Annotated in this window: 40 protein-coding genes; 18 read left to right on the forward strand and 22 right to left on the reverse strand. The window is 71.5% G+C overall.

Annotated elements, in window-relative coordinates; genetic code table 11:
• Window positions 1-181 precede the first annotated feature (181 nt).
• From RIN75_RS06110 to RIN75_RS06120, 3 genes are all read left to right on the forward strand, one after another.
• Entirely contained in the window at window positions 182-2,917 is a 2,736-nt protein-coding gene (locus tag RIN75_RS06110) for a BTAD domain-containing putative transcriptional regulator (RefSeq protein WP_309110780.1), read from the forward strand.
• A 285-nt stretch (window positions 2,918-3,202) separates the two neighbouring features.
• Window positions 3,203-3,706 carry a SigE family RNA polymerase sigma factor gene (locus tag RIN75_RS06115; protein ID WP_309110781.1) on the forward strand — a complete coding sequence of 168 codons (504 nt, stop codon included), beginning with the start codon at window positions 3,203-3,205 and terminating at the stop codon, window positions 3,704-3,706.
• Window positions 3,703-4,734, forward strand: a complete 1,032-nt coding sequence (locus RIN75_RS06120; RefSeq protein ID WP_309110782.1) for an LCP family protein — start codon at window positions 3,703-3,705, stop codon at window positions 4,732-4,734. The genes RIN75_RS06115 and RIN75_RS06120 overlap by 4 nt, the downstream gene beginning before the upstream one ends.
• Window positions 4,735-4,741: 7 nt before the next feature.
• On the opposite strand, the gene RIN75_RS06125 is transcribed toward RIN75_RS06120, so the two are convergent.
• The 5 genes from RIN75_RS06125 to RIN75_RS06145 form a co-directional block, all read right to left on the reverse strand.
• Entirely contained in the window at window positions 4,742-5,635 is an 894-nt protein-coding gene (locus RIN75_RS06125; RefSeq protein ID WP_309110783.1) for a hypothetical protein, read from the reverse strand.
• A gap of 43 nt (window positions 5,636-5,678) precedes the next feature.
• The gene (locus RIN75_RS06130) at window positions 5,679-6,959 is read right to left on the reverse strand and encodes an NlpC/P60 family protein (protein ID WP_309110784.1); all 1,281 of its coding nucleotides are present in this window, start codon (window positions 6,957-6,959) and stop codon (window positions 5,679-5,681) included.
• A gap of 157 nt (window positions 6,960-7,116) precedes the next feature.
• Complete coding sequence (locus RIN75_RS06135; protein WP_309110785.1) at window positions 7,117-8,646, reverse strand: AMP-binding protein; 1,530 nt, start codon at window positions 8,644-8,646, stop codon at window positions 7,117-7,119.
• Between the two features lie 46 nt (window positions 8,647-8,692).
• Entirely contained in the window at window positions 8,693-9,139 is a 447-nt protein-coding gene (locus tag RIN75_RS06140; RefSeq protein WP_309110786.1) for a hypothetical protein, read from the reverse strand.
• Between the two features lie 61 nt (window positions 9,140-9,200).
• Window positions 9,201-9,974, reverse strand: a complete 774-nt coding sequence (locus RIN75_RS06145) for a Sir2 family NAD-dependent protein deacetylase (protein ID WP_309110787.1) — start codon at window positions 9,972-9,974, stop codon at window positions 9,201-9,203.
• A 41-nt stretch (window positions 9,975-10,015) separates the two neighbouring features.
• On the opposite strand from RIN75_RS06145, the gene RIN75_RS06150 reads away from it, so the two are divergent.
• Window positions 10,016-10,468 (forward strand): hypothetical protein, encoded by a 453-nt coding sequence (locus tag RIN75_RS06150; RefSeq protein ID WP_309110788.1) that lies wholly within the window; start codon window positions 10,016-10,018, stop codon window positions 10,466-10,468.
• Window positions 10,465-11,970, forward strand: coding sequence for a flagellar basal body protein FliL (locus RIN75_RS06155; RefSeq protein WP_309110789.1), 1,506 nt, complete (start codon window positions 10,465-10,467; stop codon window positions 11,968-11,970). Before RIN75_RS06150 ends, RIN75_RS06155 begins: the two co-directional genes overlap by 4 nt.
• Window positions 11,971-12,016: 46 nt before the next feature.
• Here the strand turns inward: RIN75_RS06155 and RIN75_RS06160 are convergent, their stop codons facing one another.
• Window positions 12,017-12,661, reverse strand: a complete 645-nt coding sequence (locus RIN75_RS06160) for a hypothetical protein (RefSeq protein ID WP_309110790.1) — start codon at window positions 12,659-12,661, stop codon at window positions 12,017-12,019.
• Window positions 12,658-13,401 carry an ABC transporter ATP-binding protein gene (locus RIN75_RS06165; RefSeq protein ID WP_309110791.1) on the reverse strand — a complete coding sequence of 248 codons (744 nt, stop codon included), beginning with the start codon at window positions 13,399-13,401 and terminating at the stop codon, window positions 12,658-12,660. The genes RIN75_RS06160 and RIN75_RS06165 overlap by 4 nt, the downstream gene beginning before the upstream one ends.
• A gap of 154 nt (window positions 13,402-13,555) precedes the next feature.
• Between RIN75_RS06165 and RIN75_RS06170 the strand changes: the two genes are divergently transcribed.
• From RIN75_RS06170 to RIN75_RS06180, 3 genes are all read left to right on the forward strand, one after another.
• Window positions 13,556-16,369 (forward strand): aconitate hydratase, encoded by a 2,814-nt coding sequence (locus tag RIN75_RS06170; protein ID WP_309110792.1) that lies wholly within the window; start codon window positions 13,556-13,558, stop codon window positions 16,367-16,369.
• 869 nt (window positions 16,370-17,238) lie between these two features.
• Entirely contained in the window at window positions 17,239-17,595 is a 357-nt protein-coding gene (locus RIN75_RS06175; RefSeq protein WP_309110793.1) for an MMPL family transporter, read from the forward strand.
• Window positions 17,596-17,617: 22 nt separating this feature from the next.
• Window positions 17,618-18,796, forward strand: coding sequence for a hypothetical protein (locus tag RIN75_RS06180; RefSeq protein WP_309110794.1), 1,179 nt, complete (start codon window positions 17,618-17,620; stop codon window positions 18,794-18,796).
• Here RIN75_RS06180 and RIN75_RS06185 read toward each other — a convergent pair.
• The 7 genes from RIN75_RS06185 to RIN75_RS06215 form a co-directional block, all read right to left on the reverse strand.
• Window positions 18,793-20,430, reverse strand: a complete 1,638-nt coding sequence (locus RIN75_RS06185; protein WP_375295917.1) for an alpha/beta hydrolase — start codon at window positions 20,428-20,430, stop codon at window positions 18,793-18,795. The genes RIN75_RS06180 and RIN75_RS06185 overlap by 4 nt on opposite strands.
• 129 nt (window positions 20,431-20,559) lie before the next feature.
• Window positions 20,560-21,534, reverse strand: a complete 975-nt coding sequence (gene egtD / locus RIN75_RS06190; RefSeq protein WP_309110796.1) for an L-histidine N(alpha)-methyltransferase — start codon at window positions 21,532-21,534, stop codon at window positions 20,560-20,562.
• Window positions 21,531-22,274 (reverse strand): ergothioneine biosynthesis protein EgtC, encoded by a 744-nt coding sequence (egtC, locus tag RIN75_RS06195; RefSeq protein WP_309110797.1) that lies wholly within the window; start codon window positions 22,272-22,274, stop codon window positions 21,531-21,533. Before egtC ends, egtD begins: the two co-directional genes overlap by 4 nt.
• Window position 22,275: 1 nt before the next feature.
• Entirely contained in the window at window positions 22,276-23,604 is a 1,329-nt protein-coding gene (gene egtB, locus RIN75_RS06200) for an ergothioneine biosynthesis protein EgtB (protein WP_309110798.1), read from the reverse strand.
• A complete protein-coding gene (locus RIN75_RS06205) occupies window positions 23,601-24,848 on the reverse strand; it encodes a glutamate-cysteine ligase family protein (RefSeq protein ID WP_309110799.1) in 1,248 nt (415 codons plus the stop codon). The genes egtB and RIN75_RS06205 overlap by 4 nt, the downstream gene beginning before the upstream one ends.
• An 872-nt stretch (window positions 24,849-25,720) precedes the next feature.
• Entirely contained in the window at window positions 25,721-27,712 is a 1,992-nt protein-coding gene (locus RIN75_RS06210) for a PQQ-dependent sugar dehydrogenase (protein WP_309110800.1), read from the reverse strand.
• Window positions 27,713-27,843: 131 nt separating this feature from the next.
• The gene (locus RIN75_RS06215; protein ID WP_309110830.1) at window positions 27,844-28,443 is read right to left on the reverse strand and encodes a DUF5753 domain-containing protein; all 600 of its coding nucleotides are present in this window, start codon (window positions 28,441-28,443) and stop codon (window positions 27,844-27,846) included.
• Window positions 28,444-28,574: 131 nt separating this feature from the next.
• On the opposite strand from RIN75_RS06215, the gene RIN75_RS06220 reads away from it, so the two are divergent.
• Window positions 28,575-29,165 (forward strand): helix-turn-helix domain-containing protein, encoded by a 591-nt coding sequence (locus RIN75_RS06220; protein WP_309110801.1) that lies wholly within the window; start codon window positions 28,575-28,577, stop codon window positions 29,163-29,165.
• 270 nt (window positions 29,166-29,435) lie between these two features.
• On the opposite strand, the gene RIN75_RS06225 is transcribed toward RIN75_RS06220, so the two are convergent.
• Window positions 29,436-29,642, reverse strand: a complete 207-nt coding sequence (locus tag RIN75_RS06225; protein ID WP_309110802.1) for a hypothetical protein — start codon at window positions 29,640-29,642, stop codon at window positions 29,436-29,438.
• A gap of 243 nt (window positions 29,643-29,885) precedes the next feature.
• On the opposite strand from RIN75_RS06225, the gene RIN75_RS06230 reads away from it, so the two are divergent.
• Together RIN75_RS06230 and RIN75_RS06235 are read left to right on the forward strand one after the other, a co-directional pair.
• On the forward strand, window positions 29,886-30,071 hold the full coding sequence (locus RIN75_RS06230; protein WP_309110803.1) for a hypothetical protein: 186 nt from the start codon (window positions 29,886-29,888) through the stop codon (window positions 30,069-30,071).
• Between the two features lie 10 nt (window positions 30,072-30,081).
• Window positions 30,082-30,570, forward strand: a complete 489-nt coding sequence (locus tag RIN75_RS06235; protein WP_309110804.1) for a thioesterase family protein — start codon at window positions 30,082-30,084, stop codon at window positions 30,568-30,570.
• On the opposite strand, the gene RIN75_RS06240 is transcribed toward RIN75_RS06235, so the two are convergent.
• Window positions 30,571-31,128, reverse strand: coding sequence for a hypothetical protein (locus RIN75_RS06240; RefSeq protein ID WP_309110805.1), 558 nt, complete (start codon window positions 31,126-31,128; stop codon window positions 30,571-30,573).
• A 269-nt stretch (window positions 31,129-31,397) separates the two neighbouring features.
• On the opposite strand from RIN75_RS06240, the gene RIN75_RS06245 reads away from it, so the two are divergent.
• The 3 genes from RIN75_RS06245 to RIN75_RS06255 are packed head-to-tail and all read left to right on the forward strand — an operon-like array spanning window position 31,398 to window position 33,834.
• Window positions 31,398-31,997, forward strand: a complete 600-nt coding sequence (locus tag RIN75_RS06245; RefSeq protein WP_309110806.1) for a hypothetical protein — start codon at window positions 31,398-31,400, stop codon at window positions 31,995-31,997.
• Entirely contained in the window at window positions 31,958-32,491 is a 534-nt protein-coding gene (locus tag RIN75_RS06250; RefSeq protein ID WP_309110807.1) for a cytochrome P450, read from the forward strand. Before RIN75_RS06245 ends, RIN75_RS06250 begins: the two co-directional genes overlap by 40 nt.
• A gap of 47 nt (window positions 32,492-32,538) precedes the next feature.
• Window positions 32,539-33,834, forward strand: coding sequence for a cytochrome P450 (locus tag RIN75_RS06255; RefSeq protein ID WP_309110808.1), 1,296 nt, complete (start codon window positions 32,539-32,541; stop codon window positions 33,832-33,834).
• Window positions 33,835-33,922: 88 nt separating this feature from the next.
• On the opposite strand, the gene RIN75_RS06260 is transcribed toward RIN75_RS06255, so the two are convergent.
• The gene (locus RIN75_RS06260) at window positions 33,923-35,398 is read right to left on the reverse strand and encodes a peptide MFS transporter (protein ID WP_309110809.1); all 1,476 of its coding nucleotides are present in this window, start codon (window positions 35,396-35,398) and stop codon (window positions 33,923-33,925) included.
• Window positions 35,399-35,579: 181 nt separating this feature from the next.
• Here RIN75_RS06260 and RIN75_RS06265 point away from each other — a divergent pair, with 181 nt between their 5' ends.
• A complete protein-coding gene (locus tag RIN75_RS06265; protein ID WP_309110810.1) occupies window positions 35,580-36,113 on the forward strand; it encodes a TIGR03086 family metal-binding protein in 534 nt (177 codons plus the stop codon).
• A gap of 442 nt (window positions 36,114-36,555) precedes the next feature.
• Here RIN75_RS06265 and RIN75_RS06270 read toward each other — a convergent pair whose 3' ends face one another.
• From RIN75_RS06270 to RIN75_RS06290, 5 genes are all read right to left on the reverse strand, one after another.
• Complete coding sequence (locus tag RIN75_RS06270) at window positions 36,556-37,065, reverse strand: DUF4262 domain-containing protein (protein WP_309110811.1); 510 nt, start codon at window positions 37,063-37,065, stop codon at window positions 36,556-36,558.
• Window positions 37,066-37,121: 56 nt separating this feature from the next.
• Complete coding sequence (locus RIN75_RS06275) at window positions 37,122-37,874, reverse strand: YebC/PmpR family DNA-binding transcriptional regulator (RefSeq protein ID WP_309110812.1); 753 nt, start codon at window positions 37,872-37,874, stop codon at window positions 37,122-37,124.
• A gap of 21 nt (window positions 37,875-37,895) precedes the next feature.
• On the reverse strand, window positions 37,896-38,501 hold the full coding sequence (gene pdxT / locus RIN75_RS06280; RefSeq protein ID WP_309110813.1) for a pyridoxal 5'-phosphate synthase glutaminase subunit PdxT: 606 nt from the start codon (window positions 38,499-38,501) through the stop codon (window positions 37,896-37,898).
• A gap of 541 nt (window positions 38,502-39,042) precedes the next feature.
• Window positions 39,043-40,461, reverse strand: coding sequence for an amino acid permease (locus tag RIN75_RS06285; protein WP_309110814.1), 1,419 nt, complete (start codon window positions 40,459-40,461; stop codon window positions 39,043-39,045).
• A 21-nt stretch (window positions 40,462-40,482) separates the two neighbouring features.
• Window positions 40,483-41,688, reverse strand: coding sequence for a PLP-dependent transferase (locus tag RIN75_RS06290; protein ID WP_309110815.1), 1,206 nt, complete (start codon window positions 41,686-41,688; stop codon window positions 40,483-40,485).
• A 77-nt stretch (window positions 41,689-41,765) separates the two neighbouring features.
• Between RIN75_RS06290 and RIN75_RS06295 the strand changes: the two genes are divergently transcribed.
• Genes RIN75_RS06295 through RIN75_RS06305 form a run of 3 tightly spaced genes read left to right on the forward strand, consistent with a single transcriptional unit; the run spans window position 41,766 to window position 44,514 of the window.
• Window positions 41,766-42,239, forward strand: a complete 474-nt coding sequence (locus RIN75_RS06295) for an Lrp/AsnC family transcriptional regulator (RefSeq protein WP_170199195.1) — start codon at window positions 41,766-41,768, stop codon at window positions 42,237-42,239.
• A 39-nt stretch (window positions 42,240-42,278) separates the two neighbouring features.
• Window positions 42,279-44,129, forward strand: a complete 1,851-nt coding sequence (locus RIN75_RS06300; RefSeq protein ID WP_309110816.1) for an acyl-CoA dehydrogenase — start codon at window positions 42,279-42,281, stop codon at window positions 44,127-44,129.
• A 19-nt stretch (window positions 44,130-44,148) separates the two neighbouring features.
• Window positions 44,149-44,514, forward strand: coding sequence for a DUF6292 family protein (locus RIN75_RS06305; RefSeq protein ID WP_309110817.1), 366 nt, complete (start codon window positions 44,149-44,151; stop codon window positions 44,512-44,514).
• Window positions 44,515-44,938 lie beyond the last annotated feature (424 nt).

The raw sequence follows: 44,938 nt of genomic DNA on the forward strand, positions 1-44,938 counted from the left end.
CGCGCGTTCCCGACGGCACCTCCACCCCCCGGTCCTGCCGTGCGACCGGCCGCCCCCCGGGTCGGCGGCCGGCCCGCCTTCCCCGCCGGTTCCGACCGCATCGACAGGATGGCGGCAGCGTATGGCGCGGTTGTGGAACGATCCTTGAATCAGCAGGTCACGGCCTACCGCAGGGGGTTGGGTGTTCACGCTGTTGGGCCCGGTGGGCGCACGTCCGGGTGGCCGGCCGGCCGATGTCGGGCACGCCCGTCAGCAGTGCGTGCTGGTAGCGCTGTTGGTCGAGGCCAACGGGCTGGTGCCGCCCGACGTGCTGGTCGAACGGGTGTGGGGAGCGGAGGCGTCCCCGCGCGCCCGCAACACCCTGCACACCTACCTGGCGCGGCTGCGGCGCGCCCTCGGACCCGAGGTCGTGGTGGAACGCCAGTCCGGCGGCTACCGGCTGGTGGTCGACGAGGACGCGGTGGACCTGCACCGGTTCCGCAAGCTCACCGCCTCCGCACGCGCGGCCCGGTCCGACGACGAGGCGTTCGCGCTGCTCACGGAGGCGCTGGAGCTGTGGCGGGGCGAGGCGTTCACCGGTCTGGACACACCGTGGCTGACCGCCGTCCGGGCAGCGCTGGACGCCGAGCGGACCGCCGCCGAACTCGACCACGCCGACGTGGCGCTGCGCTTGGGCCGGCACGACGAGGTCCTCCCCCGCCTCCTCGTCCGCGCCGACGAACGGCCGCTGGACGAGCGCCTGGCCGCACAACTGATCACCGCCTTGTACCGGGCCGGGCGGCAGGCCGACGCACTGGGCCACTATGAGCGCGTGCGCCGCGAACTGGCCGACGAACTCGGCGCGGATCCCAGCCCCGCGCTGCGCGAACTGCACCGCCAGGTGCTCACCGCCGACCCGGCGCTGAACTGCTCCCCCGCCGCGCCCGTGCCCCGACAACTGCCCGCCGCGCCCCGGCTGTTCACCGGCCGCGGCGCCGACCTCAAGCGGCTGACCGGGGCGTTGGACGCCGGTGACGGCGTGCCGGTGTCGGTGGTCGGCGGGGCGGGCGGCATCGGCAAGACGTGGCTCGCGCTGCACTGGGCGCACCAGCACCTGGACCGGTTCCCGGACGGTCAACTGCACGTCAACTTGCGCGGTTTCGCCCCGTCGGGTGATCCCGTGCCGCCCGCGGTGGCGGTGCGCGGGTTCCTCGACGCGCTGGGCGTGCCGGCCTCCGCCGTGCCCTCCGGTCTCGACGCGCAGGCCGCGCTCTACCGGAGCCTGGTCGCCGGGCGGCGGCTGCTGGTCGTGCTGGACAACGCGGCCGACTCGGCGCAGGTCGCGCCGCTGCTGCCGGGCAGCCCGACGTGCGCGGTGCTGGTGACCAGCAGGCGGCGGCTGCCCGGCCTGGTCGCCGAGCACGGGGCGCACACCGTGGAGCTGGACGTCCTCGACGACGCCGAGGCGCGCGACCTGCTGGCCCGACACCTGGGCGCGGGCCGGGTGGCCGCCGAGCCGGACGCGGTCGCCGAACTGCTGGCGTGCTGTGCGGGGCTGCCCCTGGCACTGGCGATCACCGCGGCCCGCGCGGCGGCGCACCCCGGGTTCCCGCTCGCGGTGTGGGCGCGGGAGCTGCGGTCGATCGGCCTGGCCGCGCTGGACACCGGTGAGGCCGGGACGGGCCTGGAGGCGGTGTTCTCGTGGTCCTACCGGGCGCTGCCGGCGGAGACGGCCCGGGTGTTCCGGCTGCTGGGCGTGGTGCCGGGTCCGGACATCAGCCTGTCGGCCGTGGCCTCGTTGACCGGTCTGCCACTCCCCCGTGCGCTCTCCGCGCTGCGCGAGCTGACCGCCGCGCACCTGGTGCAGCAGCACGCGCCGGACCGGTTCCGGTTGCACGACCTGCTCCGCCTGTTCGCGGCGGAACGCGCGGCCGACTGCCCCGAAGCGCAGGCTGAACGCCGCTTGGTCGACTACTACCTGCACACGGCGTTCGCGGCGAACCGGATCACCGAGCCGTACCGGGTGGCCATCGAGCTGGACGAGCTTCCCGAGGGCTGTGCGCCCGACCCGCCGGCCGAGGACGTGTGGGAGTGGTTCTCCTTGGAGCACCAGAACCTTCTGGCCGTGCAGCGGCTCGCGGTGGAGCGCGGGTGGCACAAGGCGGTGTGGCAACTGGCGTGGACTCTGGACGACTACCACTTCCGCCAGGGCCTGCTGGCCGACGAGTACGCGGTGTGGCAGGCCGGTGCCGCGGCGGCGGAAGCGTTGTCCGACCACGAGGTCCGCGCCCGCGCCCACCGCTTGCTCGGCTACGCGGCCAACGACCTGGGCCGGGTCGAGGAGGCGTTGACGCACATGCGGGATGCGCTGGCCCTGTCCGAGCAGGCGGGTGACGTGCTGTCCCAGGCGCACACGCACTACGCGTTGTCCCGCTCGTTGTGCGACTCCGGCGACCCGGCCGCGGCGCTGCACCACAGCGAGCAGTCCCTGGTCCTGTACCGGCGGTTGGAGGACGAGGTGGGTGTCGCCGACGCCCTCAACGCCGCAGGCTGGCACGCCACCCACCTGGGCCACCACGACCGCGCCCAGGTTCTCCTGACCGAGGCCCTGGACCTCTACACCGCCCAGGACAACCAGCCCGGCGTGGCCAACACCCAGGACAGCCTGGGCCTGCTGGCCCACCAGACGGCTCGCCTCACCGACTCCCGCGAACACTACGAGCAGGCCCTGGCCCTGTTCCGCGAACTGGGCCATTCCTACGAGGAAGCCAACACCTTGGAACGCCTGGGCCACGTCCTGTCCGACCTCGGGGAACACGACCTGGCCCGCGACAGGTGGCAGGAAGCCCTCCACCTGCACACCACCCAACACCGCACCGCCGAAGCGAACCGCGTCCGCACCGCTCTGGAAGCGCTGGACGCCGGAATTGTCCCGTGAGTGACGTCGCGTCACACCGCCCCGGCTGCGGGCGTTGAACTCATCGGCGCCGCCGAGCGTTCCTCGTTCGATCGGTGAAGATCGCCAGGAGGGCGAACCAGATCAGGAGTGGACATCGGGGGCCGGAGGCACGCCCCGCCGCGACCAGGCCGCGTTGATGGCGGCGAGCGCGGCACTGCCGTCGGTGACGAAACGGTACTCGTGAGCCGGGTCACACCGTTGGACGGGCGGGTGCGTTCGGACAGTTTCCCGGGCGCAAACGACAACTCGGCAGAAGGGGGCGACGTGCGGGACGGGTTCGACGAGTTCGTCGCCGATCGGCTCGATCGGCTCTTGCGCTACGCCACCGCGATGACGTGCGACAAGCACCTCGCCAACGACATCGTGCAGGACGTGCTGCTGCGCGCCCGGGAGCGGTGGGCGCGGATCGCCGCGATGGACGCGCCCTACCTCTACGTCAAGCGGATGGTGACCAACGAGTACCTCTCGTGGCGCAGGCGTCGGGCCGCGCGGGACGTGTCCGCTTCGCACGCCGCCCTGGACGAGGTCGCGCCGCCGGTCGCCGACCACGCCGTGCGGCACGCGGAACGCGACGCCATGCGGCGGCGCATCGCGATGCTGCCGCGCAGGCAGCGGGCGGCGCTGGTGCTGCGCTACTACGAGGACAGCACGGACGCGGAGATCGCCGCCGTGCTCGGCTGCACGGAGAGCACCGTGCGCAGCCACATTTCACGCGCGCTGAAGACGTTGCGCGTCAACGAGAACACGCCGGTGGAGGTGCTGCGGTGACCGATCGGGAGATGTTGATCCGCGAGGCCATCGCGGCGGAGGCCGACGAGGCGGTGGACGCGCGCGAGGTGATGGCCCAACTCCACCGGCGCCGGGCGCGCCGCCGGACCGGTTCGCTGCTCGCGGTGGCCGCGCTGACCGCGGCCGCGGCGGCCGTGGCGGTGGTCGTGCCGATGACGGTGTCCCGCGACGCCGCACCACCGGCCACCAGTTCCACCGCCGTCACGCCGCTCGCCCCGCAGAACGTGCTGCTGGTGGGCCTGGACGAGTACCAGCACGCCGACAGCGTCGCCCTGGCGCGGGTGACGCCCACCGGGGTGGCCGTCGTGTCACTGCCACGCGACACGTGGGTCGAGGTGCCCGGCCAGGGCTCGGACCGGCTCACGCTGGTCTACACGAACGCGCACGACTCCGGGGGCGTGGCGGCCGGCGCGCAGGCGCTGACCAGGACCGTGGAGGCGCTGACCGGGGTGACCGTCGACCACTACGCGGTGGTGGAGATGAGCGCGTTCGCCAAGCTCGCCGACGCGGTCGGCGGGGTCGAGGTGTGCCTGAACGCGGCGACGAAGGACCTCCGGACGGGCGCGGACTTCCCGGCCGGGCAGCAGGTCGTGTCCGGTGACCGCGCGCTGGACTTCGTGCGGCAGCGCTACGGCCTGGTCCAAGGCGACCTGGACCGCGTCCGGCGGCAGCAGGCCTTCCTGTCCGCGCTGGGCGCCAAGCTGCTCGACCGGTCGTTCCTCGACGACACCGCCAAGGTCACCGGCCTGCTGGGCGTGGTCAGGTCGAGCGTCCAGACCGACGACGGCTGGGACCTGCTCGCCTTCGCCCGCGGCCTGACCGCAGGCACGCCGATCCGGGCCACCACCATCCCGGTGGAACCCGGCGAGGAACCGGCGGGCCACGTCCTGCGCCCCGATCCCGCGGCGGTGCGGCAGTTCGTCGGCACGTTCTTCGCCGACCAGCCCGCCGGTCCGTCCTCGGGCACCGCCACGGCCCCGGGCGGCGGCCCGGTCTGCGTGGACTGACGCTCGTTCAGGCGAGGGAGGCCAGGTCGAGGCGGTACCAGGCGTCGGCGGTGACGACGTGCAGCTCACCGCCTCGACCGATCACCCCCGCGTCCGCGGGCAACTGCTCACCACCGGGCAGCGTCAGCCGGTGGTGAGCCGTCACGCGCAACCGGTCGCCGTCCAACCACCCGACGACCAGTCGATCGCGGTCCTCTTCGTACCCCCCGAACAACCCCACCCGCCGCCCCACGACCGCCAACGCACGTACGCCCGTGATGTCGTTGTCCCACCGCGTGACCTTGCCGTCGCGCACCCGCACCACCGGGAATTCGGTGTAGTAGCAGGTCCATGCCTCGCGCTCGGTGACGTTGAGCGCGTAGCAGTCGGCGATCACCCACCCCGGGAACCGCCACACCGGCCGCAGATCCGGCCCGAACCGCACCAGCCCGTGGGCCGCGACCTCCGAACGGCCGAAGATGCCCTGGTCGAAGTACGCCACCCACACATCACCCCCAGCGGTCGTGTAGACGTGTTCGATGCCGTCGCCCAGGTCGGCCCGCCGGACCACCCGACCCTCGGAGTCGTAGACCACGGCGTTCGGGGCGGAGCCGCGGACGCGCGCCCCGACGAGCAGCACCTCGCCGTCCGGCAGCGGGTGGGCGGTCGGGAAGTCCAGGTCGATGTCAGAGATCTCGGTCAACACCACCGGATCGGGGTGGTGGGCGGTGACCCGCACCTTGTGCGTGCGGCGCGCCTTGGTGGAACCGGGCTTGCGCTGACGCGACGACAGCACGGACAACAGGGCGGGGTCGCACCACAAGACCACCAGTTCGCCCTGCGGGCCGACAGTCGCGGACACCATGACGTCCCCGTCCACCACCGGCTCGACCGGCGCGTGGTGGGCCACCTCTGCGATCACCGGCGCATGACAGCACGCCGACCCCGCTCGCGGCCGGCGACTTCTACAGCAGGCGCACGGCGTACGGCATGATGCCGCCGTAGCGAACCGGGGCGACGCGGACGTACGAGCCGGAGTACGGGGCCTCGACCATCATGCCGCCGCCCAGGTACAGGGCCACGTGGGTGCCGCCGCCGGGACCCCAGAACAGCATGTCGCCGCGCTGCGCCTGGGCCAGCGGCACCTTGCGGCCCGAGTTGTACTGGTAGCCGCTGTAGTGCTGGAGGTACACGCCGACGCCCGCGAACGCGTACATCATCAGGCCCGAGCAGTCGAAGCCGACGGTGTAGTAGTCGCCGTACGAGTCGCCGACGCCCCAGTCCCGCACGCCCACGGTCGGGCCGTTGTAGTTGCCGCCGCCCCACGAGTAGCGCACGCCGAGTTGCGACATCGCGCGTGCCACCACGGTTTCCACGCCACCGGTGGGCGCGGCCACCGGGCGGTCGACGGGCGCGGTGGGTTTGGCGGCCAAGGCGGCCTGGTGGGCGGCTTCCTCGTCCTCGCGGCGCTTCTGCTCGACCCACTGGTCGTACTGGGCGCGCTGGCCCTCCAGGCTCTGCACCGCGCCGAGCGCCGCGGTCAGTTCGCTCTCGACGCGGCTCTTGTCCCCCTCGATCGCCGCCGCCTGCGCGGCCTGGCCCTCGCGGGCCTGGGCGGCGGCCTGGTGGGCGGTGTCGGCGTCGCGCTTGGCCTGGTCGGCCGCCGCCTCCTTCTGGTTGGCGACGTCCAGGGCGGCGCGGGCGGCGGCGTCCTTGTTGGCCTTCTCCGAGCGGGCCCACTCGACGTCGTCGAGGGCGTTGAGGTTGGCGTCGCCGACCGCCGCGAGCAGCTGGTTGCGGGCCAGCAGGTCCTCCGGGCTGGACGCGCCCAGGTACGCCGACAGCGACCCGACCGTGCTGCCCTGCTGGTAGCTGGCGGCGGCGAACTCGTCCAGCTCGCGGCGCGCGGCCTCGACGGCCTGGCCGGCGGCGTCCGCCTCGGTGCGCGCGGCGTCGGCGGCCTGGCGGGCCTTGGCGGCCTCGTCCCGGGCGGTTTCGAGGTCGACGCGGGCCTTGTTGGCCAGTTCCATCTTCTGGGCGACGTCGTCGGTGAGCCGTTGCAGCTCCGCCTCGGCGGCGGTGAGCCGGCTGGTCAGCTCACCGACCCGCGCGGCCTTGGCGTCGGCCTCGCGCCGACCGGCGCTGATCTGGTCGTCACTGGGGTTGGGCGGCGGCGGTGGCACCGCCGCCGCCACGCCGGGGAGCAGGAGGAGCACCGCGACCAGCATGATCACCCACCGGGTCAAGACACCCGCCTCCCCACCCCGCTCGGCCGAACCGCGTTACACCGAATGGCGTCCCACGGACACGTTCCGAGACTGTGCCACTTCAGCACCAAGGTTTCCAATTGACCCCGCAAGAACTTCAGCCACACGGGTCACAGATGTTTACCGGGGGTGGGTGCTAGTTGACCTTGCGGTCGAGGTCGGCCCAGTACGGCTCGCGGAGCTTGAACTTCTGCACCTTGCCGGTGGCCGTGCGCGGGATCGCCTCGCGGAACTCCACCGAGGTCGGCGCCTTGTACCCGGCCAGCCGCTGCTTGCAGTGCGCGATCAGCTCGACCTCGGTGGCCCGCGCGCCGTCCGCGAGCACGACCAGCGCCTTGATCGTTTCACCCCACTTGTCGTGCGGCACGCCGATGACCGCCGCCTCGGCCACCGCGGGGTGGCTGAACAGGGCGTCCTCGACCTCGATGGACGACACGTTCTCGCCGCCGGTGATGATCACGTCCTTCTTGCGGTCGGAGATGGTCAGGTGGCCCTCGTCGTCGAGCGTGCCGCCGTCGCCGGTGTGGAACCAGCCGTCCTCGATCGCCTCGGCCGTGGCCTGCGGGTTCTCCCAGTAGCCGGCCATGACGTTGTTGGTGCGGGCCATGACCTCGCCGCTGTCGGCGATGCGCAGCCGGACCCCGAGCCCCGGCGCGCCGGCCCGCGACAGCTTCCGCGCGCGTTCCTCGGCGGGCAGGTCGTCGTCACCGGGGCGGGTGCGGTTGAAGGTGAGCAAGGGGGACGTTTCGGTGAGGCCGTAGAGCTGGAGGAATTCCCAACCAAGTTCCTCACCCACACGGGCGATGGTCCGGCTGGGCGGCGGCGCGCCCGCGCACACGATGCGCACCTTGTCCCGGCCGGGGATCTCGCCGTCCCACGTCTGCGCGGCGTCGAGGACGGAGTTCCACACGGCCGGCGCGCCGCACATCAGGGTGACGCCGTGGTCGCGGACGCGGCGCAGGATCTCGGCGCCGTCGACCTTGCGCAGCACCACCTGCGGCACGCCCAGGCCGGCCAGGCCGAACGGCATGCCCCAGCCGTTGCAGTGGAACATCGGCAGGACGTGCATGTAGACGTCCCGCTCCCACGCGCGGGTGTGCATGGCGAAGGTGACGGCGTTGAGCCAGATGTTGCGGTGCGTCATCTGGACGCCCTTGGGGCGGGCCGTCGTGCCGGACGTGTAGTTGATCGTGGCGGTCGCGTCCTCGTCCGGCGCGGACCACGGGCGCGGCTCGGTGCCCGGGCGGAGGAGTTGCTCGGTCTCCTCGCCGAGGGTGAAGCGGTGGCGGGCGGTGACCTGGTCGAGTTCGAGTTCGGGGTCGACGAGCAGCACGGACGCGCCGCTGTGCTCGACGATGTAGGACACCTCGTCGGGCCGCAGCCGGAAGTTCACCGGCACGCAGATCCGGCCGCTCGCGGGGACGGCGTGCAGGAGTTCGAGGAGGCGGGCGGAGTTGTGGCTGACGACGGCGACGCGCTCGCCTTCACCGATGTCCAGGGCGTCGAACCCGGCCTGCCAGGCCCGGACCCGGTTCGCGAACTCGCGGTAGGTGGTGGTGGGGACGGGCGCGGCGGGCTGGTTCGGCTCGTCGACGGTGGCGGTGGTGTCCGCGTGGACGTGCTCGGCGCGGTAGAGGAAGTCGGCGACTGTGAGGGGTACGCGCATACGGGAGGACCTTATTGAGCTGCGTCACACACGGCTACTCACCGGTTCAGCCGGAGGCCGGCACGAACCGGCGGTGCAGCGGCTGCGGGTCGCGGGCCTGGTCGCCGTGCGCGAGGACGAAGCCGCGCAACGGATCGCGTGGTGCGACCGGGTCGCGCATGACCACCCAGCTCACGTTCTCGCCGAAGTCCGGTGTGGTCAGCGACCCTCGTAGCGGAAGAAGCCGCCCGCGGGCAGCGACTCCGGCAGGTCGAGCGTGATCGGCGACTCCACGCCGGCCGCTCACCCAGTGCTCGCTGAGCCGGTGGAAGTGCACGTTCGCCAGCTCGAAGCGCTCCCCGTCGAGCTTGACCCAGTGGCTGCCCAACGGCCGGAAGCGGACGCCGTGGGACTCGTGCTCCACCTCGAAGCGGCCCTCGTGCCAGCCCACGGCGAAATCGACCGAGACCTTCACGGCCCGGCGCACGTTGATCGGTGACTGCTGCTCCCCCATGAGATCATCTTCCCAGCTCAGAGCGTTCCCAGGAGGGTGAAAGACGATCACTGACGGCTGATCACCACGTGCTCGGATCGCCCCACGTGCGCACCGGACCCGACTCCACCACCGGCACCGCCACCAGGTCCGGCACCGTCTCCTGCACCGGCCCGCGCACGAGCGCCGAAGCGACCCCGTCGTAAGGCGTCGGCTCGTCGTTGCAGATCACCACGAGCGCACCGGCCTGCGCCGCCAACCCCACCAGACCGGCCGCCGGCTCCACCGACAACGACGTCCCGACCACCAGCATCAGGTCGCAGTCCAGCGCCGCCACCCGCGCCGACCGCAGCACGTCGGGGTCCAGGGGCTCGCCGAACGCCACCGCGGTCGACTTCAGGGTCCCGCCGCACGTCGTGCAGTCCGGGTCCTCCTCCCCCGCCCGCACCCGCGCCACCGCGTCCGCCATCGGACCCAGCGCACCGCAGTCCGCGCACACGGTCCCCAGCATCGACCCGTGCAACTCGACCACCGCCGACGACCCGGCCCGCTGGTGCAGCCCGTCGACGTTCTGCGTCAGCAGTGTCCGCAACCGCCCCGCCCGCTCCAGGTCCGCGACCGCCCGGTGCGCCGCGTTGGGCGACGCCGTCCACAGCGGGTGCTCGGCCCGGAAGCGCCACGCCGCCCGCCGCACGGACGGGTCCTTCAGGTAGCTCTCCAGGGTGTCCCCGCGGCCCAACCGGGTCCACAGCCCCGACGTCCCGCGGAAGTCGGGGATGCCCGACGCCGTGGACACCCCGGCCCCGGTGAGCACGGTGATCCGCCGCGCCGCGGCCATCGCGTCCCGTGCGTCCATGCGCTCCACCCTCGCACGCCCCGGTTTGCGAGCATGACCCGGTGCGCAGGACGTGGGGAGCGGTCGTCGGGGTTGTCGGCTTGATCACAGGCGTGGCGGGGACGTTCCTGCCGTGGCTGCGGTCCGGGTCGGTGGTGCGGAACAGTTACGAGGTGCTCGCGTTCCGTGGTTTCGCCGGGTTGGACGGGGCGGCCGGCGAGGTGGTCCGGGGCGTCTGGGTGGCGATCACCCCCTTGGCGGTGTCCTGCGTGGTGCTTTGGGTGCTGCGACTTCACCGGTTCGCCGCATGCGCCGGACTGGTTTTTGGCACGATTGCGGGAACGGTGGCGGCCCTTGCCGCCGTCCAAGGGGGCAACGAGGGAGCACTGGTCGGGATCACCCTGACCGGACCGGTGGTGACCCTCGGTGGTGCGTTGCTGGGGGTCGCGGGTGCGATCACCGTGCTCACCGCGAAATCCCGCACCGTGATCGTGAGTCCAGGAGGAGCACCGTGAGCTACCCAGGTGGCGGCGGAGGCGAATGGCCACCGCAGAACAACCCCTACGGCCAGCCGCAGCCCGGCTTCGGCCAGCAGGGCGGCTACCCGCAGCAGCAGCCGCAGCCCGGTTTCGGGCAGCCGGGCGGGTACCCGCAGACCGGTCCGCAGCCCCAGCAGGGCTTCCCGCAGACCGGCCCGCAGGGCTTCCCCCAGCAGGGGTACGGCCAGCAGCCCGGGTTCGGCGGACCGCAGCAGCCGTTCGGCCAGCAGCCCTACGGTTTCGACGGCGGTGAGCCGCCGAAGAAGAAGCGCACGGGGCTGATCATCACGGCGGTCGTCGCCGTGATCGCGCTCGCCGCGGGCACCTTCTTCACGGTGCAGGCGCTGCGCAGCTCCGACGTGGCGGCGGGCTCGGAGACCCCGACCACCGCGGCGAACAACCTGCTCAGCGCGCTGGGCAGCGGTGACGTCCTGGGCATCATGAACGGCCTGGCGCCCGCCGAGGCCAAGCTGAGCAAGGACTACACCGAGGCCACCGTCGACGAGGCCAAGCGGCTGGAGATCCTGAAGAAGGACGCGGACCCGCAGAAGATCAGCGGCATCCAGATCAAGAGCGAGGGCATCAAGTTCGACGACGCCGCCGCCGAGAAGGTCAACGACCGCCTGACCATCAACAAGGTGGTCGAGGGCAAGATCACGGTGACCTCGGACGTCAAGCAGATCCCGCTGACCGACAAGCTGGTCAAGGCGCTGGGCGCGAAGCTGGACCAGGAGCCCGAGACCGAGACGCTCGACTTCGCCAAGGAGAAGGAGAAGCGCAAGGGCAAGCCGATCGGCATCGCGACGATCAAGGTCGGCGACGACTGGTACCCGTCGCTGTTCTACACGATCGCCAACGCCTACCTCGAGGAAGAGGACCTGAAGTGGCCCGCGCAGGGCATCAAGCCCGCCGGCGCGGACAGCGCGGAGGGCGCGGCGAAGCAGATCGTGGAGAAGGCGCTGGCCGGTGACCTGGAGGGCGTCATCGCCCTGCTGCCGCCGGACGAGATGGGCGTGCTCCAGGACCTGGGCCCGGTCCTGCTGGACCAGGCCGGTCGCATGGGCGACAGCGGCGCCAAGCTGGTGGAGCTGGAGACGGACTCGAAGGACGTCACCGGCGGCAAGCAGCTGACCATCAAGAAGCTGGTCCTCGACGTCAAGGGCGAGCGCGGCGAGATCACCCGCGACGGCGACTGCTACACCGCCAAGGCCCAGGGCGAGAAGACCCAGAAGATCTGCGCGGACGAGATCGCCCAGCTCGTCGAGCAGCAGGGCGGCCGGGACGTGCCGCCGGCGGCGGTCGACGTGATCTCCCGCGTCGGCGCGCAGGTGCTCAAGGACGGTCTCGGCGTGGTCGCCACCGAGGTGGACGGCAAGTGGTACGTCAGCCCGATCCGGACGTACAGCGAGGTCGTGCTGACCCTGATGCGCGGTCTCCAGCCGAAGGACATCGACGAGCTGCTGAAGCTGGTCAAGTAAGTCCTGCGACGAAGCCCCCGCTCGGCTCCGGCCGGCGGGGGCTTCGTCACGCCCGGCGCGGGCCGAGGGTGCGGGCGAGCCAGGTGCCGCCGATGGTCAGGGCCAATGCGCACACGGCGGAGGTGGTGAGGGCGGTGGGGATGCCGCGGTCGTGGCCGAGGGCGCCGAGGACGTTGCCGATGGGCGGGACCTGGCCGAACAGGAACGCGGCGAACACCAAGGCCACCGCGAGCAGCACCGACCACCCGTGCTGCGTGACGACCGGACGCGCGCACAGCACACCCACGCCCACTCCGGTCAACCCGCACACCAGCAGCGCCGCGAACCCGATCGCGATCACCGACAGCGGATACGGCCTGGGCTGGGTCAGGACCGGTGCCAGAGTCGCCAGGAGTGCCACGAACAGCGCGGCCAGCGCGGACAGGGTTGCGACCGCCGCGTGGACCCGCCACCAGCCTGCCGTCGCCACCGTCACCGTGCGCCGCACGGGGTCTTCGGCCGTCGCGATCACGATGGTCAGCCACACCGCGACCGGGTAGACGAACACGCACGTCCCGGCGTAGGCGGACAGGGGCGGGCCGGCGTCGGACGAGTTCAGCATCGCCAGCACGGCCCCGAACAGCAGCAACGGCGGCAGCCAGCGCTGGGTGCGCAGGACGTCGGCCAGCAGGTACCGCACCAGGGCCGTCACCACCGCACGCTCCGCACCGAGCAACCCAGTCGCAGGACCGACGCCAACACCTGGTCGCTGTGGGTTGCGACGACCTCCACACGCGCACCCGAACCGACCGCAGCGGCTGAGAGAACCCCCTCTAGAGCGCTGACCTCGGGCAACAGCGCCCCGACCCGGGCCAGTTCGATGACCACGCCGGTCGAGGTGGCCCCCAGTGGCAGCTCGCGCGCGCCGGGGAGGTCGTGGCCGTGGTGGTCGGTGACCAGGACGGCGGCTGTAGTCGAGGCCAGGAAGGCCCGGAGGGCGGAGGCGGCGGCGACGTCCAGGCCGGACCAGGGTTCGTCCAGGACCAGCAGGTCGCGCGCGGTCAGGGCTTGGACCAGGGCGATCTTCTGGGTGTTGCCCTTCGACAAGGTGGCCATGGGGGCGTCCGGGTCGCCGACGAAACCGAGCGCTTCGACCAGGTCCCAGCGGACCGGGACGCCGCGCACGGCCGCTTGGTGCCGCAGGTAGTCCCGGGCGCTCAACCGCACACCGGACGGGAAGCGCTCGGGCAGCCAACCCACCGAACGCGGCCGGGACACCGTGCCCGCCGAAGGCTTGCTCAGGCCGGCGGCGATGCGCAGCAGGGTGGACTTGCCGGAGCCGTTGCCCCCGGTGACGACCACGGCCTCACCGGGCTCCACGGACAGCGAGACGTCCCGCAGCACCCACGGACCGCGTCCGTACCGCTTCCCGATTCGATCAAGACGGACCACGGGTGTGATGATGCTCCGATCTACGTGGGGCCGGCTTGAAGCCGAATACAGGACACGCGTACTGTTTAGGCCGAGAGCGCGCCGCACTCCCGGGTGCGGAAGACTCACCAGAAGTTCCCAAACCGACTTTGCGCGTCACCAGATGGAGTTTCACGTGACTGCACCAGCGAGCAAGGACAGCTTCGGCGCCCGCGGCACGCTCACCGTGGGGGACGCCTCGTACGAGGTGTTCCGGCTGAGCGCGGTCGAGGGCGCCGAGCGTCTGCCGTACAGCTTGAAGATCCTGCTGGAGAACCTGCTGCGCACCGAGGACGGCGCGAACATCACCGCCGACCACGTGCGCGCCCTGGGTTCCTGGGACCCGTCCGCCGAGCCGGACACGGAGATCCAGTTCACCCCGGCCCGGGTGGTGATGCAGGACTTCACCGGCGTGCCCTGCGTGGTCGACCTGGCCACCATGCGCGAGGCCGTCACCCACCTGGGCGGCGACCCGTCGAAGGTCAACCCGCTGGCGCCCGCCGAGCTGGTCATCGACCACTCGGTCATCGCCGACATCTTCGGCCGCCCGGACGCGTTCGAGCTGAACGTCGACCTGGAGTACGAGCGCAACAAGGAGCGCTACCAGTTCCTGCGCTGGGGCCAGACGGCGTTCGACGAGTTCAAGGTCGTCCCGCCGGGCACCGGCATCGTGCACCAGGTCAACATCGAGCACCTGGCCCGCGTGGTCATGGTCAGGGGTGGCCAGGCGTACCCGGACACGCTGGTCGGCACCGACTCGCACACCACGATGGTCAACGGCATCGGCGTGCTGGGCTGGGGCGTCGGCGGCATCGAGGCCGAGGCGGCCATGCTGGGCCAGCCGGTGTCGATGCTCATCCCGCGCGTGGTCGGCTTCAAGCTGCACGGCGAGCTGCCCGCCGGCGCGACCGCGACGGACCTGGTGCTGACGATCACCGAGATGCTGCGCAAGCACGGCGTGGTCGGCAAGTTCGTCGAGTTCTACGGCTCGGGCGTGGGCGCGGTGCCGCTGGCCAACCGCGCCACCATCGGCAACATGAGCCCGGAGTTCGGCTCGACCTGCGCGATCTTCCCGATCGACGGCGAGACCATCGACTACCTGAAGCTGACCGGCCGCTCGGCCGAGCAGCTCGCCCTGGTCGAGGCCTACGCCAAGGAGCAGGGCCTGTGGCACGACCCGGCGCACGAGCCGGTGTACTCCGAGACGCTGGAGCTGGACCTGTCGACGGTCGTCCCGTCGATCGCCGGCCCCAAGCGCCCGCAGGACCGCATCGAGCTGGCCAACGCCAAGGAGGCGTTCCGCCAGGCGCTGGGTGCCTACGTGGCGCACACCGAGGACAACTCCAAGTCCACTGTGGACGAGGCCGTGGACGAGACGTTCCCGGCCAGCGACCCGATCTCGGTGTCCAACGGCGACAGCGGCGGCGAGCCGCGGGTGTTCCACTCAGCCGCCGAGGGCTCCAAGGGCCGGCCGTCCAACCCGGTCAAGGTGACCGTGGACGGCGCCGAGTTCGAGCTGGACCACGGCGCGGTCGCGATCGCCGCGATCACCTCGTGCACCAACACGTCCAACCCGTCGGTGATGATCGGCGCGGCGCTGCTGGCGAAGAAGGCCGTGGAGAAGGGCCTGGAGCGCAAGCCGTGGGTCAAGACGACCCTGGCGCCGGGCTCGAAGGTCGTCATGGACTACTACGAGCGCGCGGGCCTGCTGCCGTACCTGGAGAAGCTCGGCTTCCACCTGGTCGGCTACGGCTGCACCACGTGCATCGGCAACTCCGGTCCGCTGCAGGACGAGATCTCGGCCGGCATCAACCAGGGCGACCTGGCCGCGGTGTCGGTGCTGTCGGGCAACCGGAACTTCGAGGGCCGGATCAACCCGGACATCAAGATGAACTACCTCGCGTCCCCGCCGCTGGTGGTGGCGTACGCGCTGGCCGGTTCGATGGACAAGGACATCACCACCGAGCCGCTGGGCACCGACCCGTCCGGCGCGCCGGTGTACCTGGCCGACATCTGGCCGTCGCCGCAGGAGATCTCCGAGGTCGTCGCGTCGGCGATCTCGCCGGAGGGCTTCACCAAGGGCTACGCGGACGTGTTCGCGGGCGACCAGCGCTGGCAGTCGCTGCCCACGCCGACCGGCAAGACCTTCGAGTGGGACGCCGAGTCCACCTACGTGCGCAAGCCCCCGTACTTCGAGGGCATGGAGATGGAACCGAAGCCGGTCACCGAGATCGGCGGCGCGCGCGTGCTGGCGCTGCTGGGCGACTCGGTCACCACGGACCACATCTCCCCCGCCGGCGCCATCAAGGCCGACTCGCCCGCGGGCAAGTACCTCACCGAGCACGGTGTGGAGCGCAAGGACTTCAACTCCTACGGTTCCCGCCGCGGCAACCACGAGGTGATGATCCGGGGCACGTTCGCCAACATCCGCCTGCGCAACCTCTTGCTGGACGACGTGCAGGGCGGGTTCACCCGGAACTTCCTGGAGGAGGGCGCGCCGCAGACCACCATCTACGACGCGTCGGTCGCCTACGCCGCCGCCGGTGTGCCGCTGGTGGTGCTGGCGGGCAAGGAGTACGGCTCGGGCTCGTCCCGCGACTGGGCCGCGAAGGGCACCTCGCTGCTGGGCGTGCGTGCGGTCATCGCCGAGTCCTTCGAGCGCATCCACCGGTCGAACCTGATCGGCATGGGCGTCCTGCCGCTGCAGTTCCCGGCCGGCGAGTCCGCGTCGTCGCTGGGCCTGGACGGCACGGAGACCTACGACTTCACCGGCATCACCGCGCTGAACAACGGTGAGACGCCGCGGACGGTCAAGGTCGTGGCCACGAAGGCGGACGGCGCGAAGGTGGAGTTCGACGCGGTGGTCCGCATCGACACGCCCGGTGAGGCCGACTACTACCGCAACGGCGGCATCATGCAGTACGTGCTCCGCAAGATGGTCCGCAGCTAGTCGCTCGACCTGAAGGGGCCGTCCACCTGCCGGGTGGGCGGCCCTTTTGGTTGGGCGACTATTTCCGCGGAAGGTGTAACGCAGCGCCGATCAAAAACGACGGACGCTCGTCTTCACCCCTTCGAGTGATAACCCTTCAGCCCCGCCAAATTCGCACCCAACCTTCGACTACCGACCCGTTCCTACTTCGCCAGAGCGCCTTTCAGCCGGATCTTCGCTGGTCCGCGCCTGTTCGGGGATCGACCACCGGCCCTTGCCGCCAATTGCGCGACGTGCGGGTGGCCGCACGCGTGGAATCGGCGTGCACAGGGAGGTGCGAATGCGCAGAAAAGCACTGGCGGTCGCTCGCCCCGCGCCTGGGTCGCGGTCGGCGGGCAGGACGAGGTGTTCCGGCAGGTCGGCGCGCAGGCCGCGCGGGACTTCCTGCGGGCGGAGCTGATCGTGGTGCCGGTGGTGTTGTTGCTGCTGGTCCTGCTCTACCGGAGGGTGTCCCTGGCGCTGGTGACGATCGGGGTCGGGCTGTTCGCGATGGTCGCCACGCTCGCCGGGCTAGTCCGTGGCGGGGGCGCTGACGATCCTGCCCGCCGCGCTGGCGATGCTGAAGCCACATCCGGCGCGGGAGCGGTCGGCCGGGTTGTGGGCGCGTACGGCCAATATTGCCATGAACCGTCCATTGTGGACGGGTGGTGTGGCCTTGGTCGGGTTGTTGCTGGTGGCCGCGCCGGTGTTGGGACCGCGGTTCGGGTTGCCGGACGACCGGATCCTGCCGCCGGACGCGTCCAGCCGCAGGAGCAGACCGACGCCGTCCGCGTGGTCGGCGCGGGGGTGCGGGACCCGGGCGCGGTGGCGGAGGCTGAGCCTGCGACGGGATGTCGCGGATCTGCCCGAACCCGGTGCGGATCTCCTCCTGCACCACGGAGCGCTGGAGGCCGGTGGTCACGGCGGTCCGCTCGTCCCCGCTGTGGTGGTACTCCTCGGAGCCGCTGATCACCGCCGCCGGCGCGATCCTGGCCCTGTCGTTCGCCGCCTACACCACGGGCAGCGTCATGTACCTGCAGATGCTCGGCGCGGGCATGGCGGTCGCGGTGCTGGTGGACGCCACCGTGGTGCGGGCCGTGCTGGTGCCGGCGCTGATGCGGTTGGCGGGTCGGGCGAACTGGTGGGCGCCACCGTTCCTGCGCCGCGTGCACACCCGGTTCGGCCTCGCCGAGGGCTCGCTAGGGTGATCTCCTTCGAGGGGGTCTGCGGATGTTCGCGTTGGTGTTGGTGGGACTGCTCAGCACGCTGTGGGAGTACGGGCCGCCGGTCGGCGCCGCCGTGCTGGTGGTGGTGACCGGGTGGACGCGGTCGGTGCGGCTGGGCATGGCGACGGCCGCGTTCACCGTGGCGGCGCTGGTCACCCACCAGCCGTTCCCGGCGCTGGTCGCGCTGACCGGCGCGCTGCTGATCGCCGCGCACGACGTGCACGCGCGGCGGCCCGGCGAGTGGTTCCCGCTGCTGGCCACGGGTTCGGGCGTGCTGCTCGCGTTCCTGGGCGAGGAGTGGGAGGCGTTCGCGCCGGTGTGGGACCACACCGGCACTTATGGTGCGTACTACGCCGACCTGAGCGCGTCGACCGCGGTCGCGATCGGCGGCTCCACGGGCTCGGACTGGGCGCTGTCCGTGGTGGTCGCCGTGGTGGTGGCGGCGGGGTTGGCGTTGTGGGCGTGGCAGGCACGGAGCCTTGTGGTGCTCGCGACCGCCGCCGGCTACCTCGCCGCCGCCTGGTACACCAGGCCGGAGACCTCTGGGCCGGGGATGCGGTTCCTGAGCCAGGCGCAGTTCGAGGCCGCGTTCGCCACCGCGGACGCGGCCACGCGGCCCGAGGTGGTGCTGCTCGCCGGGGCGGCGGTGGCCTTCGGGCTGGCACACGGGTGGCGGGACTGGGTGCCGCTCGCGGTGGTCGGGCCGTTGAGCACGCTGTGGGACTTCGGGGGCGCGGCGGGCACGGCCGTGCTGCTGGCGGCGGCGTGGCGGCTGCGCAGTTGGCGGCTCGCGGGTGCGACGGCGGCCTTCGCGATGGCGGACTTCGTTGCGGCACAACCGCTTCCGGCCGTGGTCGCACTGGCCGGGGCGCTGGTGGTCATGGCGCACGACCTGCACGCCGGCCGACCCGGGGTGTGGTTCCCGTTGCTGGTCCTGGGAACCGGGCTGTTCCTGGTGGCCGCCCTGTTCTCGACCGTCCCGACCGAGTCCTTCGGCTGGTTCGCCTACACGCCGATGACCGAGTCCTCCGCCTGGCAGGTGCTGCGGAACGGTGGGTACGTGGGCGAGCTGCCGGGTTTCGTCAGCCTGGACCCGGTGCTCGACTTCCACCCCTCGGCGGTGGTGCTGGCCGGTGCGGCGGCCGCGCTCGTCCTGCGCGACCGCCGCACGCGAACCCGTTAGAACGGCTGGACGTTGGGCTGGAAGACCTGCCCGGCGGCCGGCGTCTTGAGGTTCACCAGGTAGTCGGTCACCACGGTGTCCGCACCCGCGCTGTCACCCAGGATGCAGTGCCCGAACGCGTCCACGCTCAGCAGCACCGCGTTGCCGAGCTGGCGGGCCATGCGCTGGGAGAACTTGTACTGCGTCGCCGGGTCGTAGTAGTTGCCCACCACGACGACCGGGTTCTTGGTCCGCTTGTGCCACGGACCCGCGTACCGGTCCGGCTTCGGCACCGGCCACGACGCGCACGTCAGCAGGTCGGCCGCGGCCTGCTGGCGGCCGAACGTGGGCGACTCCCGCTCCCACTTCGCCGCCACGTACGGGAACAGCTCCGGGATCCGCGTGAACGGCTTGTCGGTGCAGTTCACGCCGTAGTACGAGTCGTCGGACAGGTACTCCGCGTCCGCCAGACCCGCCCGCACGTCGGCCATGCCGTGCTTGTTGGCCAACGGCTTCTCCAGCTCCGGCTCCGCCTGCGCGGTCAACGCCGCCGACGGGTGCAGCACGGCGTAGATCGACTGCAACCACGCCGCCAGCGCCTTGAACCGGGTCGGCGCGTACAGGTCGCCGGTGACCCGGCCGATGTAGCCGGCGTAGGTCACGACCTGGCCCGAGGGCAGGGTGATCGGCGCCTTGCGCAACGAGTCGCGGACCTCGTCGAACTTGGCGCGCGGGTCGCCGTCGCTGTACGCGCACTTGTCGCCCTCGGCGTCGCAGCGCTTGAGGAACGCGTCCAGGGCCAGCTCGAAGCCCTGCGCGCGCTGCCGGTCGTACTCGGCGCCGTTGGACGTGCGCAGCGCCGGGTCCACGTTGCCGTCCAGCACCAGCGCGCGGGACCGCTGCGGGAACAGGTTCGCGTAGGTCGCGCCGAGCAGCGTGCCGTAGGAGAAGCCGACGAAGGTCAGCTCTCGGTCGCCCACACCCTGCCGGAGCAGGTCGAGGTCACGCGCCACGTCCTCGGTCGACATGTGGTCCAGCAGCGGCCCGGCGACCTTCGCGCACGAGTCGGTGTAGTCCTTGGTCGCGTCCATCGTGTCGCGGATCTCGGTGCGGGTGACCGGGACCGACGACATGCGCCCGAAGACCTCGTTGGCCTCCTCCTCGGTCTTGAAGCACCGCAACGGGGTGCTCCGGCCGACCCCGCGCGGGTCGAACCCGATCAGGTCGAACCGCTTCATGATCTCCGGCTGGAAGAACGAGCTGCCGTACGCGGAGTAGATGAGCCCGGCGCCACCGGGCCCACCGGGGTTGATGAACAGCGACCCGACCTTGTTGGCCTGGTCGGTCGCCGGCGCCTTCATCAGGGCGATGGTGATCTTCGCGCCGTGCGGCCTGCGGTGGTCCAGCGGCACGGGGTGGTTGGCGCAGGTGACCCGTTCCCGCTGGGCGGCGGGGATCTGCGCCAGCACGTCGTCCGCGCACTTGCTCCACTGGACGGGCGCGCCACCCAGGGCTTCCTGCGCGCCGGCGCTACCGGTCGCCACGAGGCCGGACACCGCGGTGCCCAGCGCCAGCGCGGCGACCAACGTTCTAGAACCAAGCTTCACGAGCGGCACTCCCTCGCGTGGCGGATCGGTGCCGCCCCTCGTCGACATCCACGGCACCGTCGCGCGAGGCTCCCATCCGGAGCGGTTCGGGAACACCCGCAGAACGGAGGGTTTGCTCCATCCGATCGGCCTACCCGGTGTGGGCGCTGAGCCACTCGGCGCCCACACCGGGTCGACTCAGCCGATGGCGCGGGACAGGGACAGGGCGAACCGGCCCTCCTCGTCGGTCCACCACCGGTGCAACTCGAACCCGGCCTCGGCCAACTCCCGCGTCACGCCCTCCCGCCGGAACTTCGCCGACACCTCGGTCCGCAACTCCTCCCCCGCCGCGAACTCCACGTCCAACCCCAACGCCTCCACGTGGACCTTCGCCGCCCGGTCCGCGCGCAGGCGCATCTCGATCCACTCCTCCTCGGCGTTCCACAACGCGATGTGGCGGAACTCCTCGGGCACGAAGTTCGCCCCCAACTCGCGGTTGAGCACCCGGAGCACGTTGCGGTTGAACTCGGCCGTCACCCCGCGGGCGTCGTCGTAGGCCCGCACCAGCACTTCCGGGTCCTTCACCAGGTCCGTGCCGAGCAGCAGCCACTCCCCCGGCTCCAGCACGTCCCGCACCGAGGCGAAGAACTTGTCGCGCTCCTCCGGGATCAAGTTGCCGATGGTGCCGCCCAGGAAGGCGACCAGTCGCGGCGAAGCCCCCGGCAGCAGGCCCAGGTGCTCGGTGAAGTCGCCGACCACGCCGTGCACCTTCATGCCCTGGTAGTCGGCCATGATCTGCTGTGCCGCGTCGGTCAGGGCGGACACCGAGACGTCCAGCGGCACGAACTCGTTGAGGGTTCCGTGGTCCCGCAACGCGTCCAGCAGCAGCCGGGTCTTCTCCGAGGAGCCGGAACCCAGCTCCACCAACGCGTGCGCGCCGGTCGTCGACGCGATCTCCCCGGCCCTGGCCAGCAGGATCTCGCGCTCGGCGCGGGTCGGGTAGTACTCGGGCAGCCGGGTGATCTCCTCGAACAGGTCGCTGCCCACGGCGTCGTAGAACCACTTCGGCGAGACCCACTTCGGGCTCGCGGTCAGGCCCGCCTTCGCCTCCGCCCGGAGGGCGATCGCGGCCTCCTCCGGGGTCAGGTGCACGTCCAGCACTGGCTCGGTCATCGTCGTCCCATCGGTTGAACGTCCACTGTGGAGGGATCCGCGGTGACGACGTGTCCCTCGGGCACCTCCCGCCAGCGCGGGTCGTCGTCGAGCGGTTCCGAGGACACGGTCACCGCGTCGTCGACCCGGCGGACCCACAGCGAGTGGGTCCAGGTGGTGCCGACGAGGACGGATCCGTTGGTGAGCAAGAGGTTCAGCCGCGAGCCGGGTGCGGCGGCGGCCACTTCGGCCACCACCCCCGCCAATGCGTGCGCGGGGGGTGCGGTGGCCAGGCGCGACCGCACCAGCGCCCACAGCAGGGCGGAGTCGGTGGGGGCGTCCAGGGTGAGCAGGTCGGTGGTGGGCAGGGTCTTGGCCAGGTCGGCGACCGAGCCGGGCCAGTCGGTGACCCGGCCGTTGTGGCTGAACAGCCACTCGCCGTCGGTGAACGGCGCGCACGCCGTCTCCACGATCGGCATCCCGACCGTGGCCGAGCGGACGGCGGCCAGGATCGCGCTCGAACGCAGTTCCCGGCTCAGCGCAGCCAGGTTCTCGTCCGACCACAGCGTCCCGACCCGGCGGTAGCGCACGGCCCGGCCCGGCGCCGGGTACCACCCGACGCCGTAGCCGTCCACGTTCACCGTGCCGCCGCCGCGCATGTCCCGCGGCGCGTACGACTGGTGCAGCAGCGAGTGCGGCGGGTCGTGCACGAGACTCGCGATGGGCACGGCGGGGCCGAGGTAACCCAGGTGGCGGCACACGTCAGGCCAGCTCCTCCGGCCGCGCGTCCCGCGCGCAGCGGAAGCCCGCGAAGATCTGCCGCCGGATCGGGTAGTCCCAGTTGCGGAACGTGGCGCGCACGGCCGCCTGGTCGCTGCCGAACGAGCCGCCGCGCAGCACCTTGTAGTCCGGTCCGAAGAAGACCTGCGAGTACTCCGCGTACGGGAACACCTCGAACCCGGTGTAGCCGTGGAAGTCCGAGCTGGTCCACTCCCACACGTCACCGATCAGCTGGTGCACGCCCAGCGGCGAGACGCCCGCCGGGTACGCGCCGACCGGCGCCGGCGACAGGTGCCGCTGGTTGAGGTTGGCGTGCGCGTCCGTCGGGTCCTCGTCGCCCCACGGGTAGCGCCGGGAGCGCCCGGTCGCCGGGTCGAAGCGGGCCGCCTTCTCCCACTCGACCTCGGTGGGCAGCCGCTTGCCCGCCCACTTCGCGTACGCCTCGGCCTCGTAGTAGCAGACGTGCACCACCGGCTGGTCCGGGTCGAGCGGCGCGGTCACGCCGAACGCCGTGCGGAACCACTGGTCCCCTTCGCGCTCCCAGAACCTGGGTGCGTGCAGACCGGCCTTCCGGACGTGCGCCCAACCCGCCTCGGACCACCAGCGCGGGTCGGTGTAGCCGCCGGCGGCGATGAACTCGGCGTAGGCGCGGTTGGTGACCGGGGTCGTGTCGATGAAGAACGGGTCGGTGAACGCCTGGTGCGCGGGGCGCTCGTTGTCCAGCGCCCACGCCTCGGTGGACGTGCCCATGGTGAACGGGCCGCCGGGCACCAGCACCTCCGCCGGGCCGACCGGGCCGCCGCGCGGCGGTGGCGGCGCGTCCAGCACCGGCGGGCCGACGCGCAGCTGGTGGGTGGCCAGCATGGTCTCGTCGTGCTGCTGCTCGTGCTGCACGATCATGCCGAACGCGAACCCGTTGTCGACGAGCCGGCGGCCTTCCAGCGGACTGGTCTCCAGCACGTCGAAGACCTTGTCCCGCACCTCGGACACGTACTTGCGGGCCTCGGCCGGACCCAGCAGCGGCAGCTCTGGCCGCACCGCGCGGGCGTGCTTGAAAGCGTCGTACAGCTCGTCGATGTCCTGGCGCACCGGCTCGCGCCCGCCGACGTCCCGGACGAGCCACAGCTCCTCCTGGTTGCCGATGTGGGCGAGGTCCCACACCAGCGGGGACATCAGCTTGGAGTGCTGGCGGACCAGGTCGTGGTCGTCGACGGCGTCGGTGAGCAGCTTGCTGCGCCGCCGCGCGCGGTCCAGCTGCGCGGCGACGTGGTCCCGGACCTGTTCGGCCCCCCGGGTGAACTGGCTGGTCATGATCGGCCCCCTCCGGTCTTCTCAGCGAGTTGTCGGTGCAGTTCTTCGGCGATCGCGTCGGCCTGGCCGACCGGCAGGTCGGTGCGGTGCAGCGCCGCGCAGCCCAGGTCGACCACGTCGCGCGCGGCGCGGGCCAGGACCGGGTCGTCCAGGCCGTGCCGGGCGGCGGTGAGCCACCGGCCGGCGGCGGTCTCGGTGGCGGCGAGCACGCCGTCCACCACGGACCGGTCGCTGAACAGCGCGGCCATCAGCACCACCGGCGGCAGCCACTGCCCGTCCGGCGGTGTGTCGAGGTAGCGGACCTCCAGGTAGCCGCGCGGGCGCACCGGCGGGAACTGGAGCGTCAGGTGGTAGTCGAGGTCGTCGGTGGTGGGTCGGGACGGCAGGGCGCCGTCGATCCAGTCGGCGAAGGAGAACGGGTGCGGCGGCAGCCAGTTCGGCCCCGGTCTGCGCAGCACGATGACCGGCGAGTCGAGCACCCGCCGCGCCCACGCCGCCGCCGGGTCCGCGCACACCGCCGCCGGCCGGGTGCGAATCGGGTCGGTGGCGTAGAGGCTGCGCATCCGGGCGCTGGCCCACTCGGTCCGCCGGCCGCCGACACCCGGCGAGTTGGCGAACAGCGCCATGAGCACGGGTCCCAGCGCGTGCACGGCGGCCCAGCGCGCGGGCAGGTCTTCCTTGAGGCCGACGTCGAGGCACACCTGGAGCCCGGCCGTGCTGCACATCATCGTGAGCCCGTCGGGGCCGCGTGGGCCGAAGGCCTGTTCCATGGCCGCGTACCGGGGGACCTGGAGCACCCGGCGCGGTGGTCGGTGGGGATCGGCGCCGCGGTGCCCGAGGACGAGGCCGTGGGGCGAGAGCAGGCGGCTGAGGTGGTCGATGTCGTCCGCGACGGTCTTGAGCAGTTCGGTGAGGGAGCTGCTCGGCGGGGTGGAGATCTCGACCTGGCCGCCCGGTTCGACGGTGAGCGGCGTGCCGCCGGGAAGCGGCTGTTGGGGACTGTCGGGGACGAGCGTGGGTGGCGCGTGTTTGCCCAGGGCGGCGGCGAGTGCGGTCGCGTCGACGGGCTTGGTGTGGTCTTCTCGGTGGTGGACGGTCCATTCGATCTCGACTCCGAGCAGCCTCGGAGGTCCGTGCTTGAAGCAGACCGAGGCCACGTAGGCCTCGGCCTCCGCTCGGTCCCGGAAGACCGCCGGGCTCGGCCCCGCAGGCGGGGTGTTACGGACAGCAGTCACTTTCAGCACTCCCCGTGATCATCCTCGTCGTTTCGACGCTACACGGGGGGACCGACAATCGCATGCCGTGAAAGCCTTGTGGAACAAGGACAACCGCCGTTCGCGTGATGTATTCGGGGCGATTCGGACAGTGCCCGGTGTGACCCCGAAGTGCTCATCGGGAGAACTGCCACCGGACGTCCTCGTTGTCGGGGAGCACGACCCGTCGGCCGGCGTCCACCGGTCGTTCAGGAGGAAGACCCGGCCGCCGGACCGGACCAGCGGGCGCAGGCCCGAGGTGCGGTGGTGGCCGGTGTCCAGGCGCTGCTCCACGACGTTCGGCGCCTCGATGCCCAGTTGTTTTCGCTGTACGCGGTGGCACGCGGGAGGGTGTGCACAAGCAGCGGGTTGGAGGGCGTCCGGATGCTGCGCAGCAAGGCCCGCACCACTGGTCCGGCGGTGGGCCGCTCGGGTCGGCCGGTCCCCACGGCAGCCAAGCGAAACCATCGTCGGCGGGTGGCGGCGGCGGTTTCGTGGTGGTGGTCGTGGTCCTGGTCGTCCGGTCGGGTGTCGGGGCGATCGTGTCGATCCGGGTCGTCCCCGTGGTCGTAGTCGTGGTCGTAGTCGTGGTCGTCTCGGTCGTCGTAGGGGCCTGGAACCGGCCACCGCCCGTCCGGGCTCCGCGACGGGCGGAGGACCGCTCGCCACCACCGCGGCGACCACGCCGCACACCACCACGGCCGCCGCCGCACACCACCACGGCCGCCGCCGCACACCACCACGGCCGCCGCCGCAGACGCGACGGCGGCCCGTCTCCGGGTGAGCCACCTGGGTGCGATGCGCTGCATGAGGCAAGCCCACGACCCGGAAAACCGAGGTTCACACGAACGTGTGTACCCAGGTCACCCTGAGTACACGATGTCCACGTGGAGGACGCGGTCGTTGTTCGGGGTCCCGTCCTTGTCGGTGGTCGTGGTGAGCCAGATGTCGCCGTCGCGGTCCACCTCGACCGTGCGCAGCCGGCCGTAAGTGCCTTGGAAGTACGTCCGCTGCTCCACCAAGTTCACCGACGCGTCGATGCGCAGCCGGTAGACCCGCTGCCCGACCGTCGTCGCCACGAAGACGTGGTCGTTGATGATGGTCAGGCCGCTGGGCGAGGCCGACGACGTGGACCAGGTCTTCTTCGGCGCGACCGTGCCCGAGCACGAACCGGACGTGCCCTCGCACGCCGGCCAGCCGAAGTTGCCGCCCTTCTGGATCAGGTTCACCTCGTCCTGGCTGGAGTTGCCGAACTCGGTCGCCCACAGCCGGCCCTTGGAGTCGAAGTCCAAGCCCTGCACGTTGCGGTGGCCGTAGCTCCAGATCGCCTTGCCCGCGAACGGGTTGTCCGCCGGGATCGAGCCGTCCGGGTGGATGCGCAGGATCTTGCCCGCGTTGTTGTTGAGGTTCTGCGCGTTGGCGCCGTTCTGGGCGTCGCCGGTGGAGATGAACAGGTACCGCCCGTCCGGGCTGAAGCGCAGCCGCCCGCCGTTGTGGAAACGGCTCTTGGGCACGCCGGACAGCAACGTGGTCCAGCCGGTCAGGGTCGTGCCCTCAAGGCGAGCCCGCACGAGCTGGTTGCCCGACGACGCCGTGTGGTAGACGAACACGTACCGGTCGGTGGCGAACGTCGGCGACACCTCGATGCCCAGCACCCCGCCCTCACCGCCGGTGGTCTGCGCACCCGGCACCTTGCCGAGGTTGGTGCGCTGGCCGGACTCGGTGAGCTTGTGGACGGTGAAGGTTTCCCGCTCGGTCACCAGGGCGGAGCCGTCAGGGAGAAGAGCCAGGCCCCAGGGGACGTCCGTGCCGCTGAGGATCGTCCGGACCGTGCCGGGATCGGGTGTGCCGGGCGGGGTGGTGCCGCCGGGGGTCGCGGTGATCTCGTTGCTGAACGGCGAGAGGTTGCCCGCCGCGTCGCGCGCCCGCACGGTGAACCGGTAGGTCGTGCCCGCGGTCAGACCGCCGACGGTGGTGGACGTGCCGTCCGCGGTGCCGGTCTGCGTGCCGTCGCGGAACACCTGGTAGCCGGTCACGGCCACGTTGTCGGTGGACGCGGTCCAGGTCAGGTCGACCGACGTGGTGGTGCGGCCGGTGGAGCGCAGGTTCGTCGGCGCGGTGGGCGCTTGGGTGTCCGGTGGCGCGGGGTCGGTGCGGACCAGGACGTTGTTGCTGGCGGGTGAGACGTTCGGCGCGGCGTCGCGGGCGAACACCGTCCAGTCGTACTCGGTGTCCGGGGTCAGGCCGGTGACCGTGGTGCTGAGCGTGGTGACGCTCTTCATCAACTGGCCGTGCTGGTAGACGTCGTACGCCACGACGCCGACGTTGTCCGTGGCCGCGTCCCAGGCGAGGGAGACGCTGGTCGAGGTCTTGCCGGTGGCGCGGAGGTTGCGGGGCGCGGTGGGGGCTTCGGTGTCGGCGGGGCTGACGGTGAGGCGGTCGGCGTTGGGGCCGCCGTTGGCGGTGGTCGCGGTGGCGCGGACCTTGTTCGTGCCCGCCTTGAGGGTCACGGTGGTGGTGACGTCGCGCCACGTCGTCCACGCGCCCGTGGCGGGGAACGACACCGTGGTGGCGCTCGCGCCGTCCACGGTGACCGACAACGGGCGGTCGGTCGTGGTGCCGTTGGCGTAGCGGAAGACCAGTTGGTGCGGACCGGCCTGCGCGGCGCTCACGGTGTACTCGACGTGGCTGCCGGTCACGTTGTCGTAGTTGACGAAACCGGTGCCGGAGTAGCCGGCGTGGTTGGACTCCACGACGGCGCGGGACAGGGCGGCGGACTCGGCTTCGTAGGCGGTCGGCGCGGCGGTCGCCGGCACAGCCGCGGTCAGTGCGGTGGTCAGGGTCAACGCGAGCAAGGCGGCTAGCGGATACCTCGGTGCCACTTCGGTGCCTCCACGTCGGCAGGGGTGCACGAGCGGCGGCGGTGATTAGAAAGGAAACTTTCCGAACAGATGACACCACCGGCCACGCCGAGGTGTCAAGGCGGCTACCCGGCGGCCTCGCAGGGGCTCGCGAACACCCTGCGGGACTCGTCGACGTCCAGCGCGCACCGCCGCAGCACGTCGACCGCCACCTGGAACCGGGCCACCGAGTCCACCCGCTCCGACAGCCCGTCCGCGTGCACCGCCGGACCGCCCACCGCGAAGGACAGCAACGTGAACGAGTGCCGCAGCTCGGGTCGGCAGCCCGCGGTGAACGGCACCAGCCGGACGTCGTCGCGCCGGGCCAGCGCGGCGAGCTGGTCGTCGAGCACGTCCTGGTCCCCCGCCCACGCGTGCAGAGCGGTCTCGTGCACGTAGAACTCGCACGCCGGCGGCAGGTGGCGGGCCAGCACCTCGCCGCGCCCCGGGTCGTTGCCCAGGAAGGCCGCGTACTCCGGCGTCTGGAGCAGCGCGGGCACGGCCAGGGCGTCGTAGGCGACGATGCGGGTGGCCCGGCGTTCGGCGGCGCGCAGCGCGTCCGGGCCGTCGGGGTCGACGAGGTCGTAGTGGGCGAGCCGGACGAGGTCGATCAGGTCGATCCCGCGCCGCACGTCGCCGTCGGTCGGGCGCCGGCCCAATCGCGCGAACCGGCTGATGTCCTTCATCACGGTGCGCCACCGTAGTGGGGCGTGACCAGCGGTTTCGAGTGCTCGTCGGGAAGACCACCCCAAAGTGGGGCCGACCAATCCGTACGTACTGATTGGAATTTCTCAGCCGGTCCTGGCAACATCGACCGGTGCCCAGGGTGAGCCAGGACCACCTCGATGCCCGCCGCCGCCAGATCCTGGACGGCGCGCGTGCGTGTTTCGCGCGCTACGGCTACGAGGGTGCCACCGTACGCCGTCTGGAAGAGGCTACCGGTCTGTCCAGGGGAGCGATCTTCCACCACTTCCGCGACAAGGAGTCGTTGTTCCTCGCGCTGGCCGAGGACGACGCGCTGCGCATGGCGGACGTGGTGGCCAAGCAGGGTCTCGTGCAGGTGATGCGCGACCTGCTGTCCGCGCCCGAGCCGGACGCCGACCACCCGGCCGACTGGCTGGGCACCCGGCTGGAGGTGTCGCGCCGGCTGCGCACGGACCCCGAGTTCCGGGGCCGGTGGGCCGAGCGGTCGCGGCAGCTCACCGACGCCACCCGGCAGCGCCTCGTGCGGCAGCGGGAGGCCGGCAACCTGCGCGACGACGTGGACATCGACGTGCTGACGTCGTTCCTGGAGCTGGTGCTGGAAGGGCTCGTGTCGCACCTGGCGATGGGCCTGCCCGCCGACGACCTGGAACCCGTGCTGGACCTGGTCGAGGAGTCCGTGCGCCGGCACCGCCGCTCGGGCTGATTGATGAGGCTGTGTTGAATTGCGCCGCCTCCGGCGTCGCGGGCTCGGCCGCCTGGAAGTCGGCTCATCGCGCCGCTTTTCGCTCCGATCGAAGGACGTGATCGGAGCGAAAAGCGGCGCGACAAGCCGACGCGGCCTCGCGGTGGTCGCGCGATACCTGGTGTCGGCGGGGCTCGCGCGGTCTGCCGACGAGATGGTCGGCGTGTCCGTGGTGCTGCTGGTGTTGGCGCGTACGGGTTCTTCGGTGCTCGCGGGTGCGGTCGTGGCGGCCTACACGATCCCGTCGATCCTGTCCGGACCGTTGCTCGGCGCGTGGCTGGACCGGACGCGGCGGCCGGTGATCGCGTTGGCGGGCAACCAGTTCGTGCTCGCGGCGGTGGCGTGCGGGCTGGTCCTGGTCGGGTCGACGCCGTGGGCGTTGCTGGGGTTGGCGTGCCTTGCCGGGATCACGTTGCCGATGACCAGCGGCGGGTTCACCAGCCTGGTGCCGCGACTGGCGGACGACGTCCGGCGGGTGACCTCCTACGACGCGTTGCTGTTCAACGCGGCCGCGGTTCGCGGTGGTGGCGGCGTTCGCGCCGGCGGTGGCGCTGTGGCCCGTGGCGTCCGGGCTGCCCGCGTTGCCGGCGCTGGCGCTGGTGGCCGGGGCGGTGCAGGGGCCGACGCTGGCGTCGCTGATCACCGCGGCAGGTCTACACGCCGGCGTCGTTGCTGGGGCAGGTGTCGACCACGGGGGCGAGCCTCAAGCTGGGCGGGTTCGCGACCGGTGCGGCGGTCGGCGGTGTGCTCGTCGTCCGGACGGGGCCGGCGACGGTGATCTTGCTGGTCGCGGCCGTGCACCTGCTCGCGGCGGCACTGGGCGTGCTCGCCGCCCGGCCGTCGCAAGCCCTTCGGGTGACCCCATAGGATCACCTGCATGGCTGACCCGCGTCCTGCCGCTCACGTGCACCGGGTGCGGGTGCGCCCGGTCGACTGCGACCGCCAGGGGATCGTGCACGCCTCCCGGTACCCGGTGTTCTTCGAGGCGGCGATGGTCGAGACGCTGCGCTCGCTGCTCGGCTCGTACAAGGAGCTGGAGAAGCACGGCATCGACTTCGTGATGGCCGAGACGTCCATCCGCTACCTCAGCCCCGCGCGGTTCGACGACCTGCTGCGGATCGGGGTGCGCGTGCGCACGCTCGGGACCACCACGCTGACCATGGGCTTCGACGCCGACGTGGACGGGACGCCGGTCGCGACCGGGTGGAACCGCTACGTCTCCTTCGGGACCCCGGAGCTGCGCTCGACCCCCATCCCCGAGGACTTCCGCAAGCTCTTCCAACCCCGCCGCCCGACCACGCGGCCGGCGTCGCCGGCGGCATCGCGGTCGGCGTCGCGGGCGGTCGAGCGCTCCGCCAACCGGTAGTCAGCCGCTCGCGACGGCCTGGCAGGCGGCGAAGCCCTCGGCGCGCGCCACGATCCGCCCGCCGGAGACGCGCACGGCCACCTCGGTCTCGTCGCTGACCGCCGGGACGCCCGCGGCGCGCGCGATCTCGCCGGTCTCGTCGCACAGCACGTGGACGTCCGGCCAGGCGTGGGCCGGGAAGGCCCGGCGGAGCGGCCCGGTGAGCTGGGCCAGGGTGAGCCGGGCCAGCGGGGCCAGCTCCTGGGGCGCGCCGGTCACCAGGACGACGGTCGTCCGGCCGTGCCGCGCGGCCTGTTCGACGGCGTCGAGGCGGTTGAGCCCGAGGACCGCCACCACCCCGTCGCCGGCGGTGTGCGGGGTGCCGCGGACCAGGTCGGTGGCAGGCGGCGGCTCCCATGCCTCGTCGGCGCGGCGGACCGGCGGGCTCGCGGCCGGCGCGGCCCGGTAGTCGTTGATCTCCAGGCCGGCGAGGCCCTCCACGGCGGTCACCACGTCGTAGGGCTCCAGGAAGCCCGGGGCCGAGGCGGCGACCTGGTGGGCGCCCAACAGGGTCGTCATCAGGGTTCGGGCGTGGCGGACCATGCGGGTGGGTGGTGCGGCGGGGTCCGGGTCCGGCGCGCGGAGGCGTTCGAGGGCGAGGGCGAGCAGGAGCGCGTCCAGGCCGAGCAGTTGCGCGCAGGGGCGGCGGAGGTCGTCGGTGAGCAGTTCGGGCAGCAGGTCGCGGCCCAGCCAGTCGTCGGCGACCAGCGGCCGGACCCAGGCCAGGGCGAGACACCTACGACACCGCCCGGGAAGCCGGCCGGCTCGCCCGGATGCAGGTCCCCGGCATGGGACCGCTGTGGATCGCGACCCGGCACGAGGACGCGCGGGAAGTCCTGGGCGGCGGCCGGTTCGCCGTGAACAGCGGCAGCTTCCTGCGGCCACCGGGCATCCCCGAGCACTGCCTGCGCTACCTGCGCACCATGGCCGAGATGGAGGGCCCCGAGCACCTGCGCCTGCGGACGCTCGCCGCGCCGGCGTTCACCGCGAGCCGGGGCCGGGCGTTCCGGCCGCGCATCCAGCGGATCGTCGACGACCTCCTCGACGCCCTGCCCGAGGGCGAGGTCGACCTGCTGGAGCACTTCGCGCAGCCGTTGCCGATGGACGTGATCTGCGAACTGGTCGGCGTCCCGGCCGCGGACCGTCCACAGTGGAGGGAGTACGGCGCGGCCGTGGTCGGCGGGTTCGGGAAAGCGTTCCCGGACGCCATCCCGCGCATCGTCGAGGGCGTCCGGGCGGCCGTCGCGCACCGCCGGTCCGAGCCCGGCGACGACCTGATCTCGACCCTGCTGGAAGTCCGCGCCGACGACGGCGACCGGCTGACCGACGACGAGTTGGTCACCCCGGTGTGCACCTGGTCCTGGCCGGGCAGACGCCGACCAACCTGATCGCCAACGCGGTCGAGGTCCTGCTCACCCACCCCGACCACCTCGCCGCGTTGCGCGCCGACCCGTCCCTCATGCCCCGGGCGGTGGAGGAACTGACCCGCTGGGCCGGTCCGCAGCTGTTGACCACGCCCAGGTTCGCCCTGGAGGACGTGGTCTTCGACGACGTGACCGTGCGCAAGGGGGAACCGGTCAGCGCGGCGATCATGGCGGCCAACCGCGACCCGAGGGCGTTCGCCGACCCGCAGACCCTGGACCTGACCCGGTCCGGCCCGGGCCACCTCGGCTACGCCCACGGCCCGCGCTTCTGCCTCGGCGCCGCGTTCGCCCGCGCCGACACGGAGATCGCCCTGACCGCGCTGATCACCCGCTACCCGGACCTGGCGCTCGCAGGCACCCCGGAACGCAGCCCGGACCCCGGCACCTGGCGACTGACCACCCTGCCGATCACCCGCTGGCGCGGTGGCCGGAAACGTCGCCGGCGGGCCGGGAACTGATCGTTTCCGTCCTTGAACACTCGATCGAAGGGGGTCACCGTGGAGGGATGTCGTCCGTGGTGAAGAACGCAACGCTGCTGTTCCTGGGGCGCACCATCGTCCGGGCGCAGGCCCTGCTCGGGGACCCCGCCGCCAAGCTGTTCGGGATGAGCCCGTCCCGCGACCCCTACCCCGCCTACGAAGCGGTCCGTGCGCGCGGGACGCTCGTGAAGAGCCGGATGGGCCTCTACCTCACCGCCTCGCACGAGCTGTGCCTGGACCTGTTGCGCGACCCGGACTTCGGCACCCTGCCCGCGGGCGCGCTGTCCCCGGTCGACTCCAACGCCTACGTGGACGGCAGACGACTGGTGAACCCGGTCGAGGAGTCCTTCCTGGTCCGCAACCCGCCCGACCACACCCGCCTGCGCCGCCTGGTCGCGCCCTGGTTCACGCCGAAGGGGCTGCGCGCGCAGGCGGCCACGGTGGAGCGGGTCGTGGAGGAGTACCTGGACGAGGCCGCGTGCGGCGGCGCGTTCGACCTCGTCGGGGACTTCGCCGCGCGGGTGCCGATCCAGGTGATCGCGGACCTGTTGGGCGTGCCGGGCGCGGACCACCAGGCGTTCGCCCGTTGGGGCGGTGCGCTGGTCAATGCGCTGGACGGGGTGCGGGACATGGGCGAGATGCGTGCGCTGCACCAGGGTTTGCGGGAGTTCGAGGCGTTCTTGGACGAGTTGGTGGAGCACCGGAGGCAGACGCCGGGCGACGACGTCGTCAGCATGTTGGCGGCGCACGACGACCTGTCCCGCGAGGACCTGATCGCGACCACGGAGTTGCTGCTGGTCGCCGGGTTCGAGACGACCGTGAACCTGATCGGCAACGCGGTGCTGGCCGTGCTGGCGCACCCGCAGGTCCGGGACCGGCTCGTCGAGGACCCGTCCTACGCGGACGCGGTGATCGAGGAGACCCTGCGGCTGGACCCGCCCGTGCAGTACACGGTGCGCGTCCCGTTCAAGTCGACGCGGGTGGCGGGCACGTGGATCCCCAAGGGCACACCGATCATGCTCATGCTGGCCGCCGCGAACCGCGACCCGGCCGTGTTCACCGACCCGCACCGCTTCGACCCGGGCCGGGCGGACGGTCGGGAGCACCTGGCGTTCTCGTCGGGCATCCACTACTGCCTGGGCGCGGGCCTGGCCCGGATGGAGGGCGCGGCGGCGCTGCGCGGCCTGTTCCGCCGGTTCCCGGACCTGCGCGCGGCCGGCCGGGTGCGCCGGCGACCGTCCCGCGTGATCCGCGGCGCGGCGAGGTTTCCCGTGCACACCGGGACCGCGAAACACCACACGATGGTGGAAACCATCAGCTGATCCACAGGATTTTCGGGCATGCTGGTACGCGCGTGAGGCGACCCGCCGCACCGCCGCCGCGGCGGGTCGCCTCGCGTCCTGAAGCGCCTCAGTCCACGCCGTGCATCAGCTTGCGGATGTTCTTCGTGCCCGCCGCCAGCAGCAGGCCCAGCGCGATGGACACGCCGCCCAGCACGCCGAAGTACGCCACCGCGTTCTCGTCGCTGTAGAACCGCACCACGATCGCGCCCACGCCCTGGCCCGCGGCCGATGCCAGGAACCACAGCCCCATCGTCTGCGACGCGAACGCCCGCGGCGCGAGCTTGGTGGTCACCGACAGACCCACCGGCGACAGCAACAGCTCACCGGAGGTCATCACCGCGTACATCCCGATGATCCACAGGAACGACGCCCGCACCGCCGGGTCGCCCTGGCTGGCCACCATCATCAGCACGTACGACAACCCCACCAGCAGCAGCGCGTACGCGAACTTGCGCGGCGTCGACGGCTGGCGCTTGCCCAGCTTCACCCACAGCAGCGCGAACAGCGGCGCGAACAGGATGATCATCACCGGGTTGATCGACTGGATGAACGACGCGGGCACGTCGAAGCCCAGGAAGTGCCGGTCCAGCCGGGTGTCGGCGAACGCCGCGATCACGGTCGCGCTCTGCTCGAACAGCAGCCAGAACATGGCGGCGGCGATGAACAGCGGGATGTAGGCGGTCAGCCGGGACCGCTCCACCGGGGTGGTCTTCGGACTGCGCATCATCACCACGAAGTAGCCGATGGGCAGCACCACGGACGCCAGGCTGATCAGGTTGATCACGCCCTCCCCGCCCACCAGCCCGGTCACCACCAGCAGCGCCACCACGGCCACCGCGCCCAGCGAGAACCCGACGATCCGGCCGATCAGCGCACCGCGCTCCGCCGCGGGCAGCGGGTTCGGCGGGACCAGGGCCGCGTCGCCCAGGTTGCGCCGGCCGAACCGGTAGGCGATCAGGCCCAGCGCCATGCCGACGGCCGCGGCGCCGAAGCCGAAGTGCCAGTCGACCTCTTCACCCAGCCACCCGCACACCAGCGGCGCGAGGAAGCCGCCGAGGTTGATGCCCATGTAGAAGATCGTGAAACCGGAGTCCCGGCGCGGGTCGTCCGCCGCGTACAGGCCGCCGACCACGGTGGAGATGTTCGGCTTGAGCAGGCCGGTGCCGAGCACGATCAGGATCAGGCCGGTGTACACGCCCGCCACGCCGATCGGCAACGCCAGCGCGATGTGCCCGAACATGATCAGCACGCCGCCGTAGAACACCGACCGCTGCCCGCCCAGGACCCGGTCGGCGAGCCAGCCGCCCGCCACCCCGGACATGTAGACCGACGCGCCGTAGATGGCGACCAGGGACAGCGCGAAGCTCTTGTCCAGGCCGAGCGCGCCCTCGTCCACGCTGCGGTACAGGTAGTAGGCGAGGATGGCCTTCATGCCGTAGTAGGAGAAGCGCTCCCACAGTTCGGCGAAGAACAGCGTCGACAGTCCTCGGGGATGTCCGAAGAAGCCGCGCTGCGGAGTGGAAACCGCGCTCGTGGCGCTCACTGGTTCCTCCTGCTGGTGTCAACGATGTCACCCCGGCGTTCCGGGTCACGTTACGCCGTACGGACGTACTGGTTGAAACCGGATGACGGCCAAGTGGCCGAACGCACACGTTCGGAGTGCGATCCCGGGCAACCTTTGGTGCACTCAGGGTGTGGATCTGATCGAGGCTCACGGACGCGCGATGACGGAGTTCGACTCGCGGGTGCGCCGGGTGCGCCCCGACCACTGGGACCTGGGTACCCCGTGCAAGGAGTGGTCGGTCCACGACCTGGTGAACCACCTGGTGTACGAGCAGCTGTGGGCGCCCGAGCTGCTGGCCGGCTGCACGGTCGAGCAGGTGGGCGACCGCTTCGACGGCGACCAGCTCGGCGACGACCCGCTGCACGCGTGGGTGGTGGCCGCGGCGGCGGCGCGGGAGGCGTGGATCGAACCGAAGGCGCTGGCGAAGACCGTGCACGTCAGCTGGGGGCGGATACCCGCGACCGAGTACTGCTGGCAGATGACGCTCGACCTGGGCGTGCACGCGTGGGACCTGGCGCGGGCGATCGGCGTGGACGACCGGCTCGACCCCGACCTGGCGCACACGCTGCTGGAGTACGCCCAGTCCAACGCCGGCTCCTTCGCCGACAGCGGGCTGTTCGACGCGCCCGTGCCGGTGCCCGACGACGCCGACGACCAGACCAGGCTGGTGGCGATGCTGGGCAGAACGCCTTGAGTGTTCGCGGTGCAGAGTGGACCCCGTGTGATCTGTCGTGGGGGGGAAACCTGTCGGAGGCTTCCCCCCACGACCTGTTCCTTGACCCCGAGCGGGGCGTCCCGGAGGCCAAGATCCCGCCCGAACCCGGTGGCGCGCGTCCCGCTCCGCGGATCTCCCCCAGCTTCGCGGAGCGGGACGTGCCTCCCCCTGTGGTGTGCCCAAGTCCCCGACGCCTCGGGGCACACCACAGTGATAGCCCTTCGCGGTTGTCCGGTGTCGACGGCCGGACACCTGACAACGATCGCCTGACAACGACGTCGGGCCCCGCCCGCGGGTGTGCGGGGGGGCCCGACGGGTGGCGGACGGACCAGCGTAGATCAACGCCCGCACCTGCGTGAAGGCGTGACCAGAGGGTGCCGGCGCCGGTTGAACGGGGCGAAAAGCCCAGGTGAAGGCCTGGTCAGGGACCGCTGACGCCCGGGGTCCAGCTCTCCGGGACACCGCTCTCGGTGAGCACGAGCTGCCAGTCGGCGAACCCCTGCGGGGCGCCCGGCTGCCACGGGAAGACGCCGTCGACGGTCGGGATCAGGATCTGCACGGCGGCGAAGTCGCCCTTGCCGTAGAGGAGGAACGCGCTGCCGAAGAACTCCGGGTAGAAGCCCTTGAAGACCCGTTCGAACGTGATGGGGACGTTGTCGAAGAAGTCGAAGTACAACTTGCCGGGCACGAACCGCTCACCCCGGCTGGCCCGGTCGACGTAGCTGCGGATCAGCACCTCGGCGATGTCCGTGGGCAACCCCAGCACCACGGCTTCCGCCACACCGAACCGCCGCCACGCGCCCACCGAAAACGAGTAGCCCGCACCCTCCCGATCGGCCGCGACGTTGACCACCGCGTGCCCGTGGCGCTCCGCTTGGTCGAACAGCCAGTCGCGCAACTGGGACTCGTGAGGGCTCGTCACATCGGCCATTCTGCCCAACCGCGTGTGACCCCTGCGTACGGTCCGGGGTCACACGCGGCTTCGGGTCAGGCGTCGACTTCGGCCATGACGTCGTCGGAGACGTCGAAGTTGGCGAAGACGTTCTGGACGTCGTCGCAGTCCTCCAGCGCGTCGATCAGCTTGAAGATCTTGCGCGCGCCCTCGGCCTCGAGCTGGACGGTGACCGACGGCAGGAAGTTCGCCTCGGCGCTCTCGTAGTCGTAGCCCGCGTCCTGGAGCGCGGTGCGCACGGCGACCATGTCGCCCGCCTCGCTGACCACCTCGTAGCTCTCGCCGAGGTCGTTGACCTCCTCGGCGCCCGCGTCGAGGACCGCCATCAGGACGTCGTCCTCGGACAGGCCGTTCTTCGGCACGATCACGACGCCCTTGCGGGTGAACATGTAGGCCACCGAGCCCGGGTCGGCCATGCTGCCGCCGTTGCGGGTCATGGCGGTGCGCACCTCGGACGCCGCGCGGTTGCGGTTGTCGGTGAGGCACTCGACCAGGACGGCGACGCCGTTGGGGCCGTAGCCCTCATACATGATCGTCTGCCAGTCCGCGCCACCGGCTTCCTCGCCCGCGCCGCGCTTGCGGGCGCGCTCGATGTTGTCCAGCGGCACCGAGTTCTTGCGCGCCTTCTGGATGGCGTCGTACAGCGTCGGGTTGCCGTCCGGGTCACCCCCGCCGGTGCGCGCGGCGACCTCGATGTTCTTGATGAGCTTGGCGAACAGCTTGCCGCGCTTTGCGTCGAGGGCGGCCTTCTTGTGCTTAGTGGTGGCCCACTTGGAGTGGCCGCTCATCAAAATCCTCCGTCGATTAACTCAGCCCGCGGAGCGGACCATGTCCACGAACAGGCGGTGCACGCGTCCGTCACCGGTCAGTTCCGGGTGGAACGAGGTGGCGAGCACGTGCCCCTGCCGAACCGCGACGATCCTACCGGCGGCCTCTCCGGCTTCGGCCGATTCGGGGACCCTGGCGAGCACTTCCACGCCTTCCCCGGCGCTTTCCACCCAGGGCGCGCGGATGAAGACGGCGTGGACCTGCCCCACACCGGTGAAGTCCAGTTCCGCTTCGAACGAATCCACCTGCCGCCCGAACGCGTTCCGCCGGACCACGATGTCCAGCCCACCGAGCTGGTGCTGGTCGGCGCGGCCGTCGAGGACCTGGTCGGCGAGCAGGATCATCCCGGCGCACGACCCGTAGGCGGGCATGCCCTCCTTGATCCGCTGGCGGAGCGGTTCGAGCAGGTCGAACGTCTCCAGGAGGCGGCTGATGGTCGTCGACTCACCGCCGGGCAGCACGACCCCGTCGACCTCGGCGAGTTCCTCGGGGCGGCGGATGGGGCGGGCGAGCACATCGGCCTCGGCGAGGGCGACGAGGTGCTCACGGACGTCGCCCTGGAGGGCGAGGACACCGACGACGGACACGACTGGTCTTCCTCCTTGTGCAGTACCTCCAGCCTAGCCGGACCACTGAGGGCCTTTCCCACCAGCCGCTTTCGCCCGGTCGGGCGGGGTTGGCGCGGGTGCCGGGCCGGGGCGGGCGGACCGGGGCGGGCGGCCCGAGGCCGGGGCGGGTGGGGCCGGCAGGTGGGCAGATCAGGGCAGCGCCGCCCTGGCTTGTGCGCTACCCGACCTGCCGACCCACCGCGAACCGAGCCGCCCGCGGAAGCCATTTCCGCAGCTCAGAGCGTTACGGCCAGCGATTCGAACGACACAAGGGGCGGCCTCCGGCCCCCGCGTCCATGATCGCACGAGCCACCGACAATTCCGGCCGCACCAGCCTGGCAGCAGCCCGGCAGCAGCCCACCAGCCGCCGATCCCCACCGGCCCGGCGGCGAAGCAAGCAGCAGCGAGGCAGCGGCGGCGGCCAGTGCCCCAACCCGGAAAAGCAGGCGGCCGGTTCGGGGCGGGTGCTCGTGGCACTCGTCCGGACCGGCCGCCCGATGTTCCCGCGGTGGGTGAGGTGCTAGTCGCCCACCGCGACCCGTTCCCCGGCCTGGTGGGCCGACGAACGACGGGACTTGACGGCTCGCCAGCCGACCACCAGGACGACCGCGAGCACGGGAATGGACCAGAACGCGATGCGCTCCGCGGTCCCCGCGAAAGCCATCAGCACGATGACCAGCGCAAGGAACCCGAGCGTGGCGTAACCGGTGTAAGGCGCACCGGGCATCCGATAGGACGGGCGCTCGACCTCACCGCGCAACGCCGCCTTCCGCAACCGCAACTGGCACAAGATCAACGTAGCCCATGTGGCCACCACACCCAAAGACGCCACCGCGATCGCGATGTCGAACGCCTCCTTGGGCACGATGTAGTTCAGGACCACACCCGCCAGGTACGCCACGGACGTGAACAGGATCCCGCCGTACGGCACGTGCCGGGCACTCATGCGACCGGTGAACGCCGGCGCCTCGCCCTTCTGCGCCAGCGACCGCAGGATCCGCCCGGTCGAGTACAGCCCCGAGTTGCACGACGACAGGGCCGCCGTCAGCACCACGGCGTTCATCACGTCACCGACCCCGGCGATGCCAAGCGCCGAGAACACCGTGACGAACGGGCTCTCCGCCCCGCTGTACAGGTTCCACGGCAGCAGCATCGCCAGCAGCAGCACCGACCCGACGTAGAACACCCCGATCCGGTACACCACACCGTTGATCGCCTTCGGCATGACCGCCCGCGGGTTCGCGGTCTCACCGGCCGCGATGCCGACCAGTTCGATCGCCGAGTACGCGAAGATCACAGCCTGCAACGTCATCAGCGCGATGCCGACACCGGCCGGGAACATGCCGCCGTTGTCGAACAGGTTGTGCACGCCCGCGGTCTGGCCGCCGACGTCCGCGCTGCCGATCACCAGCGCCGCGCCGGTGAACAGGAACACCACGATCGCGGTCACCTTGATGACGCTGAACCAGAACTCCAGTTCGCCGAACAGCTTCACCGACAGCAGGTTGATCGCCACCAGGGCGCCCAGCGCGATCAGCGCGGTCACCCACTGCGGCAGGTCGGGCAGCCAGCGGTGGACGTAGATCGCCACCGCGGTGATCTCGGCGATGCCGGTCATCGCCCAGTTCACCCAGTACATCCAGCCCGAGGTGAATCCCGCCCACGGGCCGATGAACTCGCGGGCGTATTCCACGAAACTGCCGGCGGTCGGCCGGTGCAGCACCAATTCGCCGAGCGCGCGCATCACGAAGAACGCAGCGATTCCGCACGCCGCGTACGAGAACACCAGCGACGGCCCGGCCTGGGCGAGTCTCCCGCCCGCGCCCAGGAACAGGCCCACGCCGATGGCGCCACCGATGGCGATCATTTGAACTTGACGCTTCGACAGCGCTTTGGTGTAGCCGTCGGCGTCCGGCTCCGTTGCCATCTGCTCATTCATGGTGGCCGGACGTTAGCGGTTCTACACGGCCGCGTAAGAATCGCTTGAGGAAGGCTTGATGTAATCACCCTCACAATCACTCGCAAGGGCCTGGTCGAGATCGTCCCAAATGTCCTCGACGTCCTCCAGTCCGACGCTCACGCGCAGCAGGTTCTCCGGGACGCCGGACGCGATCCGGTCCTTCGAGTCGACCAGCCGGTGGGTCAGCGCGGCCGGGTGCTCGATGAGCGTGTCCACCGAGCCCAGCGACACCGCCGGCGTCACCAGGGTCAGCCGGCGCACGACGGCCGCCGGGTTCTCCCGGGTCGTGAACGCGAGCACCGCGCCGGTCCCCCGCATCTGGGTCCCGATCAACGGTGACTCGACGAGGCTCGGGTGGCGGACGAGCCCCACACCGGGGTGCGCAGCCAACCGCCGCGCCAACTCCACCGCCGACGCCTGCGCCGCCTCGACCCGAAGCGGCAGGGTCGCCAGGCCCCGGTGCAGCAGGTACCCGCCGAGCGGGTGCAGGACCGCGCCGGTGATGATCCGGACCTGGCGCAACGCCCGCGCCACGTCCTCCTCGCACGCCACGACACCGCCCAGCACGTCCCCGTGCCCGCCCAGGTACTTGGTGGCCGAGTGCAGCACGTAGGTCGCGCCCAGCAGGGCCGGGTTCTGCAACACGGGCGTCGCGAAGGTGTTGTCCACCATGACCGGCACGCCACCGGCCTGCGCCACCACCGACGCGATGTCGACCAGGTCCAGGTTGGGGTTGGCCGGGGTCTCCAGCACCACCAGACCGGTCTCGGGCGTGACCGCTTCGGCGACCCGGTCCGCCGTGGCGTACGTGGTGCGCACGCCCAGCAGGCCGGAGGACAGCAGGTGGTCCGTGCCGCCGTAAATCGGGCGCACGGCCACCACATGCGGAAGACCTCGCATCACGCACGCCGCCTGCACGACCGCCGTCACGGCCGCCATGCCGCTGCCGAACGCCACCGACGTCTCGGTGTGCTCCAGCGAGGCCAGCGCCTCCTCGAACCGGGCGACGGTCGGGTTGTGCAGGCGCGAGTACACCGGGGACGCGGCGTGCGCGGCACCCTCCGCCAGGTCCTGGAGGGCGTGGCCGCCCGCGACCTGGTCGGGCACCGGGTAGGTGGTGGACAGGTCGATCGGCGGGGCGTGCACACCCAGGTCCGCGAGGTCACCGCGCCCACCGTGCACCGCCGTCGTTCGCAAGCGTGTCATGGCCGAATCGTGGACTTATCCTCACCGGAACGGCCTTGATTCCGCAGGCCGTTCGGCGGACGAGGGAGTTCACCGCAATGGATTCGATCGACGCGGCCATCGTGCGGGAGCTGCAGAACGACGCGCGGCTGCCCAACAAGGACCTGGCCGACCGGGTCAACGTGGCGGCGTCGACGTGCGTGGTCCGGCACCGGGCGCTGCGCGAGCGCGGCGTGATCACCGGCTACCACGCGGAGGTCGACCTGGCCGCCATCGGCCGTCCCGTGCAGGCCGTGATCGCGGTCCGGGTGCGCCCGCACACGAGGGCCATCGTCGAGCCGTTCATGGAGTACGTGCTGTCGCTGCCGGAAGTGCTGGCACTGTCCCATGTGGCCGGTCCGGAGGACTTCCTGGTCCACGTGGCGGTCGCCGACACCGCCCACCTCCAACGCCTGGTCCTGGACCGCTTCACCACCCGCCGCGAAGTCAGCGAACTGCACACGAACCTGCTGTTCCAACACGTCCGCAAGCACACCGTGCCGCCTGTGGAGGGCCGCGGCCCGTGGTCGTGAGAAAGGGCGACACGCCGCACGGGTGTGTTAGGCAAAGCCATGGCTGACGCACTGCGGGACCTGCTGGACGGGCGTTGGGCGACGTTGCGCCGCACCTCGGTGGAGCTGCTGGGCAAGCTGGAGCCGGTCGGCGAGCTGCCGCGCGAGGAGTACCGGGCGTGGGTGCTGGAGCAGATGCGCGCGCTGGCCGACGGCGGGCACCCGCTGATCGGGTTCCCCGCGGAGTACGGCGGTCGGGACGACGTCGGCGGGTCGGTGGTGGCGTTCGAGGTGCTCGGGTTCGGCGACCTGTCGTTGATGGTCAAGGCCGGTGTGCAGTGGGGCCTGTTCGGCGGGGCTGTGCAGGCGTTGGGGACGAAGCGGCACCACGACGAGTACCTGCCCGGGATCATGAACCTGGACCTGCCGGGCTGCTTCGCCATGACCGAGACCGGGCACGGGTCGGACGTGCAGAACCTGCGCACCACAGCCACGCACGACCCGGAGACCGACGAGTTCGTCGTGCACACCCCGGACCCCTCGGCGCGCAAGGACTACATCGGCAACGCCGCCCGCGACGGCCGGATGGCGGTCGTGTTCGCGCAACTGGTCAGCGGCGGGGCGGAGCACGGCGTGCACGCGCTGCTCGTGCCGATCCGGGACGCCGACGGGCACCCGATGCCGGGCGTGCGGATCGAGGACTGCGGGCCGAAAGCGGGGCTCAACGGCGTCGACAACGGGCGGCTGGCGTTCGACCGGGTCCGGGTGCCGCGGGCCAACCTCCTGGACCGGTACGGGAAGGTCGCCGCGGACGGCACGTACGAGAGCCCGATCGAGGGCGAGAGCCGCCGGTTCTTCACCATGCTGGGAACGCTGGTGCGCGGGCGGATCAGCGTCGCCGGCGGCGCGGGCAGCGCGACCAAGAAGGCGCTCACGATCGCCGTCCGGTACGCGGAGCGGCGGCGGCAGTTCACCCGGCCCGACACCGGCGAGGAGGTCGTAATCCTGGACTACCTCGCCCACCAGCGCCGCCTGCTGCCCGCGCTGGCCACCTCCTACGCGCTGCACTTCGCGCAGGAGGAACTGGTGTCCGCGCTGCACGACGTTTCCGACGACCGGGCGCAGCGCGAGCTGGAGTCCCGGGCCGCCGGGATCAAGGCGGTGGCGACCTGGCACGCGACCGCGACCATCCAGGCGTGCCGGGAGGCGTGCGGCGGGGCCGGGTACCTGGCGGAGAACCTGCTGGCCGGGCTCAAGGCGGACACCGACGTGTTCACCACGTTCGAGGGCGACAACACCGTGCTGCTGCAACTGGTCGCCAAGGGCCTGCTGACCAGCTACCGCGACCACGTCGGCGACCTGGACCCATGGGGCATGGCCCGGTTCGTCGCCGACCAGGCGGTGGGCGTGGTGATCGAGCGGACCGCGGCGCGGGCCATCATCGACCGGCTGGTCAGCGGCAGTTCCGACGCGTTGCTGGACCGGGGCTGGCAGGTCCGCCAGTTCGAGGACCGCGAGCGGCACGTGCTGGAGGGCCTGGCGCGGCGGTTGCGACGGGCGACGGCGGACAACGCGTTCGAGGTGTTCAACGCGGCGCAGGACCACGTGCTGCACGCGGCGCGGGCGCACGTGGACCGGGTGGTGCTGGAGGCGTTCGTGGCGGCGGTGGACCGGTGTCCCGACCCGTCGACCCGGGACCTGCTGGACCGGGTGTGCGACCTGTACGCGCTGTCGGTGATCGAGGCGGACCGGGCGTGGTTCCTCGAACACGGCCGATTGACGCCGGCGCGGGCCAAGGCGGTGACCCAGGCGGTGAACGACCTGTGCCGGCTGCTGCGGCCCGACGCGCGGCGACTGGTGGACGCCTTCGGCGTGCCGGAGTCGTGGTTGAGGGCTCCGATCATCGCCTGAAAAGTCCACAATGGGCCGTATGGACGAGCTGACCGAAGGCCTGGCCGGGTACGTGCGCGCGGTCGCCCAGCAGGTCGGCGTTCCCCCGGAGGGCACGGAGTACGAGGTCAGCGACACCGTCACCGCGTACCTGGCGCTCGCCGAGGGCACCGAACGGGACCTGATGCTGGTGTGGAGCGACGTCCACGGTTGGTCGATCGCGGTGGAGACGGCACCGTTCGAGGCACCCGTCGTGCTGGCCCACCTGGGCCATCCCCTGGTCCCGCCGCCCCGGGTGGTGGCGCGGTTCGTGGCCGACGTGCTGGCCGGGCGGTGCGGAGGGGTCGAGCCGACGGCCAAGGGCAACCGGCAGGCACTGGCCATTCGGCTGCGGCCCTACGCTTAGTTGGGCGGCGTCCGGCAGTCTTCGACGGCGCGGCGCGCTTTGGCCGCGCAGCGGCTGCTTTCCGCTTTCGCTTTTCGCTTTCGCTTTTCGCTTTCGCTTTTCGCTTTTCGCTTTCGCTTTTCGCTTTCGCTTTTCGCTTTCGCTTTTCGCTTTCGCTTTTCGCCGCGCTCCGCGCGGCGGGCCGGCTATCAGCCACGGCGGGGCCTCGGTTCCCCCACCGTATGGCCTGCCCGAAGGGCTACCACAGATTCCCCGGGTGCCGCCAAAAAGTTTTGCGAGGAACGAGCAAAAGTTTTCAGCGGCACCCGGGGAATCTGTGGTTGGCTTTGCCAGGCCATGCGGTGGGGGAACCGACGCCCTTCCTCCCCCATCGGTGGTCTGCCCGCCGGCGAGGCGCTTTTGATCTTGAGAGCGCGCAGCGCGT

It is taken from the genome of Saccharothrix sp. (genome assembly GCF_031180885.1).
Taxonomy (GTDB): Bacteria; Actinomycetota; Actinomycetes; order Mycobacteriales; family Pseudonocardiaceae; genus Actinosynnema.

Excerpts from the sequence above, each read along its gene's own strand:
- RIN75_RS06135 (WP_309110785.1), bottom strand. The coding sequence starts at position 8,646 with ATGCGCGTACCCCTCACAGTCGCCGACTTCCTCTACCGCGCCGAGCAC.
- RIN75_RS06140 (WP_309110786.1), bottom strand. The coding sequence starts at position 9,139 with ATGGGGGAGCAGCAGTCACCGATCAACGTGCGCCGGGCCGTGAAGGTC.
- RIN75_RS06145 (WP_309110787.1), bottom strand. The coding sequence starts at position 9,974 with ATGGACGCACGGGACGCGATGGCCGCGGCGCGGCGGATCACCGTGCTC.
- RIN75_RS06175 (WP_309110793.1), top strand. The coding sequence starts at position 17,239 with ATGTCGCGGATCTGCCCGAACCCGGTGCGGATCTCCTCCTGCACCACG.
- RIN75_RS06180 (WP_309110794.1), top strand. The coding sequence starts at position 17,618 with ATGTTCGCGTTGGTGTTGGTGGGACTGCTCAGCACGCTGTGGGAGTAC.
- RIN75_RS06185 (WP_375295917.1), bottom strand. The coding sequence starts at position 20,430 with ATGTCGACGAGGGGCGGCACCGATCCGCCACGCGAGGGAGTGCCGCTC.
- egtD (WP_309110796.1), bottom strand. The coding sequence starts at position 21,534 with ATGACCGAGCCAGTGCTGGACGTGCACCTGACCCCGGAGGAGGCCGCG.
- egtB (WP_309110798.1), bottom strand. The coding sequence starts at position 23,604 with ATGACCAGCCAGTTCACCCGGGGGGCCGAACAGGTCCGGGACCACGTC.
- RIN75_RS06215 (WP_309110830.1), bottom strand. The coding sequence starts at position 28,443 with ATGAAGGACATCAGCCGGTTCGCGCGATTGGGCCGGCGCCCGACCGAC.
- RIN75_RS06235 (WP_309110804.1), top strand. The coding sequence starts at position 30,082 with ATGGCTGACCCGCGTCCTGCCGCTCACGTGCACCGGGTGCGGGTGCGC.
- RIN75_RS06240 (WP_309110805.1), bottom strand. The coding sequence starts at position 31,128 with ATGACGACCCTGTTGGGCGCCCACCAGGTCGCCGCCTCGGCCCCGGGC.
- RIN75_RS06245 (WP_309110806.1), top strand. The coding sequence starts at position 31,398 with ATGGGACCGCTGTGGATCGCGACCCGGCACGAGGACGCGCGGGAAGTC.
- RIN75_RS06255 (WP_309110808.1), top strand. The coding sequence starts at position 32,539 with ATGTCGTCCGTGGTGAAGAACGCAACGCTGCTGTTCCTGGGGCGCACC.
- RIN75_RS06265 (WP_309110810.1), top strand. The coding sequence starts at position 35,580 with ATGACGGAGTTCGACTCGCGGGTGCGCCGGGTGCGCCCCGACCACTGG.
- RIN75_RS06270 (WP_309110811.1), bottom strand. The coding sequence starts at position 37,065 with ATGGCCGATGTGACGAGCCCTCACGAGTCCCAGTTGCGCGACTGGCTG.
- RIN75_RS06275 (WP_309110812.1), bottom strand. The coding sequence starts at position 37,874 with ATGAGCGGCCACTCCAAGTGGGCCACCACTAAGCACAAGAAGGCCGCC.
- RIN75_RS06285 (WP_309110814.1), bottom strand. The coding sequence starts at position 40,461 with ATGAATGAGCAGATGGCAACGGAGCCGGACGCCGACGGCTACACCAAA.
- RIN75_RS06290 (WP_309110815.1), bottom strand. The coding sequence starts at position 41,688 with ATGACACGCTTGCGAACGACGGCGGTGCACGGTGGGCGCGGTGACCTC.
- RIN75_RS06295 (WP_170199195.1), top strand. The coding sequence starts at position 41,766 with ATGGATTCGATCGACGCGGCCATCGTGCGGGAGCTGCAGAACGACGCG.
- RIN75_RS06300 (WP_309110816.1), top strand. The coding sequence starts at position 42,279 with ATGGCTGACGCACTGCGGGACCTGCTGGACGGGCGTTGGGCGACGTTG.
- RIN75_RS06305 (WP_309110817.1), top strand. The coding sequence starts at position 44,149 with ATGGACGAGCTGACCGAAGGCCTGGCCGGGTACGTGCGCGCGGTCGCC.